The 57,225-nt window shown below is 69.7% G+C and carries 49 protein-coding genes and 1 other RNA gene (2 of these 50 running past the window's edge); 19 read left to right on the forward strand and 31 right to left on the reverse strand.

Annotated features, from left to right (window positions below; all coding sequences use genetic code 11):
- From AC07UH_RS05765 to AC07UH_RS05810, 10 genes are all read right to left on the reverse strand, one after another.
- Positions 1–113, reverse strand: partial view of a hypothetical protein gene (locus AC07UH_RS05765; protein WP_495179047.1) — the 5' end (the start) only. Its footprint begins 319 nt before the window's first position; 113 of the gene's 432 nt are visible here — the first part of the coding sequence; it begins with the start codon at positions 111–113; the stop codon falls past the left edge of the window.
- A gap of 79 nt (positions 114–192) precedes the next feature.
- Positions 193–2,493, reverse strand: coding sequence for a malto-oligosyltrehalose synthase (gene treY, locus AC07UH_RS05770; RefSeq protein ID WP_495179046.1), 2,301 nt, complete (start codon positions 2,491–2,493; stop codon positions 193–195).
- Entirely contained in the window at positions 2,490–4,397 is a 1,908-nt protein-coding gene (malQ, locus tag AC07UH_RS05775; RefSeq protein ID WP_495179045.1) for a 4-alpha-glucanotransferase, read from the reverse strand. The genes treY and malQ overlap by 4 nt, the downstream gene beginning before the upstream one ends.
- A gap of 367 nt (positions 4,398–4,764) precedes the next feature.
- On the reverse strand, positions 4,765–6,459 hold the full coding sequence (gene treZ, locus AC07UH_RS05780; RefSeq protein ID WP_495179044.1) for a malto-oligosyltrehalose trehalohydrolase: 1,695 nt from the start codon (positions 6,457–6,459) through the stop codon (positions 4,765–4,767).
- Positions 6,456–8,567, reverse strand: coding sequence for a glycogen debranching protein GlgX (glgX, locus tag AC07UH_RS05785; RefSeq protein WP_495179043.1), 2,112 nt, complete (start codon positions 8,565–8,567; stop codon positions 6,456–6,458). Before glgX ends, treZ begins: the two co-directional genes overlap by 4 nt.
- Before the next feature lie 114 nt (positions 8,568–8,681).
- Positions 8,682–8,933 (reverse strand): hypothetical protein, encoded by a 252-nt coding sequence (locus AC07UH_RS05790; protein ID WP_495179042.1) that lies wholly within the window; start codon positions 8,931–8,933, stop codon positions 8,682–8,684.
- Between the two features lie 152 nt (positions 8,934–9,085).
- Positions 9,086–9,637, reverse strand: a complete 552-nt coding sequence (locus tag AC07UH_RS05795; protein WP_495179041.1) for a DNA-3-methyladenine glycosylase — start codon at positions 9,635–9,637, stop codon at positions 9,086–9,088.
- A 247-nt stretch (positions 9,638–9,884) separates the two neighbouring features.
- Entirely contained in the window at positions 9,885–13,064 is a 3,180-nt protein-coding gene (locus AC07UH_RS05800; protein ID WP_495179040.1) for a helicase-related protein, read from the reverse strand.
- A 246-nt stretch (positions 13,065–13,310) separates the two neighbouring features.
- On the reverse strand, positions 13,311–13,562 hold the full coding sequence (locus AC07UH_RS05805) for a glutaredoxin domain-containing protein (protein WP_137898280.1): 252 nt from the start codon (positions 13,560–13,562) through the stop codon (positions 13,311–13,313).
- A 208-nt stretch (positions 13,563–13,770) separates the two neighbouring features.
- Positions 13,771–14,466 (reverse strand): arylesterase, encoded by a 696-nt coding sequence (locus tag AC07UH_RS05810; protein ID WP_495189917.1) that lies wholly within the window; start codon positions 14,464–14,466, stop codon positions 13,771–13,773.
- Between the two features lie 29 nt (positions 14,467–14,495).
- On the opposite strand from AC07UH_RS05810, the gene AC07UH_RS05815 reads away from it, so the two are divergent.
- Entirely contained in the window at positions 14,496–15,158 is a 663-nt protein-coding gene (locus AC07UH_RS05815; protein ID WP_495179038.1) for an ABC transporter ATP-binding protein, read from the forward strand.
- Positions 15,155–17,653: an ABC transporter permease gene (locus AC07UH_RS05820; protein ID WP_495179037.1), complete on the forward strand. Its 2,499-nt coding sequence runs from the start codon at positions 15,155–15,157 to the stop codon at positions 17,651–17,653. Before AC07UH_RS05815 ends, AC07UH_RS05820 begins: the two co-directional genes overlap by 4 nt.
- A gap of 30 nt (positions 17,654–17,683) precedes the next feature.
- On the opposite strand, the gene AC07UH_RS05825 is transcribed toward AC07UH_RS05820, so the two are convergent.
- Positions 17,684–18,754, reverse strand: a complete 1,071-nt coding sequence (locus AC07UH_RS05825; protein ID WP_495179036.1) for a spore photoproduct lyase family protein — start codon at positions 18,752–18,754, stop codon at positions 17,684–17,686.
- The gene (locus AC07UH_RS05830) at positions 18,751–19,074 is read right to left on the reverse strand and encodes a hypothetical protein (protein WP_495179781.1); all 324 of its coding nucleotides are present in this window, start codon (positions 19,072–19,074) and stop codon (positions 18,751–18,753) included. The genes AC07UH_RS05825 and AC07UH_RS05830 overlap by 4 nt, the downstream gene beginning before the upstream one ends.
- A gap of 102 nt (positions 19,075–19,176) precedes the next feature.
- On the opposite strand from AC07UH_RS05830, the gene AC07UH_RS05835 reads away from it, so the two are divergent.
- The 3 genes from AC07UH_RS05835 (at position 19,177) to AC07UH_RS05845 (ending at position 20,566) form a co-directional block, all read left to right on the forward strand.
- Complete coding sequence (locus AC07UH_RS05835) at positions 19,177–19,773, forward strand: GDSL-type esterase/lipase family protein (RefSeq protein WP_495179035.1); 597 nt, start codon at positions 19,177–19,179, stop codon at positions 19,771–19,773.
- Positions 19,774–19,811: 38 nt separating this feature from the next.
- Positions 19,812–20,192 (forward strand): reverse transcriptase-like protein, encoded by a 381-nt coding sequence (locus tag AC07UH_RS05840; RefSeq protein WP_495179034.1) that lies wholly within the window; start codon positions 19,812–19,814, stop codon positions 20,190–20,192.
- Positions 20,193–20,272: 80 nt separating this feature from the next.
- A complete protein-coding gene (locus AC07UH_RS05845; protein WP_038662454.1) occupies positions 20,273–20,566 on the forward strand; it encodes a CsbD family protein in 294 nt (97 codons plus the stop codon).
- A 102-nt stretch (positions 20,567–20,668) separates the two neighbouring features.
- Here AC07UH_RS05845 and AC07UH_RS05850 read toward each other — a convergent pair whose 3' ends face one another.
- Positions 20,669–21,259 carry a DUF4142 domain-containing protein gene (locus tag AC07UH_RS05850; protein WP_495179033.1) on the reverse strand — a complete coding sequence of 197 codons (591 nt, stop codon included), beginning with the start codon at positions 21,257–21,259 and terminating at the stop codon, positions 20,669–20,671.
- Positions 21,260–21,380: 121 nt separating this feature from the next.
- On the opposite strand from AC07UH_RS05850, the gene AC07UH_RS05855 reads away from it, so the two are divergent.
- The gene (locus AC07UH_RS05855; RefSeq protein ID WP_495179032.1) at positions 21,381–21,791 is read left to right on the forward strand and encodes a DUF3597 family protein; all 411 of its coding nucleotides are present in this window, start codon (positions 21,381–21,383) and stop codon (positions 21,789–21,791) included.
- A 45-nt stretch (positions 21,792–21,836) separates the two neighbouring features.
- On the opposite strand, the gene AC07UH_RS05860 is transcribed toward AC07UH_RS05855, so the two are convergent.
- From AC07UH_RS05860 to AC07UH_RS05875, 4 genes are all read right to left on the reverse strand, one after another.
- Positions 21,837–24,389, reverse strand: a complete 2,553-nt coding sequence (locus tag AC07UH_RS05860; protein WP_495179031.1) for a sensor domain-containing protein — start codon at positions 24,387–24,389, stop codon at positions 21,837–21,839.
- Between the two features lie 135 nt (positions 24,390–24,524).
- Positions 24,525–25,997, reverse strand: a complete 1,473-nt coding sequence (locus AC07UH_RS05865) for a tryptophan halogenase family protein (protein WP_495179030.1) — start codon at positions 25,995–25,997, stop codon at positions 24,525–24,527.
- Entirely contained in the window at positions 25,994–27,439 is a 1,446-nt protein-coding gene (locus tag AC07UH_RS05870) for a tryptophan 7-halogenase (protein WP_495179029.1), read from the reverse strand. Before AC07UH_RS05870 ends, AC07UH_RS05865 begins: the two co-directional genes overlap by 4 nt.
- Positions 27,436–28,950, reverse strand: coding sequence for a tryptophan halogenase family protein (locus tag AC07UH_RS05875; protein WP_495179028.1), 1,515 nt, complete (start codon positions 28,948–28,950; stop codon positions 27,436–27,438). Before AC07UH_RS05875 ends, AC07UH_RS05870 begins: the two co-directional genes overlap by 4 nt.
- A gap of 107 nt (positions 28,951–29,057) precedes the next feature.
- On the opposite strand from AC07UH_RS05875, the gene AC07UH_RS05880 reads away from it, so the two are divergent.
- Both AC07UH_RS05880 and AC07UH_RS05885 read left to right on the forward strand, forming a co-directional pair.
- Positions 29,058–31,532 (forward strand): glycoside hydrolase family 3 protein, encoded by a 2,475-nt coding sequence (locus tag AC07UH_RS05880; RefSeq protein WP_495179027.1) that lies wholly within the window; start codon positions 29,058–29,060, stop codon positions 31,530–31,532.
- Positions 31,529–32,500, forward strand: a complete 972-nt coding sequence (locus AC07UH_RS05885; protein ID WP_495179026.1) for an alpha/beta hydrolase — start codon at positions 31,529–31,531, stop codon at positions 32,498–32,500. Before AC07UH_RS05880 ends, AC07UH_RS05885 begins: the two co-directional genes overlap by 4 nt.
- 322 nt (positions 32,501–32,822) lie before the next feature.
- Here AC07UH_RS05885 and AC07UH_RS05890 read toward each other — a convergent pair whose 3' ends face one another.
- Positions 32,823–35,681 carry a TIM-barrel domain-containing protein gene (locus AC07UH_RS05890; protein ID WP_495179025.1) on the reverse strand — a complete coding sequence of 953 codons (2,859 nt, stop codon included), beginning with the start codon at positions 35,679–35,681 and terminating at the stop codon, positions 32,823–32,825.
- Between the two features lie 135 nt (positions 35,682–35,816).
- On the reverse strand, positions 35,817–37,460 hold the full coding sequence (locus AC07UH_RS05895) for a DUF5597 domain-containing protein (RefSeq protein WP_495179024.1): 1,644 nt from the start codon (positions 37,458–37,460) through the stop codon (positions 35,817–35,819).
- 423 nt (positions 37,461–37,883) lie between these two features.
- Here AC07UH_RS05895 and AC07UH_RS05900 point away from each other — a divergent pair, with 423 nt between their 5' ends.
- Entirely contained in the window at positions 37,884–38,378 is a 495-nt protein-coding gene (locus AC07UH_RS05900; protein WP_495179023.1) for a methylated-DNA--[protein]-cysteine S-methyltransferase, read from the forward strand.
- A 70-nt stretch (positions 38,379–38,448) separates the two neighbouring features.
- On the opposite strand, the gene AC07UH_RS05905 is transcribed toward AC07UH_RS05900, so the two are convergent.
- Complete coding sequence (locus tag AC07UH_RS05905) at positions 38,449–38,571, reverse strand: hypothetical protein (RefSeq protein WP_495179022.1); 123 nt, start codon at positions 38,569–38,571, stop codon at positions 38,449–38,451.
- 18 nt (positions 38,572–38,589) lie between these two features.
- On the opposite strand from AC07UH_RS05905, the gene AC07UH_RS05910 reads away from it, so the two are divergent.
- From AC07UH_RS05910 to AC07UH_RS05925, 4 genes are all read left to right on the forward strand, one after another.
- Complete coding sequence (locus AC07UH_RS05910) at positions 38,590–39,939, forward strand: dicarboxylate/amino acid:cation symporter (protein ID WP_495179021.1); 1,350 nt, start codon at positions 38,590–38,592, stop codon at positions 39,937–39,939.
- Between the two features lie 111 nt (positions 39,940–40,050).
- The gene (locus AC07UH_RS05915) at positions 40,051–41,547 is read left to right on the forward strand and encodes an alginate export family protein (protein ID WP_495179020.1); all 1,497 of its coding nucleotides are present in this window, start codon (positions 40,051–40,053) and stop codon (positions 41,545–41,547) included.
- Between the two features lie 149 nt (positions 41,548–41,696).
- Entirely contained in the window at positions 41,697–42,740 is a 1,044-nt protein-coding gene (locus AC07UH_RS05920) for an enoyl-CoA hydratase/isomerase family protein (RefSeq protein ID WP_495179019.1), read from the forward strand.
- A gap of 11 nt (positions 42,741–42,751) precedes the next feature.
- Entirely contained in the window at positions 42,752–43,528 is a 777-nt protein-coding gene (locus AC07UH_RS05925; protein WP_495179018.1) for an enoyl-CoA hydratase, read from the forward strand.
- 32 nt (positions 43,529–43,560) lie between these two features.
- Here the strand turns inward: AC07UH_RS05925 and tmk are convergent, their stop codons facing one another.
- Genes tmk through AC07UH_RS05940 form a run of 3 tightly spaced genes read right to left on the reverse strand, consistent with a single transcriptional unit; the run spans position 43,561 to position 44,884 of the window.
- Positions 43,561–44,199: a dTMP kinase gene (gene tmk / locus AC07UH_RS05930; RefSeq protein WP_495179017.1), complete on the reverse strand. Its 639-nt coding sequence runs from the start codon at positions 44,197–44,199 to the stop codon at positions 43,561–43,563.
- Positions 44,199–44,582, reverse strand: a complete 384-nt coding sequence (locus tag AC07UH_RS05935; RefSeq protein WP_052075603.1) for a DUF2147 domain-containing protein — start codon at positions 44,580–44,582, stop codon at positions 44,199–44,201. Before AC07UH_RS05935 ends, tmk begins: the two co-directional genes overlap by 1 nt.
- Positions 44,583–44,605: 23 nt before the next feature.
- Positions 44,606–44,884, reverse strand: coding sequence for a chorismate mutase (locus AC07UH_RS05940; protein ID WP_038662415.1), 279 nt, complete (start codon positions 44,882–44,884; stop codon positions 44,606–44,608).
- Between the two features lie 101 nt (positions 44,885–44,985).
- On the opposite strand from AC07UH_RS05940, the gene AC07UH_RS05945 reads away from it, so the two are divergent.
- Complete coding sequence (locus AC07UH_RS05945) at positions 44,986–45,996, forward strand: polyprenyl synthetase family protein (protein WP_495179016.1); 1,011 nt, start codon at positions 44,986–44,988, stop codon at positions 45,994–45,996.
- A 17-nt stretch (positions 45,997–46,013) separates the two neighbouring features.
- On the opposite strand, the gene AC07UH_RS05950 is transcribed toward AC07UH_RS05945, so the two are convergent.
- Positions 46,014–46,949, reverse strand: a complete 936-nt coding sequence (locus AC07UH_RS05950; RefSeq protein ID WP_038662409.1) for a cation diffusion facilitator family transporter — start codon at positions 46,947–46,949, stop codon at positions 46,014–46,016.
- 191 nt (positions 46,950–47,140) lie between these two features.
- Positions 47,141–47,464, reverse strand: coding sequence for a hypothetical protein (locus AC07UH_RS05955; protein WP_495179015.1), 324 nt, complete (start codon positions 47,462–47,464; stop codon positions 47,141–47,143).
- Positions 47,465–47,551: 87 nt separating this feature from the next.
- Here AC07UH_RS05955 and hrpB point away from each other — a divergent pair, with 87 nt between their 5' ends.
- A complete protein-coding gene (hrpB, locus tag AC07UH_RS05960) occupies positions 47,552–49,987 on the forward strand; it encodes an ATP-dependent helicase HrpB (protein WP_495179014.1) in 2,436 nt (811 codons plus the stop codon).
- Positions 49,988–49,996: 9 nt separating this feature from the next.
- Positions 49,997–50,278 (forward strand): ETC complex I subunit, encoded by a 282-nt coding sequence (locus AC07UH_RS05965; protein WP_038662402.1) that lies wholly within the window; start codon positions 49,997–49,999, stop codon positions 50,276–50,278.
- 190 nt (positions 50,279–50,468) lie between these two features.
- Here the strand turns inward: AC07UH_RS05965 and AC07UH_RS05970 are convergent, their stop codons facing one another.
- The 4 genes from AC07UH_RS05970 to AC07UH_RS05985 are packed head-to-tail and all read right to left on the reverse strand — an operon-like array spanning position 50,469 to position 53,173.
- Positions 50,469–50,996: an NUDIX hydrolase gene (locus AC07UH_RS05970; protein ID WP_495179013.1), complete on the reverse strand. Its 528-nt coding sequence runs from the start codon at positions 50,994–50,996 to the stop codon at positions 50,469–50,471.
- Entirely contained in the window at positions 50,993–51,664 is a 672-nt protein-coding gene (locus tag AC07UH_RS05975; RefSeq protein WP_495179012.1) for a TPM domain-containing protein, read from the reverse strand. The genes AC07UH_RS05970 and AC07UH_RS05975 overlap by 4 nt, the downstream gene beginning before the upstream one ends.
- Before the next feature lies 1 nt (position 51,665).
- Positions 51,666–52,544, reverse strand: coding sequence for a TPM domain-containing protein (locus AC07UH_RS05980; protein WP_495179780.1), 879 nt, complete (start codon positions 52,542–52,544; stop codon positions 51,666–51,668).
- Positions 52,545–52,567: 23 nt separating this feature from the next.
- Positions 52,568–53,173, reverse strand: coding sequence for a LemA family protein (locus AC07UH_RS05985; protein ID WP_495179011.1), 606 nt, complete (start codon positions 53,171–53,173; stop codon positions 52,568–52,570).
- A 106-nt stretch (positions 53,174–53,279) separates the two neighbouring features.
- Between AC07UH_RS05985 and mscL the strand changes: the two genes are divergently transcribed.
- Positions 53,280–53,720 (forward strand): large conductance mechanosensitive channel protein MscL, encoded by a 441-nt coding sequence (gene mscL, locus AC07UH_RS05990; protein WP_137897894.1) that lies wholly within the window; start codon positions 53,280–53,282, stop codon positions 53,718–53,720.
- Positions 53,721–53,842: 122 nt separating this feature from the next.
- Here the strand turns inward: mscL and AC07UH_RS05995 are convergent, their stop codons facing one another.
- On the reverse strand, positions 53,843–54,274 hold the full coding sequence (locus tag AC07UH_RS05995) for an RrF2 family transcriptional regulator (RefSeq protein WP_038662387.1): 432 nt from the start codon (positions 54,272–54,274) through the stop codon (positions 53,843–53,845).
- Between the two features lie 42 nt (positions 54,275–54,316).
- Here AC07UH_RS05995 and ssrA point away from each other — a divergent pair.
- Positions 54,317–54,658, forward strand: a transfer-messenger RNA (tmRNA) gene (gene ssrA / locus AC07UH_RS06000).
- Between the two features lie 58 nt (positions 54,659–54,716).
- On the opposite strand, the gene AC07UH_RS06005 is transcribed toward ssrA, so the two are convergent.
- Positions 54,717–56,048, reverse strand: coding sequence for a DUF418 domain-containing protein (locus AC07UH_RS06005; protein ID WP_495179010.1), 1,332 nt, complete (start codon positions 56,046–56,048; stop codon positions 54,717–54,719).
- A gap of 208 nt (positions 56,049–56,256) precedes the next feature.
- On the opposite strand from AC07UH_RS06005, the gene AC07UH_RS06010 reads away from it, so the two are divergent.
- Positions 56,257–57,225 carry the 5' portion of a YhjD/YihY/BrkB family envelope integrity protein gene (locus AC07UH_RS06010; protein ID WP_495179009.1) on the forward strand. It continues 888 nt past the right edge of the window, so 969 of the gene's 1,857 nt are visible here — the first part of the coding sequence; its start codon is at positions 56,257–56,259; the stop codon falls past the right edge of the window.

Genomic DNA, 57,225 nt, shown 5'->3' on the forward strand with positions numbered 1-57,225 from the left:
ACCCCGCGCAATTGTTCCAGCATCACCGGCGAGCGCGCGGCGATCGCTCTGGCCCAGAAGTCTACAAGGCGCGCTTGCGGCATGGCTCCCAGTCCTCTCTTGTCTATCTTCATGCCTCCGTGCCGGAGGCGACGCGGTGAAACAACCTATAACAACTGATTTGGATCAAATACTTAGTTAATGTCATCATAATCAGGCAATTCGATACCAGATCGCGTCTTGCGCGAAGATTTCCGCCGCGCTGCGGGTGTCACCGTCGGCGAATCGGATCGTCGCGTCGGGCACCGCGGTGCCGCGGACGAGCGCGGCGACATGCAGGCTGCGGCCGCCGGTGCTGCGGGTGAAGGCGAGGATGCGGTCGCTGCCCTCGACCGTGGCGGGCCGATAGTCGCCGTCGGCGAACAGCGCCGGATCGGCGCGGCGGCGGGCGAGCAGGTCGGCGATCAGCCGCAGCTTGGCCGGGACCGCATCGCCGCCGAGCAACGCGGCGCGCGCGGCATAATCGACCGGGCGGCGGTTGTCGGGATCGACGAGGCTGAGGTCGGCGAGCTCGGTGCCCTGATAGAGGTCGGGCACGCCCGGCGCCGTATAGCGCAGCAGCGTCTGGACGAGCGTGTTGGCGCGGGCCGCGGGCGCAATCTCCGCGACGAAGGCGGTGACCTCGGCGACGAAGCGCGGATCGGCAAGATAGGCGTCGATCAGCGCCGCCGCGGCGGCCTCATAGTCCTCGTCGGGCGCTTCCCACGACGAGCGGAGCTTGGCCTCGCGCAACGCCTTTTGCTGCCACGCCTTGAGCCGGTCGGCGAAGTCGCCGGCCGCGCCGTCCTCCGGCCAGGCGCCGACGATCGTCTGCAGCAGCATGTAACGGTCGCCGCCGTCGACGTCGTGATCCCAGCCCCATGACAGCGCCTCCCACGCCTCGACCCGCGCGCGCCATGCGTCGGGGATCGTGCTCAGGACCGCGAGCCGGGCGCGGATATCCTCGCCGCGCTTGTGGTCGTGCGTCGCGGTGGTCAGCATCGCATGCGGCACGTCGCGCGCCCGATCGGCCATGATCCGGTGGAAGGCGTCGACGGGGATGCCGAGGATCGTCGCGTCGAAGCCGACGTCGTTGCGCGACAGCAGCCGGCCGGAGCGGTAGAAGGCGGTATCCTCGACCGATTTGGCGGCGATCGGGGCGGATAGCTGCTGGAAGCGACGCACCGCGTCGGCGGCATCGCCCGAAGAACCCTGCGGCCCCTCGCCGGCGAGCCAGGCGAGGATGCGGTCGACGACATGCGTTTCGCCGGGCGGGATCAGCCACGACACGCGCTCGCGGACGAGGCCGCGGATCGCCGCGTCCTGCGGCGCGGCGGCGTTGCCGGTGCCATAGGTGCGATAGACCGGAAACACCCAGAGCAGCCGCTCGATCGCGCGGCGCAGCATCGCCGGGGTGACCGCCTCGTCGTCGTTCAATGCGACGAAGGCGGCGACGCAGGCGTCGAGCTGGCCGGAGAATTGCCACGCGAGCAAATCCTGCCGTGCCTCGAACTCCTCCGCCTCGAACCCCTGATAGCGGCCGCTCACCTCCTGCCACAATTCCTCGAGCGGCAGCGCGCCGAGCGGGTCGTGGATCAGCGTCGCGACCTGTTCCATGAAGTCGTAGCCGCTGGTGCCGTCGACGCCCCAGCCGAGAGGCTGGCCCTCGCTCGCGCCCAGGATCTTCTCGATGACGATCCAGGCGTCGGGGCCGAGCCGCTCGCGCAACGTGCGGCAATAGCCGATCGGGTCGGTCAGGCCGTCGACGTGATCGACGCGGATGCCGTCGATCAGCCCCTCGTCGTAGAGGCGGAAATACAGCGCGTGCGTCGCCTCGAACACCTCGGGATCCTCGATGCGGACGCCGGCGAGGTCGTTGACGGTGAAGAAGCGGCGCCAGTTGAGCGAGTCGTTGGCGACGCGCCAGCTCGCCAGCCGGTAATGCTGGCGGTCTAGCAGGGTGGCGAGGTCGCTTTCCTGCACGTCGGGGCGCAGCGGGAAGCGATGCTCGCCGTAAGCGACGATCGCGTCGCCTTCGACCGCGAGGTCGCCGTTGGCGAGCGTCGCCGCGAGCGTGTCGCCGAGCACCGGCAGCAGCAGCCGCCGCGACCAGTCGATATCGAAGAACCGGGCGTAGGCGCTCGCCTGTCCGTTGGCGAGCACGTCGTTCCACCAGGCGTTGCCGCCGCCGGCGACGCCCATATGGTTGGGGACGATATCGATAACGACGCCCATGTCCCGCGCCTTGAGCGCCGCGACGAGGCTGCGGAAGCCGTCCTCGCCGCCGAGCTCGGGGGTGATGCGGGTCGGATCGACGACGTCATAGCCGTGCGTCGAGCCCTTGGCGGCGACGGTGATCGGCGAGGCGTAGAGATGGCTGATCCCGAGTTCGTCGAGATACGGCACCAGCGCCTCGGCATCGGCGAAGGTGAAGCCGGCGTGGAACTGCATGCGATAGGTGGCGCGGGGCGTCATGCGGAACTCTTTGCTGTAAGGAGGGCGGCGCGTCGCGCGACCTCGGGCCGGGCGAGCAGCGCCTCGGTCGTGTCGGGCATGCGGCGGCGCCAGTTGGGATGTTCGTCGGTGGTGCCGGGCAAATTGGGCTGTTCGGCGATGCCGACGAGGTCTTCGAGCGGGACGATGGTGAGCGGGCAGGGTGCCTGACGCGTGAAGGCGATCGCGGCGTCGATCGCCGGTGCGGCGTCGTTGGGGGCCGGGCCGGCGGCGACACCCGCCGTGGTACAGGCGGTCCACAGCGCCTTCTTCTCGCCGATGCGGCGCAGCCGGTCGGACGGCTCGTTGCTCGCGCTGCGCTTCAATTTGTGGTTCCAGGTGATGTCGCGGCCCGTCCACCAGCCCGCGAGCGTCGCGGTGTCGTGCGTGCCGGTCATCGCCACCGCCTGCGCGTCCCACTCGCTGGAGGGCGTGAAGCCCGTGTCGTCGCGCTCGAAGGGGAGGACGCGCATGCCGAGCATGCCGCGCTCCGCCATCGTGTCGCGGAAGCCCGGCGGCACGGTGCCGAGATCCTCGCCGATGACGATCGCCCCGGCGCGATGCGATTCGAGCGCGAGGATGCGCAGCAGGTCGGCGAAGGGCATCGCCAGATAGGCGCCGTCGCTCGCCTTGCCGCCGTCGGGGATGACCCACAGCCGCTTGAGCCCGAGCGCATGGTCGATGCGCAGGCCCCCGGCATGGCGGAGCGCGGCGCGGACGGTGCGGATGAAGCCGTCGAAGCCGGTGCGGCGCAGCGCGAAGGGGGAGAGCGCGGTGATCCCCCAATTCTGCCCCTGCGGCCCGAGCGGATCGGGCGGCGCGCCGATCGACAGGCCGGTCAGCAGATCGTCGCGCCGGTTCCAGCCGTGGCTGCCGCCCGCGTCCATGCCGACCGCGAGGTCGGCGATCAGGCCGATCCGCATGCCGGCATCGCGCGCCGCCGCCTGCGCCTGCGCGAGGCTGGCGTCGGTGAGCCATTGCAGAAAGGCGTAAAAGGCGACGTCCGGCGCATGATCGGCGACGAAGCGGGCGACCGCGGGGCCGGCGGGGTCGTGATAATCGGCGGGCCAGTCCTGCCAGCCGCGCGCCTGCGCGGCGGCGAAGAAATGCGCGTGCAGCGCGTCGAACCGGGCATGGTCGTCCCAGTCCGGGCGGGTCGCGCGGGCGGCATCGAAGCGGGCGCGCAATGCGGCCGGTGCGCGATCGAAGGCGGTGCGGAGCTGCGCAAGGCGTTCGGGCCAGCCGGTCTGCCAGTCGATCAGCTCGCCACCGGCCGGGCCGGCGTCCGTCACGCCGGCAAGGGCGGGATCGGCGAGGAGCGCGTGGTGGAACAGCCGGCTCGACGGCGCATAGGGGCTGAACCGCGTCGCATCGGCGGGGAAGAGCGCGTGCGTCGGGCTGATCGCGAGCGTATCCGCACCGGCGTCGGCGAAGGCGCGCGCCGCCTCGGCGAGCGTGCCGAGGTCGCCGTACGGTGCCGGTCGCGACCCGCGCAATGCGGGGATCTGGACCGCCGGCCCCCAGCTATGACCGGGCGGCGGCGCGATGCAGCGCGGCGGCGCGATGGTGAGCGTGACGACACCGCCCGCGGTGTCGAGGCGGTGATAGCCGGGCTCGGCGATACCGGGGATGGTGCCGTCCGCGGCGATGGTGACCGCGCGGGTGGTGCCGTCCTCGAGCATCAGGCGCGCCGGGCCGGGCTTGGCGCCAGTCGCGACCGGGCGACCCGTGTCACCGGTGACGAACGGCACGCCGTCGACGCGCGTGTCGAGCGTATCGAGGATCGCGCGCAGCACCGCATCGTCGACGCGGTGCCGGCGGCCGTCGGCATCCTCCCATTCCGCCTGCAGCCCGGCGGCTTGGGCTTCGGTGGCGAGATCGGTCATCGCATCCCCCCTTTGTACCCCGGCGAAGGCCGGGGCCCGGTTGGGAAAGTCGTGCTTATGACGCGATGCGCTTTGTCCGTGGCGTCTCCCAACTGGGCCCCGGCCTTCGCCGGGGTACTGAGATGGGTTCGCGCAGAGGCGCGGAGAACGCGGAGTGGGTCATGCGGCTTGGCCGATGTCGTGGCCCGGTGATCCGTCCTGATGAAGAGGGATTCACGCGAAGACGCGAAGACGCGAAGAAGAAGGGCGGGAGCCCGCCCGTGCGGGACACCTTCGCGTCTTCGCGTCTTCGCGTGAACATCATCTTCGTAAAAAGGGCTTCCGCCGGCCCCGATCCCTCTGCGTTCTCCGCGCCTCTGCGCGCCCATCATTTCGCGATCCACGCGCGGAAGCGTTCGCCCTCGGCGTGAACCAGCTCGCCCTCGCCCTCCGGCAGCAGCGCCGGCTGATAGGCGAGATCGAGCGCGATCGTCAGCACGCTGCCGTCGCCGAGCCGCCAGCGTGCGGTGACCGCCGCCTCGCCCGTCGCCTGCGCCCCCAGCGCCTTCGCCCCCGCCAGATGCGGCACGATCGCGGTCCGGCGCAGCGCGATCAGGTCGCGGATCAGCGTCCGCCAGCCGTGCGCATCGGGTCCCGGCTCGGGGCGCGAGCGTTCGAACGTCTCGGGCGCATTGGGATCGGGGATGCGCTCGCACGCCGCCGGATCGGCGAAGGCGTCGAACTTGGCGAATTCCTTGCGCCGCCCCTCGCGCACCGCGTCGGCGAGGTCGTCGTGGAAATCGGTGAAGAACAGGAACGGCGTCTCGCTGCCTTCGGTGTCGCCCATGAATAACAATGGCACCTGCGGACCGAGCAGCAGCAGCGCGGTCGCCGCGCGTAGCCGTGCGGTATCGGCCAGCACGGTCAGCCGCTCGCCGAGCGCCCGATTGCCGACTTGATCGTGGTTCTGGAGAAAGGCGACGAAGCGCGTCGGCGCGAGATGCGCGCTCGGCGTACCGCGCGGCGTGCCGTCGTGATTGGCCGAGGGTTCGCCCTGATAGATGAACCCCTCGGCAAGGCAGCGCGCCAGCCGCTCGGTCGGGGTGTCGGCGAAGTCGCTGTAATAGGCGCTGGTCTCGCCGGTGAGCAGCACGTGGAGGACGTTGTGGAAATCGTCGTTCCACTGTGCGTCATAGCCGCCGTCGTGAAGGCGCTCGGCGTCGTTGCGCTCGTTTTCGAGGACGAGGTGGATGTGGCGATCGGGGAAGGCCGCGCGGATCTCCGCCGCCATCGCGTCGAGGAAGTCGGTGTTGTCGATCGCATGGACCGCGTCGAAGCGCAGCCCGTCGATGCGATAGTCGCCGAGCCACATCAGCGCATTGTCGACGAAGAAGCGATGCACCGCGTCGCGCTCGACCGCGACCGCGCCGCCCCAGGGCGTATGGACATCGGCATCGAAGAAATCGGGGGCATAGGCCGACAGGTAATTCCCGTCGGGGCCGAAGTGATTGTAGACGACGTCGAGGAAGACCGAGAGGCCGAAGGCATGCGCCTCGTCGACCAGCGCCTTGAGGTCGGCGGGGGCGCCACAGGCTTCGGCGGGGGCGTAGGGCAGGACGCCGTCATAGCCCCAGTTGCGCGTACCGCCGAAGGCGTTGACCGGCATCAGCTCGATCGCGGTGATGCCGAGCGCGGCAAGCGTCGGGATCTGGTCCATGACGCCGCGGAAGCCGCCGAGCACGCCGGCGTGCAGCTCGATCAGCACCGTGTCCTCCCACGGCCGGCCGCGCCAGTCAGGGACCGTCCAGGCGTAGGCGGGATCGATGACGAGGCTCCAGCCGTGGACGCCGCCCGATTGTGCGCGGCTCGCCGGATCGGGCACCGCGAGATCGTCGAGGCGAAAGCGGTAGCGGGTGCCGGCCGGGGCGTCGGCGGTGGCGACGAACCAGCCGTCGTCCTCCGCCGTCATCGCGAGCGATGCGCCGCCGTCGATCTCCAGCGTCACCGCGTCGCGCGCCGGCGCCCAGAGCGCGAAGCGCGTCCGCCCGTCGTCGAGCAGTTCGGCGCCCCAGCGGCGGCTCACGCCGCATCCTCCTCGAAGGTCAGCGTCCAGGTGACCAGCACCGCGCCCTGCGGCGCCACCTCGTAGCTGTCCTCGATCGCCAGCTCGCCCTGCTCGGGCTTGGCGCTGTCGATCAGCACGATGCGGCCGGCATGCGGCGGCGGCAGATGGAAGGTCACCGGATCGGCCGAGCCGTTAAGGAGCAGCGACACCGCCTCGACCTCGCCCGCCTCGTTGCGGCTGGCGCGGCGCATCATCAGCGCGCGACCCTCGGGGTTCTGCCAATCCTCGGGGCTCAGCCGCTCGCCGCGCTCGTCCCACCATTCGACGTCGTTGATGCCGTGGCCGGGCGAATCCTGCCCGTAGAGGAAGGTCGCGGCGCGCAGCACCGGATAGCGACGGCGCAGGTCGGCCAGCCGCGCGACATAGTCGATCTGCGTCTGCCCGGCCTCGCTCGCCGCGGCCTGCCAGTCGAGCCAACTGATCTCGTTGTCCTGGCAATAGGCGTTGTTGTTGCCCTGCTGCGTCCGCCCGAATTCGTCGCCGGCGACGAGCATCGGCGTGCCGAGCGAGGCGAGCAGCGTCGTCAGCATCGACCGCTGGACGCGGCCGCGCGCGTCGTTGATCGCGGGATCGTCGGTCGGGCCTTCGTGGCCCCAGTTGCGCGAATGGTTGTTGTCGTGGCCGTCGCGATTGTCCTCGCCATTTGCCTCGTTGTGGCGCTCCTCGTACATCACCGTGTCGGCGAGGGTGAAGCCGTCGTGCGCGGACAGCAGGTTGATGCTCGCCCACGGCCGGCGCGAGCGGCGGTCGAACAGGTCGCCCGAGCCCGCGAGCCGCGCGGCGAGATCGGCACGCTGGCCGGCGTCGCCGCGCCAGAACTGGCGGACGGTGTCGCGATATTTGTCGTTCCACTCGGCGAAGCCGGGCGGGAAATTGCCGAGCTGGTAGCCGCCGGGGCCGACGTCCCACGGCTCCGCCATCAGCTTGAGGCGACCGAGCACCGGGTCCTGCCGCACCACGTCGAAGAAGGCGGCGCCGGGGTCGAAGCCGTCGTCCTCGCGGCCGAGCGTCAGGCCGAGATCGAAGCGGAAACCGTCGATGCCGAAGCTCGTCGCCCAGTAGCGCAGCGAATCGGTCACCATCTGGATGACGCGCGCCTTGCTGAGGTTGAGCGTGTTGCCGGTGCCGGTGTCGTTGATCGAATAGCGCGGCTGATCCTTGACCAGCCGGTAATAGCTCGCATTGTCGAGCCCGCGCCACGACAGCGTCGGGCCTTTCTCCGAGCCTTCGCAGGTGTGGTTGTAGACGACGTCGAGGATCACCTCGATCCCCGCCTTGTGCAGGCGGTGGACGGCGCGGCGCAGCTCGTCCTGGCTGTCGGTCGACATATAGGCCTGTTCGGGCGCGAAGAAGCCGAGCGTGTTATAGCCCCAATAGTTCTTCAGGCCCTTTTCCTGCAGGAAGCGGTCCTGCGTGAAGCTGTGGATCGGCAGCAGCTCGAGCGCGGTGACGCCGATCCGCTTGAGATGCGCGATCACCGCGGGATGGCCGAGCGCGGCATAGGTCCCGCGTTCGCGCGGCGGGACCAGCTCCATCAGCTTGGTCAGGCCCTTCACGTGCGCCTCGTAGATCACGGTTTCGGACCAGGGCGTGTTGGGCTTGGTGTCGCGCGACCAATCCCAATGGTCGTCGACCACCACTGCCTTGGGCATCGCCGGCGCGCTGTCGCGCTTGTCGAAGCTCAGGTCCTCGCGCGCATGGCCGACCTTGTAGCCGTGCAGCGCATCGGTCCATTTGATCTGGCCGTGCAGCCGCCGCGCATAGGGATCGAGCAGCAATTTGTTGGGATTGAAGCGATGGCCGTTCTCGGGCTCGTAGCGGCCGTGCGCGCGATAGCCGTAGATCAGGCCGGGCGCGGCATCGGGCAGATAGCCGTGGAACACCTCGTCGGTACATTCGGGCAGCGTGATCCGCTGCAGCTCGCGCTTGCCGGAGGGATCGAAGACGCAGAGTTCGATACGGTCGGCATTGGCGCTGAAGACCGCGAAATTGACGCCGAGGCCATCGAACGTAGCGCCCAGCGGATAGGGCGAGCCCGGATCGAGCCGGTCGGGCAAGGCATGCACGTGTTGGAAACCCCCATGATGATCGTCGCTGCGCCAAACGCAGGTGCGGCATGGAAGCTCCCGCGCGAAAACGCGGGCGGCGCGCCGGCGGTCGGGCCGGCGCGCCTGCACGGGTCAGCGCTTGGCGAGCGGGTCGATGCCGGCGCCGCGCCACTGGCTGAGCGATTTGCACTCGCGGCGGCGGATGTGCGAGCCGGTGACGTCGTCGACCAGGCAGACGCGCGGATTATAGTCCGGGCGCGCCATCGTCGCGGCGGCAGCCGCTGCCGCGGTCGCGACGGGGGTGGCCGATGCGGTGGGTGTCGAGGCGGGCTGCGGCGCGGCGGTGGTCGACAGGAGCGCGGCGGCGATGGTGGTGATGAGCATGATGTTCCTCCCAGGGACACAGCCCGATGTGGCTGTACCCGTAGCAGTGCATTATGCATGCCAAACACCTCATAGGAGGGCGGCGGGCGTTTTCGGGGCTCTTTGGGCCGCGTGGCGCGCCAACATCTGGCTTCCGGCGCCGAAGCTCGGGATCAGCGCGCCGGCTTGCTGAGAAAGCGCGAGCCGATCGCGCAGAAGCGCCATCGCGTCTCGACGGCGCGGGTGATGCCGATGCGGGTGCCGGCATGGGTAGGGACGGCGGCGCCGGCGGCGGCCAGCGCGAACGGCGGCAGGTCGAGCGCCGCGCCGTCGAGCGCCTTGTCGACGCCGAGCGCCTGACAGAGCCGCCCCGGTCCGGCGCAGAGCAGGCGCGGATCGGCGAGGCCGCGGCGGGCGATCATCGTCGCGATGCCGTCGGTCGGTTCGAGCGCGCGGAGCAGCACCGCGCTGCCCGGGTGGCAGACGACATTGAGGCACCAGTGGATGCCGTAGCTGCGGTAGACATAGGCGTGGCCGGCGGGGCCGAACATCGCCGCATTGCGCGCCGTCGGCCCGTTCGCGCTGTGCGAGGCGGGGTCGTCGGCATCATAGGCCTCGGTCTCGACGATCGTGCCGCCGACGCCATCGACCAGCAAGGTCGCGCCGATGAGATCGCGGGCGACGGTCGCCACGTCGCGGTCGAAGAAGGCGGGGGGAAGGGGCATTGCGGTGGGGTTAGGCGTGCAGGGCGTGGTGGGGCAAGCCTATCTCACTACGTGCGAGGGAGGCCCTATTGGATGAAGCCCGAGCCACCTGAGATCGCTGCGAAAGGTCCCCAGTGCTCCTGCGAAAGCAGGAGCCCAGGAGTCCCGAATGCCAAGCGACGTTGTTTTGCTTGGCCCTGGGCTCCTGCGTTCGCAGGAGCACGGTGCTGATCCACCGGCGTGCTGCCTCTCGCTGAAGGCCCGCGGGTCAGCCCCATTCCTCCAGCAGCGTCTCGATCCGCTCGAGCCGGGCGTGGGCGTCTTCGATCCGCTCGGAAAGGATCAGGCGGCCGTTCTTCTCCGTGAAGCCCGTTGGCGGGGCGATCGGCTTGCGCGGGGTCAGCGCGATCGCGCCGGGTCCGGCGTCGATCCGCTGGATGTCCGCCGCGCGCGCGGCGACGCGGATACGGGCGACGGCGAACAAAAGCCGCACCGTCTCGGGGAGGTCGCCGAAACGATCCTCCAATTCGTCGGTCAGCGCGTCGAGACCGTCGGCTTCCTCGATCCGCGCGAGCCGGGCGTAGGTGGTGACGCGCAGCTCCGCCTCCGGCATCCAGTCGTCGGGCAGACAGCCGTCGATGCCGAGGTGCAGTTCGGGACTCCAGCGCTCCACCGTCTCGCCGCGGGCGGTGCGCAGCGCGCTTTCGAGCAGATGCTGGTACAAATCGATGCCGATCAGCTTCATATGCCCCGCCTGCGTCTCGCCGAGCAGATCGCCGGCGCCGCGCATGTCGAGATCCCGCGCGCTGATCGCGAAGCCGGCGCCGAGCCGGTCGAACGCCTCCAGCGTCTTGAGCCGTTTGAGCGTGCGCGGCGCGATCGTCGCCTCGGGATCGGTGAGCAGCAGTACCTGACCGCGGCGGATGCCGCGACCGACGCGGCCGCGCAACTGGTGGAGCTGCGACAGGCCGAAGCGGTCGGCGCGCCAGATCACCATCGTATTGGCGCGCGGGACGTCCAGTCCCGCCTCGATGATGTTGGTGGCGAGCAGCACGTCGCCGTCACCGCCGGCGAAACGCACCATCGCCTCGTCGATCTCGGCGGCGGGCATCTTGCCGTGCGCCTGGACGATCTCGAGCTCGGGCACCGACTTGGCGAGCTTCCCGGCGAGCGGTGCCATGTCCTCAATCCGTGGCACGACGACGAAGCTCTGGCCGCCGCGGGTGCGCTCGCGCAGCAATGCGGTGCGTACCACGGTCGCGTCGAACGCGCCGACGACGGTGCGGATCGGCTGGCGCCGCGCCGGCGGGGTGGCGATGACCGAGAGTTGCTGGAGCCCGATCAGCGCGGTCTGGAGCGTGCGCGGGATCGGCGTGGCGCTGAGCGTCAGCACGTGGCCGGCGCCAAGATCGCGCAGCCGCGTCTTGTCGGCGGCGCCGAATCTTTGTTCCTCGTCGATGATGACGAGCGCGAGGTCCTTGTAGGCGATGCCCTTGGCGGCGACCGCGCCGGTGCCGACGACGACGTGCACCGATCCGTCGGCGAGCCCCGCCTTGATCCGCTTGCGGTCGGCGGCGGCGGTGAGGCGGGACAGGCCGGCGACGACGATGCCGGTGCCCTCGAACCGCGCAACGAAGCTTTCGAGATGCTGGCGCGCGAGCACGGTGGTCGGCGCGGCGATCGCGACCTGATGGCCGGCGAGCGCCGCGATCGCGGCGGCGCGCAGCGCGACCTCGGTCTTGCCATAGCCGACGTCGCCGATGACCAGCCGGTCCATCGGCTTGCCCGAGGCGAGGTCGTCGCGGACCGCGGCGATGGCGCGCGCCTGATCGGGCGTTTCGGAGAAAGCGAAGCCCGCTGCGAAGCGTTCGTAGGCGGCGATGTCGGGGACGAGCCTGGGCGCGGCGCGGCGGTCGCGCTCGGTGGCGAGCGCGGTGAGGCCGCGCGCGCTCTCGGCGATGGCGGCGTCGATCGCGCCGCGCCGCTTGAGCCAGCTCGCGCCGTCCAGCTTGTCGAGCGTCACCGCCTCGGCATCGGCGCCGTAGCGCCAGATGCGGTCGGCCTCGGCGACGGGGACGAGACGAACGCCGTCGTCGGCATAGGTCAGCGCGATCGCGTCGCCGGCCTCGTCGGGCAAGGATTGCAGGCCGCTGACCACGGCGAGGCCGTGATCCTCGTGCACGACGACATCGCCGAGGCGGATCTCGCCATAATCGAACAGGCCGGTGTCGGCGACGGGCGTGGAGGGATCGTCGCGTTCGGCACGGCTGCCGAGCAGGTCGGCGGCGGCGATGGCGAGCACGCCGTCACGATGGAAGCCGCGATCGGCGGCGAGCGGCAGCAGGTGGATGCTGCCCGGCGCGGCGGCGACGATCGCCGGCCATGACGCAGTCTCTTCGACCGGGAGCTTGAGCGTCTTGGCGATGCGGCGTTGCAGGAAGCGCAGATCGCGCGGGCCGCCGAGGATCGCGAGTCGGTCGCCGGCGTCGATCGCGGCGCGCGCCGCCTTGGCGAAGGCACGCATCGGCGCCTTGCTCTCGACGAAGCGCGGCGGCGGGTCGCCGGCCCGCTCCAGCGGCGGCATCGCGCGGTCGGCGACCGCCTTGCGCCAGCGGGCGTCGCCGAGCGTGTCGGCGATCGCGCGGGTGGGGCGGCGATTGGCGGCGTCGGCGGCGAGCGCGAGAAAGCGTGCGCGGCGTGCGTCGGCGGCAGGCTCGATGCCGATGCGCGCGTCGGGCACATGATCGCAGAGCGGCACGCCCTCGTCGGCGAGCGGCGGTTCAGCGACGCGGCCGAGTTCGCGCGTGTCGATATCGCCGGTGGTGCGCTGGTCGCCGGGGTCGAAGCAGCGCAGGCTGACGACGCGGCCGTCGCCGGCCTCGACGCGCAGCGGCAGGCCGGCATCGGCGGGGAAGACGTCGAGTACCTGGCCGCGCAACGCGATCTCGCCGGGCTCGTCGACGGTCTCGTCCGGGGTGTAGCCGATCTCGGTCAGGCTGGCGAACAGCGCCTCGAGATCGATCGGCGCGCCGGCATCGACGCGCGGCGGCGCGGCGGCGAAGGATTGCGGCGCCGGATAGGCGCGGGCAAGCGCCTCGCCGGTGGTGATGCAGGCGATGCGCGGTCGCTCGGCCGCGTCGAGCAGCAGCCGGATGCGGCGCAGCGCCGAGACGCGCTGGCCGACGTTGCCGGGCGAGGCGGGAGCGGCGTCGCCGGGCAAGGCATCGCTGCCCGGGCAGAACAGCACTTCGGCGTCGGGCATCACGAGTGCGAGCGCATGACTGAGCGCGACGCCACGTGGTTCGTCGGCGACGGCATAGAGGAGGTCGTCGGTGGCAAGGCGTTCGGCGAGCGCGGCGGCGGTTTCGGCGATGCCGAGCGGATCGGCGACGGGCGGTTCGGGAGCCAGCAGGGGCGCGTCGGCGGGAGGGCTGGCTTTGGCCGGCATAGACCTATGGTGTCTTTCGCTTTGGGGAGTGCTGCCGAACGGCCGGTCGGCGACGACGTTCCTCACCGGGCAATGCGAAAGTTGTGGATGGTGTTTCGGGCCGCGGCGATCGATACGTTTGGCTATTGCAGACGTAGGTTGCATCGATCCTCAGTGTTCCTGCGGAGGCAGGAACCCAGGGCCAAACAGAACGACGGTAGTGTCCAGAACCCTGGGCTCCTGCTTGCGCAGGAGCACGGATGCGGCTCAGTCGACCTGCGCCAGATAGCGTTCGAGATCGTCGCTGCCGCCGATCTGTTCGCCGTCGATGAACACCAGCGGCGTGGTGGCGACGCCATGCTCGGCCTTGAACGCCTCGACCTCCTCGCGCGAACGGAGGATCTGGTCGTCGACCTCGAAGCCTTCGGATTGCAGGATCTGCTTGGCGCGGACGCCGAACGGGCAGATGTGGTCGGGCAGGACCATGCGGTACAAGGTTGCGGTGCGGCTGTCGGCCATGTCGGGTCCTTTTGGGTCGTAAATGAAATACGGCAAGGTAACCTGAAATCCGTTGATGCTGAGCTTGTCGAAGCACCGTGGGACTCACCTGCCCCCTTCGACGCCGCCTACGGCGTCGCTCAGGACAGGCTTCGACAGGCTCAGGGCGAACGGCTCAGGCTGTACCGGTCTCCTCACGCTATAGCGCGGCAGCGTCGCGTGCGTTCCGTCAGCCGGCGGGTTTGAGTCCGGCGGCGACCAGCGGGGTGAGGCGGTCGGCGATGCGCGCGACGCCGGTCGCATTGGGGTGGACGCGGTCGGCCTGCATCAGCTGCGGATCGCCGATCACGCCGTCGAGGACGAAGGGGTAGAGGCCGGCCTGGTCGCGCTTCGCCAGATCGGGCCAGATGCGGTCGAAGGCGGTGACGTACGCCGCGCCGAGATTGGGCGGTGCCTTCATACCGGTGAGCACCACCGGCAGGCTGCGCTTGTGCAATTCGTCGAGCATCGCGGCCATGTTGGCGCGAGTCTCGGCGGCGGGGAGCTGGCGCAGCACGTCGTTGCCCCCGAGGCCGAGCAGCACCAGATCGGGCTTGCGCCGCAGGTTGTCGAGCACGAAGCCGAGCCGCTGCCGGCCCGCCGCGGTGGTGTCGCCCGAGACGCCGGCGTTGACGATCGTCGCGTTGATCCCGTCGCGACGCAGCCGAGCCTGCACCGCGTCGGGCAGGCTCTGGCCACGGTCGAGGCCGTAACCGGCATAGAGGCTGTCGCCGAAGGCCAGCACCAGCCGTTCGGGGCCGGCAGGGCGCGGCGCCGTCGCACTTGCCGTCACAACGGGCGTCGCGGTCGGCGCGGGCGCCGGCCGGTCGCAGCCGGCGAGCATCAGGGCTTGGCCGAGCGCGGCCGCTGCCGCATAGCGTATCATCAGCCCTTTCAAGGCCTTGTCCTCCCGATATGACCGAACCCGCTATGGTGATCGACGCGCGCGATGTCACGCTGACGCTCGGCGAAACCGCGATCCTGCGCGGCATCGACCTCTCCGTCGGGCGCGGCGAGAGCGTCGCGCTGCTCGGTACCTCGGGGTCGGGCAAATCGTCGCTGATGGCGGTGCTAGCCGGGCTGGAGCGGGCGAGCGGCGGACGCGTGACGGTCGACGGGCTCGACTTCGGCCGCCTCGACGAGGACGCGCTGGCGCGTGCCCGTCGCGGGCGGATCGGGATCGTGCTGCAGGCCTTCCACCTGCTGCCGACGATGACTGCGCAGGAGAATGTCGCGGTGCCGATGGAATTGGCCGGGGCGGCGGACGCATGGGAGCGGGCCGCGGCGGAGCTGGCGGCGGTCGGCCTCGGTCACCGGCTCGATCACTATCCCTCGCAATTGTCGGGCGGCGAGCAGCAGCGCGTCGCGATCGCACGGGCGCTCGGGCCGCGGCCGCCGCTGGTCTTCGCCGACGAGCCGACCGGCAATCTCGACACCGCGACCGGCGGCGCGATCATGGACCTGCTGTTCGCGCGCCGCGCGGCGATCGGCGCGACGCTGGTCGTCATCACCCACGACCGCAGCCTCGCCGAACGCTGCGACCGGGTGGTGACGCTCGCCGACGGGCGGATCGTTTGAGCGGCTGGGCTTCGGCGTGGCGGCTGGCGCGGCGCGAGCTCGACTGGCGTTTCCGCGGGCTGCGGCTGCTCGTCGTCTGCCTGTTGCTCGGCGTCGCGGCGCTGGCGGCGATCGGCGGGCTCGCCGATGCAGTGGGACGCGAACTGGCGGCGCGGGGCGCGGTGATCCTCGGCGGCGACGTCGAATTCGCGGTGTCACAGCGATCGGCAGGCGATGCCGAGCGTGCGGCGATGACGCGCGCCGGCGCCGTCTCTCAGACGGTGCGGATGCAGGCCAATGCGGTCGCCGGCGGCAGCGCGGCGCCAATCCAGTTGAAGGCGGTCGATGCCGCCTATCCGCTCTACGGCCGGGTGACGCTGACGGGCGGGCGGCGGGTCGGGGCGCCGCCGCCGGGGCAGGCGTGGATCGCGCCGGCGCTCTCCGAGCGGCTGCGGTTGCGGCCCGGTGCGCGCTTCATGGTGGGGGCGGCGCGGCTGACCGTCGGCGGGATCATCGCCGACGAGCCCGACCGGCTCGGCGAGGGGTTCACGCTCGGGCCGGTGGCGATCATCGCGCTGGCGACGCTGCCGGCGACGCAATTGGTCCAGCCGGGCAGCCTCTACGAGACGCGCTATCGCCTGCGCTTGCCCGCCGGCAGCGATCCCGCGCGAATCGCCAAAGCGTTCGAGGCGCGTTTCGCCACCGCCGGCTGGGAGAGCAAGACGCGCGAGCGCGCCTCGCCGGGGGCGTCGCGCTTCGTCGACCGGATGGGCGAGTTCCTGACGCTGGTCGGGCTCGCCGCGCTGGCGATCGCCGGGATCGGCGTCGGCAACGGCGTCGCCTCGTTCCTCGCCGGACGGCGCGGCGGCATCGCGACGCTCAAGGTGCTCGGCGCGACCACGGTCGACGTCGCCCGCCTCTATGCGATCGAGATCGGTGCGGCGGCGCTGGTGGGGATCGCCGGGGGGCTGGCGATCGGCGTCGCCGCGGTGCCGCTGCTCGGCAAGGCGCTCGCCGGCGCGCTGCCGGTCGTGCCGGACCTGACGCTGGAGCCGTGGCCGTTGCTGCGCGCGGCGGCCTATGGCGTGCTGATCGCGATCGCCTTCGCCGCGCCGCCGCTCGCCGCGGCGGGGGCGACGCCGGCGGCGGGGCTGCTGCGCGGCGCGCTCGCGCCGATGCGCGCGGCGTCGTGGCGGGGGCGGGGGATCGCTTTGCTCGCCGGCGGTGCGGCGGTCGCGCTGGCGATCGCCACCTCGGCGCAACCGGCGATGGCGGCGGGCTTCCTCGCCGCGGTGGCGGGGGCGCTGCTGCTGCTCGCCGGACTCGGGCGGCTGGTGCGGGCCGCGGCGGGGCGGCTGCCGCGATCGCGACGGCCGCTGCTGCGGCTCGCCATCGCCGCGCTGCACCGGCCGGGGGCGCGGACGGAGGCGTTGGTGGTGGCGCTGGGGCTCGGGCTGACGCTGTTCGTGCTGCTCGCCGCGATCCGCACCAGCATCGACGCCAATATCGCCACCACCGTGCCGGCGCGCGCGCCGGCGCTGTTCGCGCTCGACGTGCCGCGGCCGCGCGAGGCCGAGTTCCGCCGCATCGTCACCGCCGCGGTGCCGGTGGCGGTGGTCAAGACGGTGCCGATCCTGCGCGGCACGATCACCGGCTATCGCGACATCCGCGTCGCCGATCTCAAGACCTTGCCCGAGGGCGCCTGGGCGCTGCGCGGCGAGCGCGGCCTGACCTATGCCGCGACGCTGCCCGAGGGGAGCACGCTCGCCGCCGGCCGCTGGTGGCCGAAGGACTATGCCGGGCCGCCGCTGGTTTCGGTCGACGAGCGGCTCGCCAAGGCGCTCGACCTCAAGCTCGGCGATCCGCTGACGGTCAGCCTGCTCGGCGTCGAGCGCACCGCGCGGGTCGCGTCGTTCCGGCAGATCCAATGGGATACTCTTGGGTTCAACTTCGTGCTGGTCTTCTCGCCCGACACGCTGGCGGACGCGCCGCACAATCTGGCGGCGACGATCGACCTGCCGCGGGGGCGCGAGGGGCGGGTGACGCGCGCGCTGCTCGCGCCCTTCCCGTCGGTGTCGGTGATCGAGGTGCGCGGCGTGCTGGCGCAGGTGCGCGATCTCGTCGGGCAGGTCGCGGCGGCGATCGCGGCGGCGGCTGGCGTGGCGGTGGCGGCGGGGATCGCGGTGCTGATCGGCGCGATCGCCGCGGCGCGCGAGGCGCGCACCTATGACGCGGTGATCCTGCGCACGCTGGGAGCGACGCGCGGCCAGTTGCTGGCGGCGCAGGCGCTCGAATATCTGCTGCTCGGCGCGGTGGTGACGCTGGTGGCGCTGGCGCTCGGGTTGGGCGGGGCGTGGTATGTCGTGGTGCGGATGTTCGACTTCGCCTGGGCGCCCGATCCGGTCGCGGTGGGCGTGACGCTGCTGGTGGGGCTGGGGGTGACGCTCGGCATCGGACTGGCGGGCGCGTGGCCGATTTTAAGCGTGCGGCCGGCACGGGCGCTGCGGGAGGTGTGATTCATCTTCCTTCCCCTGGCGGGGGAGGACTTAGGTCCAGTAGAGGATGCGGGCTTGCGGCAGGTGCCGGGCTACCTCCGCCGCGAAGAAGCGCTTCAGCGTTCCCATCGTTGCAGCGTCGTAGACGTATTTGAGCGAGCCAAATTTGGTTCGTTTCTCAACGCGATTCTCCGCGCCCATGTCGAGCTTCGAGGACGGATACCAGCTGTCGAGCACCGCCTTCGACCCCGGCGTGTAGCGATGCGTGATCAGCTCGATCGTGCAGTCCGTCGTGACGTCGGCGAGTGCGGCGCCGGCCTGGGCGATCAACTCGCCATAGGCCGCCTCCCAGCCCTCGGCGGCGATGATCGGTGCGATCGTCAGGCCGATCGGATAGCCGGCGTGGCCCATCCGCGCGAGCGCGGCGAGCCGCGCCGCCACCGGGCTCGTCCCGCCCTCGAACCGCGCGAAGCGCGCCGGGTTGATCGAGGCGCGCATCCGCGTCCGGCCCTGATGATCGAGGCCGAGCAACGGCTCGACCGCGTCGAACTTGGTGGTGAAGCGCAATTGCACCGGCGCCTGCCACGCCCCGAACGCCGCGATCAGCGCCGACAGCGATCCGGTGAGATGTTCGAGCGCGAGCGGATCGGTGTAGCAGCTCGCTTCATAGGTCGTCCCTTCGTCGGCGCGCGCTGCGGAGCGCGAGGTGACCGTGCCCTCGCCGAGATAGTGCGGCAGCGCGGCGACGATCGCGGGCAGATTGGCATAGGCGCGGGTGATCGGCGGCCCCTTCAGCGAACCCGCGAGATAGCAATAGCTGCAATGCGCCGGGCAGCCCTCGGCGAGGTCGACGCGCCAGTCGGCGGAGGGCGCGATCGGTTGCAGACGCAGCTTGCCCGGCGGCGCGACGACCACCGCCAGCGTCTTCTTGGCGGCGGCATAAGCGGCGGCGGCATCGTCGGGCAGGCCGAGCGCCAGCCGGTCGGAGGCGAGCCGCTCGACCGGAATACCCAGCGCCTCCGCACGCGCCGCGATGGCCTGGCCGTGCTCCCATGCCAGCGCCGAGCGGGTGATGAGGACGCGCCGCGGCAGCCACGGTCGCGTCGGCCGGGTTTCGCTCACGGCAGGGCCTCGAACCAGGCGGCATAGGGCGTGTTCGCCGCCATGTGGCGGTTGAGATCGGGCGCGCCATCGTCCCACCACACCGGGCCGCGCTCGCCGAGCGCCTGTTTGGCGGCGTCGACACGGCGGCGGGCGTCGCGCTCGCCGGCGGCATCCCCGGCGCGCAACGCGGTGCCGACGTCGCGGCGGGCCTGCATCAGATCGTGGACCAGTGCCGCGCGACGATCCTCGCCGAGCGCGGGATTGGTGCGGCGCCACAGGCGTCCGCGCACCACGATATAGCGGCCATCGGGGGTCGTGGGAGGGTCGGCATCGCGCATCGAGGTCCAACGCACCAGCCCGCCGGGCGTCGCAAGTCCTTGGTGCATGGTGAAAAGATCGTCGGCTCGCCCTACATTGCGCGCGACTTCCGAGGACAATCGATGACGCGTTCGCCGGCCACTGCCGATCCCCTGCTGCTGGCTTATGGCGACAGCCTGATCGCCGGTTACGGCCTTGCCGCCGCCGACGCCTTTCCCGCCCGGCTCGAACGGGCGCTGCGCAGCGACTGGCCCGATGCGGCGGTGATCGCGGCGGGGCGGTCGGGCGACACGTCGCAGGATGCGCTCACGCGGCTGCCGCGGACGCTCGCCGGCCTGTCGCGCCGGCCCGATCTTGCCGTCGTGCAGATCGGCGCCAACGACGTGCTGCGGGGCATCGCGCCTGCGCGGCTGCGCGCCAATCTCGATGCGATGCTGATCGAGTTCGCCCGTTGTGGCATCGCCGTGTTGATGACGACGATCGAGCCGCCCGCGCTGTTCGCCGAGCGGACGCGGGGCTATGCCGGCATCCATGCCGCGGCGGCGCGGCAGCATGGTGCGGCGACCTGCGCCTTCTTTCCCGCCGGGGTGCTCGGCCATCCCGCGATGACGCTGGCGGATCGTATCCACCCCAATGCCCGCGCGATCGATCTCGTCGTCGACGCGGTCGCGCCCGCGGTCACGGCGGCGCTGCGATCGGCGGCACGGGCGGCGGCCTGACGCTTGTCTTTGCAAAGGCGTCGGGCGAGGAGAGGCCGATGGACCGCATGACGCTGTACTTCGATGGGGGATCGCGGCCCAATCCCGACCGGATGGAGATTGCGGTGGTGAGCGGCGGGCGCACCTATATCCGTGACGATCTCGGTCCCGGCGACAATTGCACCGCGGAATGGCTGGCGTTGCTCTATGCGGTCGAGATCGCGGTGGCGGCGGGGGCCGCGGATGCGGTGTTCGTCGGCGATGCGCGCACGATCGTCGAACAGGCGCTGGGCCGTTGGCGCTGTCGCAGCCCGCAATTGCAGCCGCACCTCGCCGCCTATCGCGCGGCGACCGCGGGCTTCGCGCGCGTCCACGTCCGCCATGTCGGCCGATCGAAGAACCTCGCCGGCATCGCGCTCGCCCGCCGGCACCCGCGCTGAACCAGGTTCATTTCGCACATGCGGAAACACTCGGGTGTCTGCGCGTTGGTCGGCGTCATCATTCAACAGGAGCGAAGCACATGAACCAGGATCAGATCGAAGGGACCGCGGGCGATCTCACCGGCAAGCTGAAGGAAGGCCTGGGCAAGGCGACCGGCGACACCGAGACGCAGAACGCCGGCGTGGTCGATCAGATCAGCGGCAAGGTGCAGAAGACCTTCGGCGATACGAAGGAAACCGTCGCCAAGAATGCCGCGCCGCTCGCCGACAAGGCGCGCAAGTTCGCCAACGAGCGTCCGTTCGCGGCAGCTGCGCTTGCCGGTGTGGTCGGTCTCGCGATCCTGAACACGCTGCGCGGCAAGACCTCGGCGTAATCGCCGGTCGGCATCGCGCACGAAAAAGGGGCGTCGGCAGCAGCCGGCGCCCCTTCTCGTTCGGTGCGGGAGCGCGGCCGGATCGCCCGGCCGCGCGTCGCATCAGGACTTGAGGCCCTTGGCCATATTGAGATGCGCGGTCACGGTCGGGACGAGGCCGGTCGCGAAGGTCTTGAGCGCCGGCACGTCGCCGGTCGCGGCGTAACCGCGGAGCAGGTCGAGCGTCTGCTGATGGCCAGACTGCTGGGCGGTGATGTAGGCCGCGTCGAAATCGGCGCCCTTCTTGGTCTTCAGCGAATCGACGATCGTCTGCTGCTCGGCGCTGAGCTTCGGATCGGGGGTCAGCGCCGGGGTCAGGCCGGCGGTGGTCGCCTTGAGCTTGTCGGTCGAGGCAGTGTGCGCGGTGATCATCTGGTTGGCGTATTTCTTGACCGCCGCCGAGCTGCTGTTGTCGAGCGCGAGCTTGGACGTCGCGATCTCGAACGCGTCGCTTGCCGCCGCCGAGTTGACGAAGGCCTGTCCGCCGGTCGCGGGGGCGACGGCGTTGGCGGTGCCGGCGGTGTTCGCGTCGAACGCCGTCGTGTCGTTGGTCGCGAGCGCGGTGTCGTTCGCGGCGGTCGTGTCGGTCTTCTGGCCGCAGGCGGCGAGCGCCAGCGCCGATGCCGACAGGATCACCATGGATTTCTTGAGCATCTGTATCTCCCTCGTTGCGCGGCCTGAACGTCCGGGTGTTGCGAGGCGTTCCGCTTTCCGCGGGGAGCGTTCCGGGCGGCCCGACGTTGCATGTCTCATCCCCACCCACAGGAGACACGCGTTGAGCATTTTCGGCAACATCATGGGCAAGATCTTCCACCACAAGCAGGATGCCGCGCCGGCCCCCGCCGCGCCGCAGACCACGCAGGCGGCACCGACGCCGACGCCTGCACCGACCGAGGCGCCCGCCGCTGCACCGGAAGCGCCCGCCCAGCCGGTCGACGTCGGCGCGGTGCTGTCGGAAATGGCGACGATGAAGAACGGCGGCGGCAATTATCAGTCGTCGATCGTCGACCTGCTCAAGCTGCTCGACCTCGATTCCAGCCTCGCCGCGCGCAAGGAGCTGGGACAGGAGCTGGGCGTGCACGCGGGTGAGGACGGCAGCGCCGAGCAGAACATCGCGCTGCATCGCGCGGTGATGGCGAAGCTCGCCGAGAATGGCGGCATCGTTCCCGACAGCCTGCGCGGCTGACCGGACAGGCGCGAGCGGGCGGTTCGCGCCCGCTCGCGTTTTCGCTTACGCCAGCGCCGCGCGCGGGATCGGGTGGCGGCGGTGCAGCATCGCCGCCACCTCGTCGCGCGGGACGCTGTGGCCGAACCAGAAGCCCTGACCGACGTCGCAGCCCTGACCGAGCAGGTAGCGCGCCTGATCCTCGGTCTCGATCCCCTCGGCAACCACGGTCATGCCAAGGCGATGGCCCAGCGCCACCACCGCATCGACGATCGCCGCATCGCCCGCGTCCCGGTCGATATGGCTGATGAAGCTGCGGTCGATCTTGATAGTATGGACCGGAAACGCCTTGAGGTGGGTCAGCGAGGCATAGCCGGTGCCGAAATCGTCCAGCGCGATATGCACGCCGGCACGGCTGAACGTCTCCAGCATCGTCGCGACGCATTCGGCGCCGCGACCGACGAACACCGTCTCGGTCACTTCCAGCTCGAGCCGGTCGAACGGCACGCCGGCCCGCTCCAGGCGGCCGAGGATGCGGTCGGTGAGGTCGTCGCGGCGGAATTCCGCCGGCGACAGGTTGAAGGCGATCCGCCCGAAATCGAGCCCGGCATCGAGCCAGCGGCGCATGTCGCCGACGATCGCACCGAGCATCCGCTCGCTCAGCCCCAGCGCCAGCTCGAAATCCTCGAACGCCGCGCAGATCGTCGCGGGCGCCTGCGGGCCGAAGGTCGGATGCTGCCAGCGCAGCAGCGCCTCGAACCCGCACACCCGCCCGGTGTCCAGTGCCACCTTGGGCTGGTAATATGGCAGGATCCGGTCGTCGCGGATCACGTCGCGCGCGATGCTGAGCATCGACGAGCGGCGTTGCAGGTCGGCGCGCATCGGCGGTTCGAACATCAGCAACCCGCCGCGATATTGCGCCTTGGCGGCATAGAGCGCGATGTCCGCCGCCTTGAGCAGTTCGGCAGCGGTCTCGCCATGCGTGGGGAACAGCGAGCCGCCGGCGGTCGCCTGGCAATCGAGGATGCGGCCCTCGTGCGACAGCGGCTCGCGCACGGCGTGCAGCGCGGTGCGGACGCGGTCGATCACCGCCAGCGCGTCGCCGTGGCTCGCGATCACCGCGGCGAATTCGTCGCCACCGAGCCGTGCCAGCGTGCAACCCGCGCCGAGCGCGCGATGCAGCCGTTCGCCGAGCGTGCGCAGCACGACATCGCCGGCGTCATGGCCGATCGTGTCGTTGGTCTCCTTGAGGTCGTCGACGTCGAGCAGCACCAGCGTGACCTCGCCGCCCGCTGCGCGCGCCTGTGCGATCGCCGCCTCGAGCCGCTCGCCGAATTTGGCGCGATTGGGCAGGCCGGTGAGCGCGTCGTGGTGCGCGGCGAAGCGGATACGCTCTTCGGCGGTGCGTTCCTCGGTGACGTCGCGGGTGGTGACGAGGACGCGGCTGAGCTTGCCCGACGGCGCCTCGATCCGCCAGCCGCCAGTCCTGATCCAGCGTTCCTCGCCGGTGTCGGCGCGGTGGATGCGCAGGATGGTGTCGAAGCGATGACTGCCGTCGCCGGCGTCGACCGCGGCGATCAGCGCCTGCAGGCGGTGGCGATCCTCGGGAACGACCAGATCGAGCGCGACCGGCACCGACGCGGCGGCGTCGAGCGGCAGGCCGAGCATCGCCTTGAGCTCGTCCGACCATTGGCGCTGGCCCGAGGTCGCATCATAGTCCCAGATGCCGAGCCCGGCGGCATGCGCGGCGAGGCGGAAGCGCCGCTCGCTGTCGCGCAGCGCGCGTTCGGTCAGCTTGCGATCGTGGATGTCCTCCAGCGTCCCGTACCAGCGGATCGTCGCGCCGGATACGTCGCGCCGGGCGGTCGCGCGCGAGCGGAACCAGCGATAGTCGCCGTCGGGGGACCGCAGCCGGTATTCGAGGTCGATCGCCTTTCCGGTCGCCACCGAGGCCCGCCATGCCGACATCGTCGGCGCGCGATCCTCGGGATGGAGCGCGCTCAGCCAGCGCGTTCCCATCGCGTCGCCCGCCGCGCCGCCGGTCACCGCCTTCCAGCGCGAGCTGACCGTCTCGACGAGGCCGTCGGGGCCGGCCGTCCAGGTGATCTGCGGGTTGAGTTCGACGGTGTGGCGGTAATGTTCCTCGCTCTCGCGCAGCCGCTCCTCGGCGGCGCGGCGGGCGGAGATGTCCTGCGCGATCGTGATCGTCGACATCGCGGTGCCGGCGGCGTCGCAGACGAACGAAACGTTGATGTCGCACCACAAGGCGCTGCCATCCGGCCGGACGAAACGGGCCTCGACCTCGAACGGCGTCGAGCGCGCGCGATGGTCGTCGTAGGTGGCGAGGACGCGAGGCAGATCCTCGGGGTGGAGGAACGCGTCGATCGACAGGCCGGTCAGTTCGGCCGCGCGGCGCCCGACGAGTTCGCAGAACCGGTCGTTGACCGCGAGCACGCGGTGGCGGCGGTCGCGGTGCAGCAGGCCGATGCGCGCGCGGCTCAGGACCGTGCTGAGCGGCAGTCCGGTGTCGAGCCCGGCGACGGCGCGGGCGACCGCGGCGCGGATGGCGGCCGGATCGATCGGCGGTTCTTCGCGACATGCCGAGTCGACTTCGACCAAGTCTTTGCGATCAAATCCGCTTTCCTCCCAACGATCCACTTTTCTATCCTTCGCGCGATCGGTCGCCCGTCCGGCTTGGGTGGCGGTCGCTTAACGAAGGGTAACGGAACCGTTTTGACTGGTTCGCCGGCGCAATCAGCCGGCGGGGGGCAGTTGCTGCGCGAGTGTGGCGTTCTGCCGGCGCATGTGCCGCAGCGCTTCGGCGACGCGATCCGCGTCGAGCGCGTCGACGATCGGGTCGTAGCCGGTTGGCATGATCCCCTGGCCGAGCAGCACCGCCACCCAGCTCGGCACCGTGAACAGCTCGTCGTCGTAGCGGAAGATGCGCCCCTTCTCGGCGAACAGCGCGAGCTTGCGTGCCAGCGTCTCGGGCAGCGCCATCGATCCCACGTGGCGCCAGAACGGCGCGTCGCGGCGGCGCGTCGCGGCGTAATGGAGGATGATGAAATCGCGGATCGCGGTGTAGTGATCGGCCATCAGCCGGTTGTATTCGTCGCGTACGACCGGGCTGAAGCGATCGTCCGGGAACAGCGCGAACAGCTTCGCTATCCCTTCCTGGATGAGGTGGATGCTGGTCGATTCGAGCGGTTCGAGGAAGCCGCCGGCAAGGCCGAGCGCGACGACGTTGCCCGCCCAGCTCTGCCGCCGCCGGCCGGCGGTGAACGACAGTCGGCGCGGCGTGGCGGTCGGCGCGGCGTCGAGATTGGCCATCAGGATGCGCTCGGCGGTGTCGTCGTCGGTGAAGGCGCTGGCATAGACGTGGCCGTTGCCGGTGCGGTGTTGCAGCGGGATGCGCCATTGCCAGCCGGCGTCATGCGCGGTGGCGCGGGTATAGGGCAGCAGCGGCTGCGTCCGTTCGGTCGGCACCGCGATCGCGCGATCGCAGGGCAGCCAGTGCGACCAATCCTCGAAGCCGACGCCCATCGCCTCGCCGAGCAACAGGCTGCGAAAGCCCGAACAATCGAGGAACAGGTCGCCCGCGATCCGCCGATCCCCCTCCAGCCGCACCGCCGTCACATGGCCGCGTTCGTCCTGCTCGACGCCGGTGATCCGACCCTCGACGCGCACCGTGCCCTGCTCCTCGGCGCGGCGGCGCAGGAAGGCGGCGTAGAGGCCGGCGTCGAAATGATAGGCATAATCGACTCCCGACAGCGGCGAGCGCAGGTCGGGGGAGGGCGGTGCGAAGCGGCCGGCGCGCGCGGCGACGGCGGCCATCGCATAGCCTTCGAAATCGCCGATGCCCGGCCGCTCGCGCAGCTTGAGCCAGAGCTGGTGGAAGTTGAGCCCTTCGATGTCGCGACCGGGCGTGCCGAACGGGTGCATGTAGCGCTCGCCCCGCGCGCCCCAGTCGACGAATTCGATGCCGAGCTTGGGCGTGCCGCCGGTCGCGCGCAGGAAGTCCGCCTCGTCGATCCCCAGCCGGGCGTTGAAGCCGCGGATCGGCGGGATCGTCGCCTCGCCGACGCCGACGGTGCCGATCGCGTCGGATTCGACCAAGGTGATCGTCCGCTGCCCGTCATTGAGGAAGCGCGAGGCGGCTGCCGCCGCCATCCAGCCGGCAGTGCCACCGCCGACGATCACCACCCGGCCGATCGGTGTTCCGCTCATCGCCTGCCCCGCTGCGCCGCCACGAGATACTCCGGATAGGCAGGGAGGCCCGCGGGCAGCGCAGCGATGGCGTTGCGCAATTGCGTCAACGCGGCGACCGCGCTCGCCCGCGGCACCGACAGCGCCAGCGGATCGGCGCGTACCGGCCGGACGCCGAGCCCGATCAGCGCCTGCTGCCACGCCGCCTGTGGCAGCATCTCCTCTTCCAGCGGCGGCAACGTGCCGCGCTGGCCGAATTGGGCGAGCGCCGTCGCCAGTTCGGCAGGCGGTTGCTGCGAGCGCCGCGCGTGCCAGAAATCGCCGCGCCGCCGGCCGACCAGATAGAAGGCGGCGGCATAGGCATGGAGCCGGTCGGCGCGCAGCGTCGCGCGTCGGTTGTATTCGGCGACGAGCAGCGGCTCGGGCGTCCGTGCCGGCATCAATGCCAGCGCCAGTTCGAGCTGCGCCAGCGCCAGCGTATAGCCATGCCAGCCCAATGGCCCCAGCGTCGCGGCCGCATCGCCGAGCGCCAGTACGTTGCCGGCAAAGGGCACGACCTGCCGCCGCGGACGGATCGTGATGCGCTCGCTTCGGCCCGGCATCTGCTTGGCGGCGCGCGCGTCGCTGGTCGTGGCGCTGGCATAAGCGACGCCGGCGAGCGTGCGACCCGCCAGCGGCCAGCGCGCGGTCCAGCCGTCGGTGGTCGCATCGTACCGGTCGAGCGGCGACGGGCGCGGCGGCGCGGCGGCGAGCAGCAGCCGGTCGACGGGCAGGGTGGTGGCCCAGTCGAGCCACGCGGTATCCGCGGCGGCGAGCAGGGCGGCGGGTCCGGTCGCGTCGACGAACAGGTCGCCGGTCAGCGCGCCACCGTCGTCCATCGTCAGCGCGCGCACGGTCTCGCCGTCGCGGACGACGCGAAGCTGCTGTGGTGAGACGACGTGCACCCGCGCCGCGCGCAGCGCCGCGGCGAAGAAGGGCGTCGCCGCATCGGCATCGAGCCGCAGCGTGTAATTGACGCGCGACAGCAAGGATCGCGGATCGCTCGCCGGTGGCGCGAACCGTTCCGCCGCCGCCAGCGTCGCGGCGGGAACCAGCGCGTCATAGGGGCCGTCGCCGTGCGCCAGCCACATCTGGTGCACCGCCGCGCCGGCGAGGTTGGGCACGCCGTCGCCCTCGCCGATCGTGAAGGCCGCATCGCCCCAGGCGAAGCGTTCGCCGACGCGGTGCGTCGCCGCCCCCGCTGCCACCATCGCCGCCTCGTCCAGGCCCAGCGCGTCGAATGCCTCGGCGACCTGCGGCGTCACCGCGGGCAGGCGATCGGCGAGCGCCGCCGGGGCGGGCGCGGTGGCGACGAGGGTCACCGTCGCGTGCGGCAGCGCGCGCGCGAAGCCGAGCGCCGCGGTCAAGGCGACGAGGCCGCCGCCGACCACGACGACGCTCTGCAGGCTTTCGCGCCGGTTCACGCCGCCGCCTGCAGATAGGCCGCGTGATCGGGCATCGTCGCGACCGCGGCGGCGATACCGCCGCGCAGGGCGGCCAGTGCGCGGTCGAGCGCCGCCCCGTCGGGCAGATCGGCGCGCGGGTCCCAGCCCTCGGGTACGACGTTCTGGCCGAGATAGACCGCAACCCAGCTCGGTTCGAGGAACAGGCCGTGGCTGTAGCGCGACACCTGCGCGGTCTGCCGCCACAGCGCCATCTTCTCGGCGAGGCTGTCGGGGATCGTCATCGTGCGGACGTGGTCCCAAAAGGGTGAATCGTCGCGCGTCGTCGCGTGATAATGGAGGATCAGGAAGTCGCGCAGCCGATCGTATTCGGCGTCTACCAAGGCATTGAAGCCGTCGCGGTCGGCATCGGTGACGCGGGCCGCGGGGAAATGCTCGACCAATTGCGTGATCGCCATCTGCACCAGATAGATGCTGGTCGATTCCAGCGGTTCGAGGAACCCCGAGGCGAGGCCGATCGACAGCACGTTGCCGACCCAGCTGCGCCGCCGCCGCCCGGCGCGGAAGCGCAGGTGGCGCGGCTCGGCGAGCGGCGGGCTCTCCAGCGCGTCGACCAGCGCGTCGGTCGCGGCGCCTTCGGACAGATGCGCGCTCGAATAGACGTAGCCGTTGCCGATGCGGTGGGTGAGGGGGATGCGCCAGCGCCAGCCGGCGGCCATCGCGGTGGCGCGGGTGTACGGCTCGATGCCGCCGTCGGGCGAGGCGCAGGGCGCGGCGACGGCGCGGTCGCAGGGCAGCCAGTGCGACCAATCCTCCCACGCCTCGTCCATCGCGCCGCCGATCAGCAGCGCGCGGAAGCCCGAGCAGTCGATGAACAGATCGCCCTCGATCCGCTGACCATCGGCGAGCGTGATCGCGACGACGTCGCCGCTGTCCGCATCGCGGTCGACGCCGGTCACCAGACCCTCGGTGCGCACCGCGCCGCGCGCCTCGGCATGGGCGCGCAGGAAGGGCGCGAAGCAGGTCGCGTCGAATTGATAGGCATAGCCGAAGGCGCTCGCCAGATCGTGCGGATCGCTGCCCGGGCGGGTGAAGCGCTGCGCCGCGGCGGCGACCACCGCGGTCGAATAGTCGCCGATCGCCGCGGTCGCGCCGGCGTGATGGCGCCGCAGCCAATAATGGTGGAAGCCGACGCCGTCGAGCGGCCGGCCGTAGCTGCCGAACGGATGGATGTAGGAATCGCCGATCGCGCCGAAGTCGCGGAACTCGATGCCGAGCTTGAAGGTCGCATGGGTGGCGGCCATGAACGCCGCCTCGTCGATGCCCAGACGGGTGACGAAGGCGCGCAGATGCGGCAGCGTCGCCTCGCCGACGCCGACGATGCCGATCTCCTGCGATTCGACCAGGTGGACCGTCGCGGCGCCGGGGGCCAGCGTCGCCAGCGCGGCGGCGGTCATCCAGCCGGCGGTGCCGCCCCCGACGATCACCACCCTGATCCGCTGCTCCGCCCGCACTGGCCGCTCTCCCCTCATATTCCCGCGCAAGCCACGACCTCTACAGGGAATGTCCATCGTTGACAGCGGCTTCGTGGCACGGCTTTGGTGCCGCTACCACGATGTAGATGGCTCCCGGGGAGAGGATGATGGTTTTGAGGTTCGGTACGGCTTGCGCAGCGCTCGCGCTGATGGTGGGCGCGTCGCCCGCAACGGCGCAGCAGCAGGCGGCCAGCGCCGCCGTTCCCGCCGCCGCCACCGCGCATCCCGAGCAATGGCCGCTGCTGCCGATGCAGTTGAAGCGCGACGCCAAGGTCGAGGCGCGCGTCGCCGCGATCCTCGCCAAGATGAGCATCGAGGACAAGGTCGGCCAGCTCATCCAGGTCGACATCGCCAGCATCACGCCCAAGGATCTCGAGACGTACAAGCTCGGCTCGATCCTCAACGGCGGCAATTCGGCGCCCAACGGCGACGAATTCGCGCCGGCGCCGGAATGGCTCAAGCTGTTCGACGCCTTCTACGACGCCTCGGTCAAGCGCTCGGACGGCCGCCCGGTGGTGCCGGTGATCTGGGGTACCGACGCGGTGCACGGCGCCAACAATATCGTCGGCGCGACGCTGTTTCCGCATAACATCGGCCTCGGCGCGATGCGCGACCCCGCACTCATCAAGAAGATCGGCGCGGTCACCGCCGCCGAAACCGCCGCGACCGGCATCGACTGGAGCTTCGCACCGACCGTCGCGGTGGTGCAGGACGATCGCTGGGGCCGCACCTACGAAAGCTATTCCGAGGATCCGGCAATCGTCGCTTCCTATGCCGGCCAGATGGTCGAGGGCATTCAGGGCACGATCGGTCAGGACTTCATGAAGCCCGGCCATGTCATCGCCTCGGTCAAGCATTTCCTCGGCGACGGCGGTACCGGCGGCCACGACCAGGGCGATACGCGCGTGTCGGAGACGGTGCTGCGCGAGGTGCATGGCGCAGGCTATATGACCGCGCTGCCCGCCGGCGCGCTGACCGTGATGCCGAGCTTCTCGAGCTGGAACGGCGAGAAGATGACGGGCAACAAGAGCCTGCTCACCGGCGTGCTCAAGGACCGCTGGGGCTTTCAGGGGTTCACCATCGGCGACTGGAACGCGCACGGCCAGGTAACGGGCTGCACCAACGAGGATTGCGCCCCCGCGATCAACGCCGGGCTCGACATGTTCATGTATTCCGGCCCGAAGTGGAAGGAGCTCTACGCCAATACGCTGCGCGAGGCGAAGGCCGGCACGATCCCCGCCGCGCGTCTCGACGATGCGGTGCGCCGCATCCTGCGCGTCAAGGTGATCGCCGGTACGTTCGACAACGGCCGGCCGTCGGCGCGGCCGCTGGCGGGCAAATTCGCGCTGCTCGGCGCGCCCGAACATCGCGCAATCGCGCGGCAGGCGGTGCGCGAATCGCTCGTGCTGCTCAAGAACAACGGCGGCGTGCTGCCGGTGAAGCCGGGCGCCAATATCCTCGTCGCCGGGCGCGGTGCCGACAATATCGGCCAGCAGGCCGGCGGCTGGTCGATCACCTGGCAGGGCACCGACGTCGCCAACAAGGATTTCCCCAACGGCCAGTCGATTTGGTCGGGGATCGATGCGGCGGCGCGTGCCGCTGGCGGCAAGGCGACGCTCGCGGTCGATGGTGCCTTCACCGCGAAGCCCGACGTTGCGATCGTCGTGTTCGGCGAGACGCCCTATGCCGAATTCACCGGCGACCGGCCGAGCCTCGAATATAGCCCCGACGACAAGAGCGACCTCGCGTTGCTCAAAAAGCTGAAGGCGGCGGGCGTGCCGACCGTCGCGGTCTTCCTCTCGGGCCGGCCGATGTGGGTCAATCCGGAAATGAACGCGGCCGACGCCTTCGTCGCCGCCTTCCTGCCGGGGACCGAGGGCGGCGGCGTCGCCGACGTGCTGATCGCCGACAAGGGCGGGCGTCCGGTTGCCGACTTCCACGGCAAATTGAGCTTCAGCTGGCCGAAGCGGATCGACCAGAACGTGCTCAATCGCACCGATCCGGGCTACGACCCGCTGTTCCCGATCGGCTTCGGCCTGACCTATGCCGACAAGGCGACGCTCGCCCGGCTCGACGAGACCAAGCCCAAGGTCGCGGCGGGCGACCAGAATGCGTTGTTCGTGCGCGGCCGCGTCGCCGGTGGCGCGCGGATCGGCACGACCGGCGCGGCAGTGCAGACGCGCACCGACCGGCGCGGGCAGGAGGACAGCCTGCGCCTGACCTACAAGGGCGCGGGCAGCGTCGCGATCGAACAGGCGATGCCGATCGACCTGACGCGCGAATCGAACGGCGATCTCAGCCTGATCGTCGAATATCGCGTCACCGCCAAGCCGACCGGCGCGGTCACCGTCGGCGTCGCCGATACGGGTAAGTCCGCAACGGTCGCATTGACGAACCAGCTCGCGGTGGGCGATTGGGCGACCGTGGCGGTGCCACTGCGGTGCTTCGCCAGTCAGGGGGTCGTGATGAACAAGGTGACCAAGCCGTTCGAACTGGCGAGCAGCGGTGCGCTCGGCATCGACGTGTCGTCCATCCGCATCGGCAGCGCCACCACGCCGATCGCCTGCGGTGCCAAATGAGCGGGGATGAGCTGTCGCGCCGCGGCCTGATCGGCGGCGCGGCGCTGCTGACGCTCGCCGGCGCGGCGGGTGCGCAGACCGTCGCCGGGGAGGAGGTCGTGCCGCTGTGGCCGGGCCGCATCCCCGGCGCGCCGGGCAAGACGATCCCGCGCAAGATCGAGGAGCGGTCGAAGACCGCGGGCTTCACCGACCGCTGGGTGACCGGCGTCGACGTGCCCGCGCTGGTCGTCAAGCGGCCGGCGCGTCCCAACGGTGCGGCGGTGCTGCTGGTGCCCGGCGGCGGCTATGGCTTCCTCGCCTATGACAATGAGGGGATCGAACAGGCGCGCTGGCTCAATGCGCTGGGCGTCACCTGCTTCATCCTGCTCTATCGCCTGCCGGGCGAAGGCTGGAGCGAGCGGCGGCTGGTGCCGCTACAGGACGCGCAGCGCGCGATGCGCGTGATCCGCAGCCGGGCGGGCAGCTTCGGCGTCGATGCCAAGCGGATCGCGGTGATCGGCTTCTCGGCGGGCGGGCATCTCGCCGGTTCGCTGGCGACGCGGCATGGCGAGCGCGTCTATGCGCCGGTCGATGCCGCCGACACGCTGTCGGCGCGGCCCGATCTCGCCGGGCTGATCTATCCAGTGATCAGCATGGATGCGGCGATCACGCACAAGGGCTCGCGCGACAATCTGCTTGGGGCGACGCCTTCGTCGGAAGAGGTCGCGGCGGCGTCGGTCGAAAAGCGCGTCACGGCAGAGACGCCGCCGGTCTTCCTCGTTCACGCCGGTGACGATGGCGCGGTGCCGATCGCCAACAGCCTTACCATGTATGCGGCGCTGCTCGCGGCGAAACGCCCGGCGGAGATGCATGTGTTCGACGAAGGCGGGCACGGCTTCGGCGTGCGGCTGGCGAAGACGGTGCCGACGGCCGCATGGCCGACGCTGTTCGCGGCCTATGCCGCGCGCAAGGGCGTGTTCCCCGCCTGAGGCGCCGTTCGCCCTGAACCTGTCGAAGCCAGTTTTGAGCGTTGCTATGGACGGCGTCGAAGGGGGCAGGTGAGACTCAGGCCCTTCGACAGGCTGAGGGCGAACGGTGAGAGCGGTTCGGATCGTCAGCTCATCCGCTCCGTCACCCCGGACTTGTTCCGGGGTCCACCGCGCCACACGGGCTCCGCCTGATCCTCAGGCCCCTCTCCCAGCCGCGGGGTGGACCCCGGAACAAGTCCGGGGTGACGGATGGCTCAAGGCCATCCCCTGAGCCAACGGGTCGGCGACCGGCGGAGCGCTCGTTCCACCAGTCGCCGTTTGGTCACTTCATCCGGATCGTCATCGCCTTGCCGGTGTAGCTTACCCGCGTCGCGCCATTTTCGGCGAAGTCCAGCGCTTCGGCCTTGCCCGGCGTATGGAAGCGCACCGACACCGCGCGCGTCGCGACCATGGCCGGATAGCTGCCCTCGCGCGCGCCGATGGTCAGCGTCTTCGCCTGCTCGTTCCACGTCAGCGGTACGCGCGCGAACTTGCCCGACTCATAGCCCGGCGTCACGCCGTCGTCCTCGTACAGCGAGAAGGCGCCGTCCTTGCCGGTAAAGACGTGCAGCACGATCGCCCCGCCCGGCTGCTCGCGTGCATATTGCACCGCCGGCCCGGTCGGCAGGATCGCACCCGCACGGACGAACAGCGGCATCCGCTCGTACGGCGCGGCGGCGGTGATCGACTGGCCGCCCGTGTAGTGCTTGCCGCTGGCGAAATCGTACCAGTCCGCCCCCGCCGGCAGATACACCGAGCGCGAGCGCGCCTTGAATGCCGTCACCGGCGCGACGAGCAGATCGCGGCCGAAGAGATATTCGTCGTCGACGTTCCACGTCTTGCGATCGGCGGCATAGTCCATCACCAGCCCGCGCATGATGCTGCCGTCCTTGTGATAGGTGTCGGCCGCGGTCGTGTAGATATACGGCATCAGGCGATAGCGCAGTTGGTCGTACCAGAGCATCGACGATGCCATCGCCGGATCGCTCGCACTCAATTCATAGATCTCGCGCTTGGGCGTCTCGCCATGGCTGCGGAACAGCGGGCTGAGCGCCCCGAACTGGAACCAGCGCAGGTTGAGCTCGCGCCATTCGGGCAGCGCCGCCGGCTCGGCATTGGTATAGCGATCCTCGACCGCGAAGCCGCCGATATCGTGCGTCCAATTGGGCACGCCCGACATCGACAGATTGACGCCCGCCGAAATCTGGTCGCGCAGATCGTCCCAGCGTGCGGCGACGTCGCCCGACCACAAGGCCGCGCTCGCGCGTTGCAGGCCGGCGAAGCCCGAGCGCGTCAGGATGAACGGCCGCTTGTCGGTGTTGGTCTCGCGCAGCCCCTCGGCGAAGCCCGCCGCATGGACCAGCGGGAAGCTGTTGAAATAGGCGCCGCCCGGCCCGAAGGCGTTCGGCCCCATCACATATTTGCGCTCTTCGATCGACAGGTTGGAATGGATGTCGGGCTCGGTCGCGTCCATCCACCAGGCGTCGATGCCGAGCTTGACGAGGTTGTCGCGCACCTGCCGGTAATAGATCTTGCGCGCTTCGGGATAATAAGGATCGTAATCGGTGTTGAGATAGCCCGGCCCGACCCAGTCCTTGTTCTTCAGCGTGAGATTGCCCTGATATAGGAAGCCCTTTGCGGCCAGTTCCTTGGCATTGGCGGTATTGGGATAGAATTTCGGCCAGACCGAGATCATCAATTGCGCGTTGAGCTTGTGGACCTCGTCCACCATCCCCTGCGGATCGGGGAAGCGCGTCTTGTCGAACTGGTGGCTGCCCCATTGATCCTGCGGCCAGTAGAACCAATCCTCGACGATATTGTCGAGCGGGATCTGGCGCTTGCGATATTCGCGCACGACGCCGACCAGTTGCTCCTGCGTCTCGTAGCGCTGGCGGCTCTGCCAGAAGCCATAGGCCCATTGCGGCATCATCGGCGCCTTGCCGGTCAGCCCGCGATAACCCGCGACGACCGCGTCCATATCGGCGCCGGCGACGACGTAATAATCGACCGCCTTGCCCGCCTCCGACGACAGCCACAGCGAATGGCGATCGGGCTGCGGCAGCGGATCGTTGTGGAAGAACGCCATATAGCCGGCGTTGGGCTCCCATTCGATACGGATCGCGACCGGCTTGCCGGCGGTCATCGGCAGCTCGACGTTATGGTACCAGGGGTTCCAATTCTGCCGCCAGCGGTCGAGCACTAATTTGCCGTCGGCATAGACCTTGAAATAGCTCGACCCGTAGACGCGGAACTTGTGCAGGCCGGTGACGGTGGGATCGACGGTGCCGGTCCAGATCACGCGTTGCTTGCCGACCACCTTGCCGGCGGTGTTCTGGCCGCTGTCCGCCGAGGCGACGGTCTGCGCCTTGGCTTCCGCCGGCCAGCGCGCCTGATCCTTGATATATTGATAGTTGATCGTCGCTTCCTGGCGCGTCGCGGCCAGTCTGTCGCCGAGGTAATATTGCGCGGTCCAGCCCGGCTTGCCGCCGTTCGACACCTTCATATCGTCGCCGACCAGGGCATAGGGCTTGGGATTGCCGAAGCGGGTGATTGAATTATTGTCCCACAACAGCCCGTAATTGCGCGTCGAGACGACGAACGGGATGGCGATGTCCATATTGTGCTGGGCGAGTTCGACGTCCTCGCCATTATAGTTCATCTGCCGGTTCTGATGCTGGCCGAGGCCGTAGAAGCCTTCGTCGGTCGCGCGGTTGAACTGCTGCTGCGTGGCGACATAGCCCTTGCCCTCGACGCTGGGGGCGAAGGCGGCGCGGGCGGCCTCGTCGAGCAGCACCTTGCCCGCCGCGTCGCGGACGGTGAGGTGGCCATCGGACAGGCGGATCTCGGCGCTCGCTTTGGCGAGCTTGAGCGTGACGACGCCCGCGCCTTCGCTGATCGTCGGCGCGCCGTGCGGCTTGGCGACCACCATCAGGCTGTCGGGCAGGGTGAGGTCGGTGCCGGGCACGGCGGTGACGCGGAAGCTGTCGTCGCCATAAGCGACGACGCGGACGCGCTTGGCGGGGCCGCTGTCGGGCGTGACGACGACGCCCTGGTCGATCCTCTGCACTTCGGAGGCGAGCGCCATGCCCGAGACGGAGACGGCGAGGCCCGCGACGGCGCGGGCGAGGAAACGGAAGGTCATCGGTCTGATCCTGATCTGATCGGGCTGAATGGGAAAAGCCGTTCGCCCTGAGCCTGTCGAAGGGCAGTGCCACATGCGACGCCGCCGCTTATGGACGCCGCTGCTTCGACAGGCTCAGCACGAACGGGGATAAGGTCAACGATAGGTGCCGAGCGTCACGCGGAGCAGCGTGGGCTTGGTGAGATTGAGGCCATAATCGGTCTGGTCACCGTTCCAGACGCGCAGCGTCGTCCAAGTGCCGGCGGCGTCGAAACTGCCTTCCTCGACACTGAGATATTGCGTGTTCTCGCCCTTCGCCTCGGTGGCGCGGTCGATCTTGATGCGCACGTCGGAGCCGGCGAGCAGGAAGCGGTCCGGCCCTAGCTGCGCCACCGCGACGCCGCCGACCGGCTGGTCGCGCGTCGGGTTGGGATCGGACTTCAGCCATTGCGAGTCGCGATCGCCGAACTGCCACTGGCCGTATTGCGCGGTGATCTTCCACCGCCCCAGCACGCCGCTTTCGTCCGAGGCGTCGGCGGGCTTGGCGCTGCCCCAGGTCGGATGCTCCAGCGCGACCTTCGCCCAGCCGCGCGCGTTGGGGGCCATCAGCGCGAATTTGTCGCCAAAAGCCGCGATCGTCTCGGCGTCGATCACCTTGCTGCCGAGCGGGTAGTTGACGTAGCCGGTGTCGTCGAAGCCGAACGGCGAGAAACCGATGCCGCCATGGCCGAGCACCGGCCACAGATAGCGCGCATAGGCGATCGCATTGCCCGTCTCCGGGATCATCAGCGCATTGTCGGGCCGCCCGTAGAGTTTGAGGAAGGCGGCATAGGTCTTGGGGTCGGCATTGTAGAGGTCGGGCGCGACGACATCGAGATGCGGCGCCGCGGCCTTCCACACGTCGATGATCGTCCAGTTCGGCCCGCCGCTCGCGCCGCCGTCCTCGCCCGGCGTGGCGAAGGGGCTGCCGACCGCGGCATTGGCGTACATCGGCAGGTCGAGCACCGCGCGGCCCGCCGCGGCGATCTCGTCGACGTAGCGCGCGACGTACCAGCCGTTGAACGCCGCCTCGGCGACCTTGCCGTAGACGGTCGTCCAGTCGCCGCGCTTGCCGGTCTTCCTGGCGAGCGCCGCCGGGATCGGCTGGCGGAACAGCGCCTGCGCGGTGGGCGAGAGATCGCGGTTCTGGCCGTAGACGCCGGTCTCGTTCTCGACCTGCACCATGATGACGCGATGGTCGGGATCGTTCGCCTTGAGATGCTGCATCAGCGCGACGAAGGCACGCTTGTCCGCCTCCAGCGTGGTGCGGGCGTGCGGGGTGAAGGTGGGGTGCGTCGAGCCGTCCGCCTTGCGCATCCGCGGGAAGCGCTTGGGATCGCTCTTCACCCAGGCTGGCGTGTAGCTCGGGCCGGTGTTCTTCCAGGTGCCGAACCACAATAGCACCAGCCGCGTGTCATGCGTCCGGGCGCCGGCGAGCAGGGCGTCGACATAGCTGAAGTCGAACTGCCCCTCGACCGGCTCGACCTGTTCCCAGGCGACCGGGATCTCGAGCGTGTTGGCGTGGATACGCTCCACCATCGGCCAGACCTTGGGCAGCATGCCGACGTAATTGCTGCTGTTGTTCGCCTGGATGCCGAGCATCAGGAACGGCGCGCCGTCGACCATCAGCGCATGACGCCCGTCGCGTTCGACCATTTTCGGCGGCGGCGCGGCGGTCTGCGCCTGCGCCGCGAACGTTCCGAACCCCAAAGCGGCCGCTGCCAAAGGCGCGGTGAACCACCGCCTGTTCCTGCCCGTCATCGTCATCCTCCCAGATCACATCGGCCCACACGGGTGCCGCTTTGCTGATGGTGGCGCTACCAAGCGGTGAGGCGAATGTCGATAAGTAAGACATAATAGATGGTTAGCGCGATGCGTCGGGGCGCAGGGAAGGGATTGATAAGGGACGTTTATCCGCGCGGGCCCTGGCTCGTCCCATACGCCGGCCTGTGAGGTTCGAACCGCTTTCAAATGAGATCCGTCACCCCGGACTCGGTCCGGGTCCACCCGGCCGCAAGCGAGCGATTCATTTTCAAACCGCTCTCCTCGCCGCGGGGTGGACCCCGGAACGAGTCCGGGGTGACGGGGTGGGTGGGACGTGTGTAGCGCCACGGCGCTTTGCCTTCCGACTGCGTGGCTCTCGCGCCGCTGCTCCGGCGGCCCCTGCGCTGTTATACTCCCGCTATGCTCTTCTCGATCCCCTGTGATTCGCCGGTCGGTACGTTGACGCTGGTGGCGAGCGACGTCGGTCTCGTTGCGGTGTTGTGGCCGGACGACGATCCCTCGCGCGTTCGCCTCGGTCCGCTCGTCGCTGGCGGCGATCACCCGATCCTCGTCGAGGCCGCCCGTCAGCTCCGCGCCTATTTCGCTGGCGAGCGCACGGCCTTCGACCTGCCGCTGGACTGGCGGGGCACCGCTTTCCAGAAACAGGTATGGGCGGCGCTGCTGACCATCCCTTATGGCGAGACGCGCAGTTATGGTGCCCTGGCGCGTGCGATCGGGCGGCCGGCGGCGTCGCGTGCAGTCGGCGCGGCGAACGGTCGCAATCCGTTGTCGATCGTCGCGCCCTGCCATCGCGTGGTCGGCAGCGCCGGCCATCTCACCGGCTTCGCCGGCGGCCTGCCGGCCAAGGCACTGTTGCTCGCGCTGGAGCGGCGCGCCGGCGAATGGCCGCTGTGATCGGCCTGTGCAACTTTCTGCACACATCGCTGCTCCCGCCGTGCCCCGCCGCGTGAGCGGGCGGGAAGGTTCATGGATAAGCTTTTGAAAACAAACGATTCTTAACTTCTGTTGGTGGCATTGCCTGTCCGGTGCGGATCGCGGCATTGTCCGGCGACGCACCACGGCCAGAAGAGCCGATCTGCGCCGTCATAGAGGATGAGAGGCACCCATGAGCATCACCGTCGCCGCGACGCCGTCCGGAGGATCCGTCTTACCCCCGGCCGCCAAGCCTTGGTATGCGCAACTGTATTTGCAGGTGCTCGTCGCGATCATCGCCGGCGTCCTGCTCGGCCATTTCGCACCCCAGGCCGGCGAGGCGATGAAGCCGATCGGCGATGCCTTCATCAAATTGGTCAAGATGGTGATCGCGCCGGTGATCTTCCTCACCATCGTCACTGGTATCGCGGGTATGCGCGATCTCGGCGCGGTCGGCCGCGTCGCCGGCAAGGCGTTCGTCTATTTCCTGTTCTTCTCGACGCTCGCGCTGATCGTCGGCCTGATCGTCGCCAACGTCGTGCGGCCGGGCGCGGGGCTCAACATCGATCCCGCCAGCCTCGACACCAGCAAAGTCGCCGAATTCGCCGAGAAGGCCCATGAATCGACGATCACCGGCTTCCTGACCGGCATCATCCCCGACACGTTCCTGTCGTCGTTGACGCAGGGCAACATCCTGCAGGTGCTGTTCGTCTCGATCCTGTTCGGCATCGCGCTGGCGCTGATCGGCGATCGTGGTGCCAAGGTGCTGAGCGTGCTCGAGGACGTCTCGCTCGCCTTCTTCAAGGTGGTCAGCATCGTCATGAAGGCGGCGCCGATCGGCGCGTTCGGCGCGATGGCCTTCACCATCGGCAAATATGGCGTCGGTACGCTCGCCAATCTCGCGATGCTGGTCGGCACCTTCTATTTCACCTCGCTGCTGTTCGTCCTCGTCGTGCTCGGCACGGTGAGCTGGCTGTGCGGTTTCTCGATCCTGCGGCTGATCTCCTATCTCAAGGCGGAGCTGCTGCTGGTGCTCGGCACCTCGTCGTCGGAAAGCGCGCTGCCCGCGCTGATCGAGAAGATGGAGCGCGCCGGCTGCCCCAAGTCGATCGTCGGCCTCGTCGTGCCGACCGGCTATTCGTTCAACCTCGACGGCACCAACATCTACATGACGCTGGCGGCGTTGTTCATCGCGCAGGCGTGCAACGTCGACCTGACGCTCGGCCAGCAATTGCTGCTGCTCGGCGTGGCGATGCTGTCGTCGAAGGGCGCGGCGGGGGTCACCGGTGCGGGCTTCATCACGCTCGCCGCGACGCTGTCGATCGTACCGAGCGTGCCGGTCGCCGGCATGGCGCTGATCCTCGGCGTCGACCGCTTCATGAGCGAATGCCGCAGCCTGACCAACTTCATCGGCAATGCGGTGGCGACCGTGGTCGTATCGCGCTGGGAAGGACGGCTCGATACCGCGCAGCTTCACGCCGCGCTGCATGGCGAGGCCCTGCGCGTCGACCAGCTGCCCGCCGAGGCGGTGCCCGCCGAATAACGCGTCGCGTCCTCCCCCGTCGGTCGCCGCGCGCCTCATCCTTCGATTGGGGAAGGACAGAGCCGAAGGCGGAGACGGGTGAGGGCGACGATCGCCCATAAGGATATTCCCATGTTGCTCCGTGCTCGCGCCCTCGCCAGCGCCACTGCTCTGCTCACCCTCGTCACCACCGCCGCCACTGCGCAGACCAGCGTCGCGCCGAGCGAATCCGGCCAGACCCGCGATCCCGCGACGCCGACGGTGACCAGCTATCCCGCCGCCGCCGCGGGTGACGGCGCGACCACCAACGGCTTCAATCTGTCGCGCTGGGCGGAGGATTGGCGCAGCTATCGCGATCCCGCCAAGCGCGACGACTTCCTCGATCGGCTCAAGTTCCTGCCGCTCGATGGCGATGGCGACGTCTATCTGACGCTGTCGGGGGAGGTGCGGCTGCGCGTCAACCATACCACCAACCCCAATCTGCGCGATTCGCGTGCGCAGCGGCAGGACATCAACCGCATCGTCGGCGGCGCCGACCTGCACGTCGGTCCGCATTTCCGCGCCTTCGCCGAGATCGCGCATGGCGGCATCTCCGGCGTCGAGCTCGGCGCGCCGGCGGCGACGCTGCGCAACGACCTCGTGCTGCAACAGGCGTTCGTCGAGGGCAATGCCGAAGTCGACGGCATCGCGGTCGGTGCGCGCTACGGCCGGCAGGAATTCACCGACGGTCCCAATCTGCTGACCTCGCAGCGCGACAACAATACCATCCGTTACACGCTCAACGGCATCCGCGCCTGGGCGCGCGGCAGCCGGGTGCGCGCCGATCTCTTCGACTTCAAGCCGACGCAATATGGCGATCTCGGCACCGACGACGACATCAGCGATCCGGCACGGCGTTTCTCAGGCGTGACGCTGGGCTATGCCGTGCCGAACGGCTGGTTCGGCGGCTCGAAGATCTTCGTCGATCCGTTCTTCTGGCGGCGACGCAATACGGTGGGCGCCTGGGGCGGCCGCATCGGCCCGGCGACGCGCTATTATGTCGGCACGCATATTTATGGCGACGCCGGCCCGGTGACGGTCGACTGGACGATCAACCATCAATACGGCCATTACATCAACCAGGACATCGACGCCTGGCAGCTGTTCTTCGCGCAGACCTACCGACTCGGCAAATCCAAGACCGCGCCGCGCGTCGGTATCCATATGGACTATGCGAGCGGCGGCGGCGGGTATGGCGACGGCAAGCTGCGCGATGCCTATGCGCCGTTCGGCAACAACATCTACTACAGCTACGGCCTGTTCCTGACCCCGTCGAACCTGATCGCAGTGGCCCCCAATTTCACCTTCTCGCCGGTAAAGACGGTACGCGTCACCGCCGAATATCAGCTCGCGTGGCGCGACAGCGTCACCGACGCGGTCTATCGCGCCAACGGCCAGCCATTTGCGGGAACGCAGCGCGTCGGCGATGCCAAGATCGGCGACGTGATGCGGCTGCAGGCGGTCTGGTCGATCAGCCCGCGCCTGTCGTTCACCGGCCGGTACGAGCATCTCGCCGCCGGCCCATCGCTGTCCAAGGCGGGGTTCAAGAGCTCCGACTTCATGGCCGGCTGGCTCAGCTTCCGCTTCTGAGGAGGCCCGTAAGCTTCCGCGCTGCTTGTTGACCGATGCGGTCCATTGCTGTGCCGTCCCGTCTGCGACGGACTGTTTCACGCCGTACAGGCACGCGGTTTCGTCGATCCGGTATGGACGCCGCGACCCGCGCGGGTCAAAGGCGGGGGATGAGCGATGACCTGCTGATCCAGACAGAGGGTGCCGTCGGCCGGCTGCGCCTCAACCGTCCCAAGGCGCTGCATGCGCTCAACCGCGCCATGTGCGACGGCATGCTCGCCGCGCTGGAGGCGTGGCGGAGCGACGCCGGTGTCGCCGCGGTGCTGCTCGACCATGCCGAGGGGCGCGGCTTCTGTGCCGGGGGCGACATCCGCATGCTCAGCGAGAGCGGCGCGACCGACGGCGCGGCGGCGCGCGGTTTCTTCCTTAGCGAATACCGGCTCAACCACCGGCTGTTCACCTATGCCAAGCCGACGGTGTCGGTAATGGATGGGGTGACGATGGGCGGCGGTGTCGGCATCGCCTTGCCCTGCCGCTACCGCATCGCCACCGAGAATACGCGATTCGCGATGCCGGAGACGGGGATCGGCCTGTTCCCCGATGTCGGCGGCGGCTGGTATCTGGCGCGGCTGCCGGGACGGATCGGTCAGTTCCTCGCGCTTACCGGCCATCGGCTCGACGGCGCCGAGGCACACGCGCTGGGGCTCGCGACGCATTATCTGCCTGCCGCCGCGGTGGAAGCCGCCAAGGCGGCGATCGTCGCCGATCCGCGTGAGATCGACGGCGCGCTCGATCGGCTCGCCGTGACGCCGCCGGCCGCGAAGCTGCTGTCGCACCGCGACGAAATCGACCGGCTGTTCGCCTCCGATACGCTGGAGGACGTGCTGGCGACGCTCGAAGCCGACGAGGGCGTCTTCGCCGCCGGACAGCTCGCCATCCTGCGCACCAAGTCGCCGCAGGCGATGAAGGTGTCGCTGCGGCTGCTCTACGACGGCGGGCTGATGCAGAGCTTCGCCGACGAGATGGTGCAGGAATATGCCGTCGCCTGCCGCGTCGTGCAGCGCCACGACTTCCTCGAAGGGGTGCGCGCAGTGATCGTCGACAAGGACCATGCGCCGCGCTGGCAGCCGGCGACCGCCGAGGACGTCACCGACCACGTCATCGACCAGATCTTCGCGCCGATGCCCGAGGGCGAGGCGTGGACGCCCGCATAAGGAGAGCCGCCGTGTCCGATTATCAGACCATCCTCGTCGAGCGGCGCGACCGCGTCACGCTCATCACGCTCAACCGGCCCGAGGCGCTCAACGCGCTCAACGCGCAGGTGCTCGCCGACCTGCTCGCGGCGCTGGCGGCGTTCGACGCCGATCCCGATCAGGGCTGCGCGGTGCTGACCGGCAGCGCCAAGGCGTTCGCGGCGGGGGCGGACATCAAGGAAATGCAGGCGATGGACTTCGCCGCGATGTACGGCCGCAACCATTTCGCCGGTTACGAGACGCTGACCGCGACGCGCAAGCCGATCATCGCCGCGGTGGCGGGCTATGCGCTCGGCGGCGGCTGCGAGCTGGCGATGATGTGCGACTTCATCCTCGCCGCCGACACCGCCAAGTTCGGCCAGCCCGAGGTCAAGCTGGCGGTCAGCCCCGGCATGGGCGGCTCGCAGCGTCTCGCCCGCGCGGTCGGCAAGGCCAAGGCGATGGAGATGTGCCTCACCGGCCGGATGATGGATGCCGCGGAGGCGGAGCGCGCCGGATTGGTGAGCCGGGTGATCCCCGCCGCGGACCTGGTCGAGGAAGCGATGAAGACCGCGGCGACGATCGCCGGCATGGCGCCGCTCGCGGTGCTGGCGAACAAGGAGATGGTCAACGCCGCGTTCGAGACGACGCTGGCGCAGGGGGTGCAGTTCGAGCGGCGGTTGTTCCACGGGCTGTTCGGTACCGCGGACCAGAAGGAAGGCATGGCGGCGTTCGTCGAAAAGCGGCCGGGGGCGTGGACGGGGCGGTAAGGCTACACACCCCTCCCCTTCAGGGGAGGGGCTTACCGCCCCAGAAACCGTTCCACCGCGGCGAGCGCCTGCGCCTGCACCGCTCCCGGTGCGTCGCTTGCGTCGATCACCGCGTGGCGGTCCGGCGCTGCCGCCGCCTGCGTCAGGAACGCCTCGCGGATGCGCTGGTGGAAGGCGAGGTCGAGGCTTTCGAACCGCCCCTCGTCGATCCCCCCGTCGGACAGGCGCTTGCGGCTGCGCGCCAGCCCCACCGCCGGATCGACGTCGAGCACCAAAGTCAGGTCGGGCCACAGATCGTCGACCATCGCCGCGTGCAGTTCGCGGATCAGCGCTTCCGACATGCCGCGCCCGGCGCCCTGATAGGCGAGCGTCGACCCGGCGTAGCGATCGGACACGACGACCCGCCCCGCCGCCACCGCCGGCAGCACGACGCGCGCGACATGCTGCACGCGTGCCGCGGTCATCAGCAGCAGTTCCGCGCGCGGCTCCCAGGCGGCGTCCTCGCCCGCCAGCAGCAGCCCGCGCAACGCCTCGCCCTGCGGCGTGCCGCCCGGCTCGCGGGTGCCGACCACGTCGTGGCCGCGCGCCTGCAGACCGGCGACGAGCCGGCGCACGACGCCGCTCTTGCCCGACCCGTCGACGCCTTCGACGGCGATGAACGCCCCCGCCATCAGTCGCGCCGCCAGATCTGCGACTTGCAGATGAACCCGCCGATCAGACAGCCGCGCACGTTGAGCGTGTCGCCGTCCACCATCGTGACGCTCGATCCGAATGCCCGGCCCATATCGGGGACATAGATCTGTCCCGACCAGCGCCGCTTGCCGTCCGCCTTATAGTCGCGCAGCAAGGCGGTGCCGATCAGCGGCGGATACCCCTTGTCGGCGACGTCGCTCTTGGCCTTGTCGCTGGCGCGGATCACCCAGCCACACACTTTGTCGCCGCAGCGCCCGGTTCGCACCGCGACGCTGTTCTTGGGATTGTGCCAGGTGCCGAGGATCGCCGCCGACGGCGGGACCGCCGGCGCAGCGGCGGCGAGGAGCAGGGACAGGATCACGGACGGGAGATGGTCGGCCGCGCTCAGCCGCGCAACTGCTGATGGTGGCGGATCACCTCGTCGATGATGAAGCGCAGGAATTTCTCGCTGAACTCGGGATCGAGCTCCGCCTCCTCGGCGAGCCGGCGCAGCCGCGCGATCTGGCGTTCCTCGCGGCCGGGATCGGCGGCGGGCAGGCCCGAGGTCGCCTTGTGACGCCCGACCGCCTGCGTCACCTTGAACCGTTCGGCGAGCAGATGGACCAGCGCCGCATCGATGTTGTCGATGCTCTTGCGATATCCCTGCAGCACGTCGTCGCTCATGCCTCGCCTTTCCTTGGTCGCGGTCCGCCTCCCATGGGGTGTGTTGCACCCGCGAGCAAGACTTGCGTTCGCGAAGGCGAGAGGCCACAGCGCAGGGCGAGATGACCGCAACCATCCATCGCCTCGACAACCGCGAACCGTCGCTGGAGCCGCTGCTCCAGCTCGTCGCGGGGGACATGAACGCCGTCAACACGGTGATCCTCGACCGTATGCAGTCGCAAATCCCGCTGATCCCGGAACTTGCCGGGCATCTCATCGCCGGCGGCGGCAAGCGGATGCGGCCGATGCTGACGCTCAGCAGCGCGCGGCTGATCGGCTATACCGGCACGCGGCACCACCGCCTCGCCGCCTCGGTCGAATTCATCCATACCGCGACGCTGCTCCACGACGACGTCGTCGACGGATCGGACCTGCGCCGCGGCAAGCGCACCGCCAACATCATCTGGGGCAATCCGGCGAGCGTGCTGGTCGGCGACTTCCTGTTCAGCCGCAGTTTCGAGCTGATGGTCGAGGACGGCAGCCTCAAGGTGCTGAAGATCCTGTCGAACGCCTCGGCGGTGATCGCGGAGGGCGAGGTCAACCAGCTCACCGCCGCGCGCCGCGTCGACCTCGGCGAGGACCGCTATCTCGACATCATCAACGCCAAGACCGCGGCGCTGTTCGCCGCCGCCTGCCGCATTTCGGCGGTGGTCGCCGAACGGCCCGAGGGCGAGGAACTGGCGCTCGACGCTTATGGCCGCAACCTCGGCATCGCCTTCCAGCTGGTCGACGACGCGATCGATTACGTGTCGGATGCAGGGACGATGGGCAAGGATGCCGGCGACGATTTCCGCGAGGGCAAGATGACGCTGCCGGTGATCCTCGCCTACGCCCGCGGCGAGGCGGAGGATCGCAAGTTCTGGAAGGACGCGATCGAGGGGCGGCGCCAGTCCGACGCGGATTTCGCCCACGCCATCGATCTGGTGCGCAAGACGCGTTCCGTCGACGACACGCTCGCCCGCGCCCGCCACTACGGCCAGCGCGCGATTGATGCGATCGGCGGCTTTGCCAACGGCAAGGCCAAGGACGCGATGATCGAGGCGGTCGAGTTCGCGGTCGCGCGGGCCTATTGAGGGCTAGGGCGCGCGCCTCAACACGCGACGCACTCCCCACCCATTTCGACCTGCAAGGTCGCGTGGCCGATCGCGAACCGCTCGTGCAACATGCCGCGCGCCGCGACGAGGAAGCCGTCGCCGGGATGACCGGTCGGGATCACCAGATGCGCGGTCAGCACCGGCTCGGTGGTCGACATCGCCCAGATGTGCAGGTCGTGGACCTTGGTCACGCCGGGCAGCGCCTCGAGCGCGCCGGTGACCGCATCGTAATCGATCGCCCGCGGCACCGCGGCGAGGCTCATCTCGACCGTCTCGCGCAGCAGGCCCCAGGTCTGCCAGAAGATCAGTGCGGCGATGACGAGGCTGACCAGCGGATCGATCCACCCCAGGCCGGTCGCCCAGATCGCGACGCCGGCCAGCACCACACCCGCCGACACCATCGCGTCGCTGAGCATATGGAGATAGGCGCCGCGGATATTGATGTCGCCCTTGCGCCCGCGCGCGAACAGCCAGGCGGTGAAGGCGTTGATCGCGATGCCGATCCCCGCGACGACGGAGACGGTGAGGCCGGCGACGACGGGCGGGTTGCCGAGCCGCTGCACCGCCTCGGTGACGATCGCGCCGAGCGCGACGAGCAGGAACAGCGCATTGGCGAGCGCGGCGAGGATCGTCGATCCCTTCAGCCCGTAGGTGAAGCGCTTGGTCGGCGCGGTCCGCGCCAGCGCCGCCCCGCCCCAGGCGACGGCGAGGCCGAGCACGTCGGACAGATTATGGCCGGCGTCGGCGAGCAGCGCCACCGAGCCGGTCCACAGCCCGGCACCCCCTTCGGCGAGGACATAGGCGATGTTGAGCGCGATCCCGATCGCGAAGGCGCGGTCGAACGACGCGGGGGCGTGGGAATGGCCGTGGCCGTGGCTATGACCGTGGTCGTGGCCGCCGTGATCGTGTCCGTGGTGATGATGTCCGCCCAATGGTCCCGTCCGGCTGCCGTCGTGGTGCCATGCCTATCATCCGCGGGGCGGGAGATACTAGGACGCGGGCGATGACCTTTTCGTCATCTGGCGGCGAGGTTCGTCACCCCGGCCTCTCGCCGGGGTCCTGCTTCTTCCGGCTCGATAGGAAGCGGATGCCGGACCAAGTCCGGCATGACGGAGGTTCAGCGTCAGGATTTGCCAAACATCCCGCCGAGGCCGCCGAGCAGGCCGCCGAGACCGCCCTGTTCGCCGTTCGCGCCGCCGAGCAGCGCGCCGAGATTGCCGAGCGCGCCTTCGCCGCCGAGATGGCCGAGGATCTGCTGGAGCACGTCGGGCGAGAGGCCGGTCGAATCGGCGGCGCCCGCGACGGTGTCGCCGGGCCGGGTATGCGCCTCGCCGAGTGCGCTGATCGCCGCGGTCAGCTGTTCGGGCGACAGGCCGATGCGTTCGGCGAGATTGGTGATCGCGGGATTGCCGGCCACCTGGCCGAGGATGCCGTCCAACAGACCCATGATGTGTTTCCTTCGTTACGAACGACGGGGGTATAGCAGCGCGGGCGTATCGCGTCGCGCGGCGATCCATGGCATGGCGCCGCGACCGTGACCGACCTGCCGATCCTCGCCGTCCTGCCCGATCTGCTCGCCGCCTTGCGCGCGCGGCCCAATGCGGTGCTCGTCGCGCCGCCGGGGGCGGGCAAGACCACCGCGGTCGCGCCCGCGCTGCTGCGCGAGGATTGGTGCACCGGCGAGATCCTGTTGCTCTCGCCGCGCCGGCTCGCGGCGCGGGCGGCGGCGGAGCGGATGGCGGCGCTGGCCGGCGAAGCGGTCGGCGGCACCTTCGGCTATGCGACGCGGATGGACAGCCGGCGCTCCGCCGCGACGCGGGTGACGGTGGTCACCGAAGGCATCTTCGTCGCGCGTATCCAGAGCGATCCCGAACTCGCGGGCATTTCGGCGGTGCTGTTCGACGAGGTCCACGAACGCAGCCTCGACGGCGATTTCGGCCTCGCGCTTGCGCTCGATGCGCAAGCGGCGCTGCGGCCCGACCTGCGCATTGTCGCGATGTCGGCGACGCTCGACGGCGCGCGTTTCGCCAGCCTGCTCGGCGATGCGCCGGTGATCGAGAGCGAGGGGCGCAGCTATCCGCTCGCGCTGCGTCACTTGGGCCGGGCGGGCGATGGCCGGATCGAGGATGCGATGGCGAGCGCGATCCGGCGGGCGCTCGGCGAGGCGGAGGGCGGCGTGCTCGCCTTCCTGCCCGGCGTCGCCGAGATCGAGCGGACCGCCGAACGGCTCGCCGGCCTGCCCGACGATATCGTCATCCACGAACTGCACGGCAGCCTCGATCCCGCCGCGCAGCGTGCCGCGATCAAGCCCGAGCCCGATGGCCGGCGCAAGCTGGTGCTCGCGACCTCGATCGCCGAGACCAGTTTGACGCTCGACGGCATCCGCATCGTCGTCGATTCGGGACTGGCGCGACGGCCGCGCTACGATCGTGCCGCGGGGATGACGCGGCTGGTGACCGAGCGGGCGAGCCAGGCGGCGGTGATCCAGCGCGCCGGCCGTGCGGCGCGACTCGGGCCGGGCGTGGCCTATCGCCTGTGGGAGGAGGCGGCGACCGGGGGCCTGCCGCGGTTCGATCCGCCGGAGATCCTGGAGGCCGATCTGTCCGGCCTCGTCCTCGCCGCAGCGTTATGGGGCGTCCACGATCCGCGCGACCTCGCCTTTCTCGATCCGCCGCCCGCCGCGGCGGTGGCGGAGGCACGCGAACGGCTGACCGCGCTGGCGGCGATCGACGGCGATGGTCGGCCGACCGCGCACGGGCGGCGGATCGCGGCGATGCCGATGCCGCCGCGGCTCGCGCATATGCTGCTGCGCGCCGGCGAGATGGGGCAGGGGCGGATCGCCGCCGAGGTGGCGGTGCTGCTGTCCGAGCGCGGGCTCGGCGGCACCGATCCCGATCTCGACGCGCGGTTGCGGCGCTGGCGTGGCGAGCGCGGCACCAAGGCGGTGGCGGCGCGCAAGCTCGCCGAACGCTGGGCGAAGCTGTGCGGCGACGGCGGCAGTGCCGAGGGCGTCGAGGTGCCGATCGCGCTCGCCTTCCCCGACCGGATCGCGCGCGCGCGCGACGCCAGCGGCGAATATTGGGCGTCGGTCGGCGGGCGCGGTTTTCGGCTCGATCCGGCGACCGCTCTGGCGCGCAGCGAATGGCTGGCGGTGGCGGAGACGCAGGGGGCGGCGTCGGGCGCGCGCATCCTCGCCGCGGCACCGATTACGCTGGCGACGATCGAGCGGCTGTTTGCCGCGCGGATCGAGACGCGCCGGACGGTGGATTTCGATCCGGCGACCGGCGGCGTGACGACGCTGCGCGAGCGGCGACTCGGCGCGCTGCGGCTGTCGTCGGGACCCGATTCGCAGGCCGATCCCGTGGCGGTGGCGGCGGCGCTGCTCGAAGGTGTGCGGACATATGGCCTTGCGCTGCTGCCGTGGCGCGAGGGCGGCGAGGCGCTGAAAGCGCGCGCTCGCTATGCCGGGATCGGGCTCGACGCGATGCTGGTCGAGCGGCTCGACGAATGGCTGCCGCCGCTGCTCGCGGGCAAGCGGCGGCTCGACGCGATCCCCGGCGGCGCGCTGACCGATGCGGTCCGCAACCTGATCGGCTGGGACGGTATGCGGCAGGTCGACCGGCTCGCGCCCGCCGATTTCACCAGCCCCGCCGGCAGCACGCACGCGATCGATTATGCGGCGGAGGGCGGCCCCAAAGTCGAATTGCGCGTGCAGGCGCTGTTCGGGCTCGCCGAGCATCCGCGGATCGGATCGGAGCGGGTGCCGCTGGTGCTCAGCCTGACCTCGCCCGCGGGCCGGCCGATCCAGACGACGCGCGACCTGCCGGGCTTCTGGGCGGGGAGCTGGAGCGCGGTGGCGAAGGAGATGCGCGGGCGCTATCCCAAACATCCCTGGCCCGACGATCCCGCCGCTGCGGCCGCGACGCTGCGCACCAAAAAGGCGGATGCGCGCGCCGCCGGGACGCGCTAAGGAGCCGCCATGCCTACCGCCCGTATCTTCCAGCGCCCCAAGAACGCGATGCAGTCCGGCAAAGCCCGGACCCAGACGTGGAGCCTCGAATTCGAGCCCGCCGAGCCGAAACAGCCCGATCCGCTCACCGGCTGGGCCGGTAGCGGCGACACGCGCGAGCAGGTGAAGCTGAGCTTCCCGACGCAGGAGGCGGCGATCGCCTATTGCGAGGCGCAGGGCTTCGATTACGAGCTGATCCCGGCACCGGAGCGCAAGCTGAAGCTGCAGGCCTACGCCGACAATTTCCGGTAGGATTGGTGGCTGTCGTCTTGAGGTAACTGCCGCCTAATTCCCCCGTCACCCCGGACTCGTTCCGGGGTCCACCGGGCCGCAGGCGCGCGGATGGAGCCTCCAGCCATTCACCTAGCCGCGAAGTGGACCCCGGAACGAGTCCGGGGTGACGGGCGTGGGCGCGCGCGTCGCGAACCTACGCGCCGCGCAGCTACCGGCCCATTGCTTCCTCAAGCAACCCGCTGCCCAGCAACAGCAGCATCTTGGCGTCGATCGCCACCCCCTCGCGCCGTTTGGTCGCGACGAAGCCCGCGACCGCCTCCGGCGCGACGCGGTGGACGGTGATATTCTCCTGCGCATCGCCGCCGCCGTCGCCGGTCCGCGTCAGCCCGGTGGCGAGCACCAAGGTGAAGCTTTCCGAGGTCATGCCCGGCGACGAATAATATTCGCCGCGTTCCTCGACGAAGGCGGCGTGATAGCCGGTCTCTTCCTCCAGTTCGCGCCGAGCCGCCTCGGCGACGCTCTCACCGGCGCTCTCGTCGCCGACCAGCCCGGCGGGCAGTTCGAGACAGGTGCGGCCCAACGGCACGCGATGCTGCTCGACCAGCAACAGCTGCCCCTCGCCGTCGATTGCGACGATCACCGCCGCGGCGATCGCGCCGATCCGCTCGGCATATTCCCAGGTGCCGCTCTTGCGGACGGAAAGGTATTTACCCTTCCAGACGGTTTCGGTGGTCATAGCTCGATCAATCGGTCCGGCAATTCGTTGGTGTCGTCCGCACGCGGCGGGAATTGTTCGGCGAGTACGAGGCCAATCTGGCGCACCGCCTCGGCCATGCCGTCACCCGGGCGGCCGTCACGCGTCGCCGCGATCAGCGCCGCCATCGCTGCGCCCCAGACCTTGGGATCGACGCGATTGTGGATCGAGCTGTCCGCGATGATCTCGGCGCGATGTTCGTCGAGCGACAGATACAGGAGCACCCCCGTCGCCTCGAGCGTCCGCGCCTCGGCCGCGGTGCGGAACAGCATCAGCGCCCGCGCATGCACGCGCCGCGCGGCGGTGCTGCCCGGCGTCAGCGCCAGCCGCAGCGGCATATAGGCGAGCGCCAGCCGCACGACGAGGAAGGTCACCACGAGCAGCACCAGCGCGACGGTGAACAGGCCGCCCGGCGTCGGTGCGCCGTCCCACGGGTCGGCGACGAAGCCGTGCAGCCGCACCGCCGCATCGGGCCACAGCGCGAGCAGCGCGAGCACCAGCAGCATCGCGAGCGCCGCCCAGTGCAGCGCGACGTCGTGATATTTGTCGGAGCGGCGCGCGACGATCGTGACGATCTCGCCGGCGGTGCTCCGTTCCGCCTCGGCCACCGCCGCGGCAACGCGGGCGCGATCGGTATCGGTCAGTTGCATGTCACCAATTCCCCGAAGCGCCGCCGCCACCGAAGTCGCCGCCACCGCCGCCGGTGAAGCCGCCGCCACCCCAGCTGCCGTCGCTGCCGCCATCGGAGCTGCCGCCCCAACCACCGCCGCCACCACCGCCCTGCGAGCGGCCGATCTCGTTGGCGATGCCCCACAAGACGATCGGCAGCGCGCTGCCGCCGCCGTCGTCGTAACGCCGCCCCCAGGGGCCGGCCCGCTTGCGACCACGGAACAGTGGGATTAGCACGAACAGCAGGATCACGCCCCAGATGATGAGGCCGAACGGTACGCCGCCACCTTGGCGTGCGGTGGATCGCTTATGGGCCTGATCGAACTGCTTGGCGGCCGCATCGAGCCGCGATTGCGCCTCCTCCGGCGAGGCGCGCAATTGCTGCGACAGCGCATCGACGCCGGCGTTCATTGCGCCGGGAATGTCCCCCGCCTTGAGCCGCGGAATCATGTCCTGATTGATGATGACGCTGGACAAGGCGTCGGTCACGATCGGCTCCAGCCCACGGCCGACCTCGATACGTGCCCCCCGCCGACCGGCGGGCTCGTTCGGCGCGATGAACAGGACCGCGCCATTGTTGACGTCGCGCAAACCGACGCCCCACGCGCGGCCGAGCTTGTAGCCGTATTCCTCGAGCGGGTAGCCCTGCAGGTCGGGGATCGTCGCGACCACGAGCTGGCGCTTCGTCTCCTTCTGCAGCGCCGTCAGTTTCGCGGTCAGCGCCGCCTCCTGATCGGGAGGCAGCACGTTCGCGGCATCGACGACGAGACCGGTGAATTTGGGGAAGGTCTGCGCCGACGCCGGCGTGACGATCAGCCACGCCAGCATGAGCAACAGCGCCGCCCGCCACGCGGCCAGCATCCGGGCGAGCGTTGGGGTCACCCTCAGCTCGCATTCCCGAAGTTGACCGTCGGTGCATTCTCCGCGTTCGCCGCTGTCGCGGCGAAGGGCGTCAGCGGCTTGGCGCCGTAGAAGATCTTCGCGCCGACCGCGTCGGGGAAGGTGCGGATGCGGGTGTTATACGCCTGCACCGCATTGTTGTAATCGGTCCGCGCGATGGTGATGCGATTCTCGGTGCCTTCCAACTGGCTCATCAGCGTGGTGTAATTGCCCTGCGACTTGAGCTCGGGATAGGCCTCCTGCAGGCGTTGCAGCGACAGCGTCACGGCATTTTGCGCGCGCTCGAACTGCTGCACCTTGGCGGGATCGGTGAGCTGATCGCCCGACAGCTTGATCTGGTTGGCGCCGGCGCGCGCCTGCGTCACCTGGACGAGAACGTCCTTCTCCTGCGCGCCCGCGGCCTTCACCGTCGCGACGAGATTGGGGATCAGGTCGGCGCGGCGCTGATACTGGTTCTGGACGTCGGCCCAGCGCGCCTTGGCGTTCTCCTCGGCGGTCGGCACGGAGTTGATGCCGCAGCCGGCCAGCGACACCGAAGCGGTGGCGACCAAAGCAAAAGCGGCAACGGGTCGAAGCGACGACATGAACATCTCCTGCAATATCTGTCCTATGCATATAGGACAGTGGACGGGCTTGGCGAAGGGGTAATCGCCGCCTAACCTCAGCCATCGGGCAGGTAACGAGGGAAGCGCGATCATGTTCAAGGAATTCAAGACGTTCATCGCACGGGGCAACGTGCTCGATCTCGCCGTGGCGGTGATCATCGGCGCCGCCTTCGGCAAGATCGTCACCTCGCTGACCGAGGACGTGATCATGCCGGTGATCGGCAAGATCTTCGGCGGGCTCGATTTCTCGGGCTATTTCCTGCGCATGGGGCCGGTGCCGGCGAATTATGCGGGGTCGCTGAGCGATTATGCCGCGCTCAAGAAGGCAGGCGTGCCGCTGCTCGGCTATGGCGCGTTCATCACCCAGGCGGCCAATTTCGTCATCGTCGCCTTCATCATCTTCATGATCGTGCGCGCGGTGAACCGGCTGATCCCCAAGCCGAAGGCCGAGGTCGCGGTACCGGTCGAACCGGCGGACGTGACGTTGCTGCGCGAGATCCGCGACGAACTGAAGGCACGGCCGCGGGTCTGAGCTTACCATCGTCATCCCGGCGAAAGCCGGGACCCATGGTGTCGGTGGGGCCGATGATGCGGGCCGACCGTGCCGGCGCCGTATCCATGGGTCCCGACGTTCGTCGGGATGACGAATGGGCGTTACGCCGCGACGAGATGCTCGGCGGTCGCCTCCGCGAGGCTGGTGCCGTCGAGGATCCGTGCGGTTTCGTCGCGGACGCGCATCATCGCATGGCGGATCGCGCAGTCGGTTTCGCTGTAGCAGTCGGTGCACGAGCGATAGGCGGTGCGGCTGACGCAGGGGACCAGCGCCAGCGGCCCTTCGATCACCCGGATGACCTCGCCCAGCGAGATCAGCCGCGCCGGCCGCGACAGGACGTAGCCGCCCATCTTGCCGCGCGTGCTGGTCAGCAGGCCGGCATCGCGCAGATCGGCGAGGATCAGCTCGAGGAACTTGCGCGGCACGTTTGCCGCGACCGCGATCCGGCCCATCGGGATCGGTGGACTGGCGACAGGCGCCTGGGCGAGGAACAGCATCGCGCGCAGCGCGTAGCGGGAACGCTGGGTCAACATGATGCCGGCCCTATGACGCCATAATGTGTCGAACGAAAGGCGTGGATTGCAGCGGCTGCACGTTGCGCCTATATGACACTCGCCGGCTTCCAGCCGGCTATGGCGATAAACGGTGGCGTTGAATAGACGCAGCGGACCCGGGGGCAGTACCCGGCGGCTCCACCACCGCAGCTGAGCGATCAGCTTCGATGACGGGGCCGAACTAGGATCGACGTGTGTTGAAGGGCGCTGTCTTTCGCTCGGAATGGGACCACCGCAACGGCCCATTACACAAGTGCCAACGATAACGAAGCACTCGCGATTGCGGCGTAACTGAGGGCCTAACGGCCTGAGGTTATTCCAAGATTACGCGGTTGGACCCACCGGGCAACAGAAGGGATTCCAGCGGTACGGGGAGCACCGGGCAACAGAAGCTCCCCACCTCACATCATTGTACTGCGCCTCAGAGCGGTGCGGCGCGCGCCTTGTCGGCATATCCGTAGGATATGCGCCGCAACAGTCGTTCCGCCGGACCCATTTCGTGACGGGCCAGCCACCAGCGGCACAGCAGCGCCGAAACCGCCCAGATCGCCGCGGCGATCAGCCACAGCTGCGGCAGCGTGAAGACGCCGACATAGCCCGCCGCATAGAAGATCAGCGCACCGAGGATCGATTGCAGGCAATAGACCGACAAGGTCATCCGCCCGAGCGCGCGCAGCGTCACCGCCTGGCCGAACCATCCGCCGCGGAAGGCGAGCACCGCCAGCCCGACGTGGCCGATCGTCACCAAGAGCCGGGCAGGCTCGAACGCCGCCTCCATGGCCACCCAGGCCCATCCCGGCGCCGCGGGCGAGCCCATGTCGAGCCCGGTCTTTGCGAGCAGCGCGACGTGCAGCCCGCGGAGCAGCACTCCGCCGGCATAGCCGCCGATCGCCATCCGCCAATAGGTCGCCGCGGGCGCCGCGCCGGTGAGGATGCCGAGCCGGAAAAGCGCCATGCCGATCAGCATGAAGCTGATGCTCTCGGCAATGTCGACCCAGCCGGTGATCGTCAGATTCTCGCGCATCCAATAGCCGCCGCTCCAGTGGAGCAGCGTGAGCGCGTGCGTCCGCTTGGCGATCCGCTCGGCGCGTTCTTCGGCGGTGGGGCGGATGCTGGTGCGATGATCGCGCTCGGCCTGGATCGCGAGGCGATCGTCGCTGCTCACCGGCAGGCCGCGGGCGAGGCGCAGGCCGGCGGCCTGTCCCTGTTCGAGCTGTGCGACCTGCTGATGCGTCCACACCGCGGCGTTGGCGGCGAGGCCGGCGGTGAGCAGCGCGGCGGCGAGCAGCAGCGTGCGCGGGCGTGCGGCGCGGAAGGCGAGCAGGAACAGGCCGCTGATCCCGTAATTCCACAGGATCTCGCCCGGCCACAGGAACAGCAGCCATTGCGCGACGCCGAAGCCCATCAACGCCAGCGATCGCCGCACCCAGACGTCGAGCGGCTGCGGCGACGCATCCGCCCCCTCGGCACGCCGCAGCATGATCACCATGCTCGCGCCGAACAGCATCGTGAACAGACCGCGCATCGCACCCTGTACGAACAGCGTCTGTAGCCCCCAGGCGATCCATTCGCCGGTCCAGCCGGCCGGGAAGCGGGTCAGCGGATAATCGGCGACATCGCCCATGCCATGGATGTTCATCAACAGGATGCCGCAGATCGCGATGCCACGCAGCACGTCCAGCGTATGGATGCGCTGCGCCGGCTGACTGTCGGTCGTGCGATACGGGGCGGTCGGCTGGAAAGGCGCGTTCATGTTCGGATAACCTGCATGGGTCGCACGGACGCGAGCATGTCCGGACCCCGCCCGCCAATGCGCCAAGTCGGTCCCGGACACCATCCGTTACAAGCGGTTAACGTCGTGTCATAGCGGGATGCGCCACGCAGACCGATCGCCGCGGAACCGTGCGCCGCGACGCCGGTTCGCCCTTGCACGACGATCAGCGTTGATGGGGGTGACGGGCATGGACGATCGCGAACACGGGGTGCACAGCCCTTGGGCGTTGCCGGCGGGCGGCTGGAAGGCCGTCCTCAAACGGACCTGGGCGGAGACCGGCCGCGACAATGTCGGTCTGATCGCTGCCGGTGTCGCCTTCTACGGGTTTCTGGCGCTGGTGCCGCTGCTCGGCGTCACCGTGCTGAGCTACGGCCTGATCGCCGATCAGCAGACCGTGATCGCCGACGTCAACCGGCTGGCGGCGGTGATGCCCGCCGATGCCGCGACGCTGGTCGGCGAGCAATTGATGAACGTCGTCAAATCGTCGGACGGCAAGAAGGGCTTCGGGCTGCTGCTCGCGCTGGCGTTGGCGCTGTTCGGTGCGCGCAACGGCGCCGGCGCGGTGATCACCGCGCTCAACATCGCCTATGAGGAAGAGGAGAAGCGCGGCTTCATCCGGGTCAATCTGCTCGCGCTCGGCATCACCGCGGCGGCGGTGATCGTCGCTCTGGTCGCCGCGCTGGCGATCGCGGCACTCGCCAAGCTCGAGGCGCTGCTGCCGGGGGCACCGGGCGTCGTCGTGGTCGGCGGCAAGCTCGCCTCGTACCTGCTGCTGCTCGTCGCCGGCTCGGCCGCGGCGGCGGCGCTCTACCGCTTCGGGCCGTCACGGGCACGGGCGCGCTGGACCTGGCTGACGCCGGGCTCGCTGTTCGCCGCGGGCGGGTGGCTGCTGCTCAGCCTGGGCTTCGGCCTCTACGTCGCCAATTTCGGCAATTACAACGCGACCTACGGCTCGTTGAGCGCGGTGGTGGTGATGCTGACCTGGTTCTACCTGTCTGCCTATATCCTGGTCTTCGGCGCCGAGCTGAACGCCGAGCTGGAACATCAGACCGCGGCCGATACCACCACCGGTGCCGCCCGGCCGCTGGGCAGTCGCGGCTCGTGGGTGGCGGATCACGTCGCCGGCGACGGCGCGGCGCGCGGCGTGCGCGACGAC

The organism is Sphingomonas sp. GW821-FHT04B01 (genome assembly GCF_059420425.1).

What these genes read in the sequence shown, in the direction of transcription:
- treY (WP_495179046.1), bottom strand. Translation starts at nt 2,493, where the DNA reads ATGACGCCCCGCGCCACCTATCGCATGCAGTTCCACGCCGGCTTCACC.
- malQ (WP_495179045.1), bottom strand. Translation starts at nt 4,397, where the DNA reads ATGACCGATCTCGCCACCGAAGCCCAAGCCGCCGGGCTGCAGGCGGAA.
- AC07UH_RS05790 (WP_495179042.1), bottom strand. Translation starts at nt 8,933, where the DNA reads ATGCTCATCACCACCATCGCCGCCGCGCTCCTGTCGACCACCGCCGCG.
- AC07UH_RS05795 (WP_495179041.1), bottom strand. Translation starts at nt 9,637, where the DNA reads ATGCCCCTTCCCCCCGCCTTCTTCGACCGCGACGTGGCGACCGTCGCC.
- AC07UH_RS05800 (WP_495179040.1), bottom strand. Translation starts at nt 13,064, where the DNA reads ATGCCGGCCAAAGCCAGCCCTCCCGCCGACGCGCCCCTGCTGGCTCCC.
- AC07UH_RS05805 (WP_137898280.1), bottom strand. Translation starts at nt 13,562, where the DNA reads ATGGCCGACAGCCGCACCGCAACCTTGTACCGCATGGTCCTGCCCGAC.
- AC07UH_RS05810 (WP_495189917.1), bottom strand. Translation starts at nt 14,466, where the DNA reads ATGATACGCTATGCGGCAGCGGCCGCGCTCGGCCAAGCCCTGATGCTC.
- AC07UH_RS05815 (WP_495179038.1), top strand. Translation starts at nt 14,496, where the DNA reads ATGACCGAACCCGCTATGGTGATCGACGCGCGCGATGTCACGCTGACG.
- AC07UH_RS05830 (WP_495179781.1), bottom strand. Translation starts at nt 19,074, where the DNA reads ATGCGCGATGCCGACCCTCCCACGACCCCCGATGGCCGCTATATCGTG.
- AC07UH_RS05835 (WP_495179035.1), top strand. Translation starts at nt 19,177, where the DNA reads ATGACGCGTTCGCCGGCCACTGCCGATCCCCTGCTGCTGGCTTATGGC.
- AC07UH_RS05840 (WP_495179034.1), top strand. Translation starts at nt 19,812, where the DNA reads ATGGACCGCATGACGCTGTACTTCGATGGGGGATCGCGGCCCAATCCC.
- AC07UH_RS05845 (WP_038662454.1), top strand. Translation starts at nt 20,273, where the DNA reads ATGAACCAGGATCAGATCGAAGGGACCGCGGGCGATCTCACCGGCAAG.
- AC07UH_RS05850 (WP_495179033.1), bottom strand. Translation starts at nt 21,259, where the DNA reads ATGCTCAAGAAATCCATGGTGATCCTGTCGGCATCGGCGCTGGCGCTC.
- AC07UH_RS05865 (WP_495179030.1), bottom strand. Translation starts at nt 25,997, where the DNA reads ATGAGCGGAACACCGATCGGCCGGGTGGTGATCGTCGGCGGTGGCACT.
- AC07UH_RS05875 (WP_495179028.1), bottom strand. Translation starts at nt 28,950, where the DNA reads ATGAGGGGAGAGCGGCCAGTGCGGGCGGAGCAGCGGATCAGGGTGGTG.
- AC07UH_RS05880 (WP_495179027.1), top strand. Translation starts at nt 29,058, where the DNA reads ATGATGGTTTTGAGGTTCGGTACGGCTTGCGCAGCGCTCGCGCTGATG.
- AC07UH_RS05885 (WP_495179026.1), top strand. Translation starts at nt 31,529, where the DNA reads ATGAGCGGGGATGAGCTGTCGCGCCGCGGCCTGATCGGCGGCGCGGCG.
- AC07UH_RS05890 (WP_495179025.1), bottom strand. Translation starts at nt 35,681, where the DNA reads ATGACCTTCCGTTTCCTCGCCCGCGCCGTCGCGGGCCTCGCCGTCTCC.
- AC07UH_RS05895 (WP_495179024.1), bottom strand. Translation starts at nt 37,460, where the DNA reads ATGACGGGCAGGAACAGGCGGTGGTTCACCGCGCCTTTGGCAGCGGCC.
- AC07UH_RS05900 (WP_495179023.1), top strand. Translation starts at nt 37,884, where the DNA reads ATGCTCTTCTCGATCCCCTGTGATTCGCCGGTCGGTACGTTGACGCTG.
- AC07UH_RS05905 (WP_495179022.1), bottom strand. Translation starts at nt 38,571, where the DNA reads ATGACGGCGCAGATCGGCTCTTCTGGCCGTGGTGCGTCGCCGGACAAT.
- AC07UH_RS05910 (WP_495179021.1), top strand. Translation starts at nt 38,590, where the DNA reads ATGAGCATCACCGTCGCCGCGACGCCGTCCGGAGGATCCGTCTTACCC.
- AC07UH_RS05915 (WP_495179020.1), top strand. Translation starts at nt 40,051, where the DNA reads ATGTTGCTCCGTGCTCGCGCCCTCGCCAGCGCCACTGCTCTGCTCACC.
- AC07UH_RS05920 (WP_495179019.1), top strand. Translation starts at nt 41,697, where the DNA reads ATGAGCGATGACCTGCTGATCCAGACAGAGGGTGCCGTCGGCCGGCTG.
- tmk (WP_495179017.1), bottom strand. Translation starts at nt 44,199, where the DNA reads ATGGCGGGGGCGTTCATCGCCGTCGAAGGCGTCGACGGGTCGGGCAAG.
- AC07UH_RS05940 (WP_038662415.1), bottom strand. Translation starts at nt 44,884, where the DNA reads ATGAGCGACGACGTGCTGCAGGGATATCGCAAGAGCATCGACAACATC.
- AC07UH_RS05945 (WP_495179016.1), top strand. Translation starts at nt 44,986, where the DNA reads ATGACCGCAACCATCCATCGCCTCGACAACCGCGAACCGTCGCTGGAG.
- AC07UH_RS05955 (WP_495179015.1), bottom strand. Translation starts at nt 47,464, where the DNA reads ATGGGTCTGTTGGACGGCATCCTCGGCCAGGTGGCCGGCAATCCCGCG.
- AC07UH_RS05965 (WP_038662402.1), top strand. Translation starts at nt 49,997, where the DNA reads ATGCCTACCGCCCGTATCTTCCAGCGCCCCAAGAACGCGATGCAGTCC.
- AC07UH_RS05970 (WP_495179013.1), bottom strand. Translation starts at nt 50,996, where the DNA reads ATGACCACCGAAACCGTCTGGAAGGGTAAATACCTTTCCGTCCGCAAG.
- AC07UH_RS05975 (WP_495179012.1), bottom strand. Translation starts at nt 51,664, where the DNA reads ATGCAACTGACCGATACCGATCGCGCCCGCGTTGCCGCGGCGGTGGCC.
- AC07UH_RS05980 (WP_495179780.1), bottom strand. Translation starts at nt 52,544, where the DNA reads ATGCTGGCCGCGTGGCGGGCGGCGCTGTTGCTCATGCTGGCGTGGCTG.
- AC07UH_RS05985 (WP_495179011.1), bottom strand. Translation starts at nt 53,173, where the DNA reads ATGTTCATGTCGTCGCTTCGACCCGTTGCCGCTTTTGCTTTGGTCGCC.
- mscL (WP_137897894.1), top strand. Translation starts at nt 53,280, where the DNA reads ATGTTCAAGGAATTCAAGACGTTCATCGCACGGGGCAACGTGCTCGAT.
- AC07UH_RS05995 (WP_038662387.1), bottom strand. Translation starts at nt 54,274, where the DNA reads ATGTTGACCCAGCGTTCCCGCTACGCGCTGCGCGCGATGCTGTTCCTC.
- AC07UH_RS06005 (WP_495179010.1), bottom strand. Translation starts at nt 56,048, where the DNA reads ATGAACGCGCCTTTCCAGCCGACCGCCCCGTATCGCACGACCGACAGT.